Raw genomic sequence first — 57,671 nt, 5'->3', positions numbered from 1 at the left:
GTTTCGCGCCGTGCTCGACCCGATCGAGCACGTGCACGTCGAGGCCGCGCCGGCTGCCGAGCAGGGCGGCGAGCAGGCCGATCGGCCCGGCACCGGTTACCAGCACCCGCGACGGCGCGAACCAGCCGCGCTCACCGATGCGTTCGACCTGCTCCCAGGCCTTGGCGACCACGCTGGCCGGTTCCAGTAGCACGCCGACCCGCGCCAGCCGCGGATCCAGCGTCACCGCGTATTCCGGGTCCACACACCACTGTTCGGCGCCGTACCCGTCGAGCTCCTTGATGCCGCGTTCGGTGTAGCGGCCGTTGCGGCAGTTGTCGAATTCGCCGCGGGCGCAGGCCTCGCACGGCACCGGGTCGGGGCGGCGCACGACTCCGACGACGAGATCTCCGGCGGAGAAATCCGAGCCGTCCGGTGCGCTGCGGACCCGGCCGAGGGATTCATGGCCGAGGATCAGCCGGTCTTTGCCCGGTGGCGGCGTGCCGTAGGCGCCGTCGGCGATGTCCCGGTCGGTGCCGCACACACCTACCGCGAGTCCATCGACCAGAAGTTCGCCCGGGCCGGGTTCGGGGTCGGGCAGCTCGTCCAGGCGCAGTGATTCTGGGCGGGCCGGATCCACGGTGAGCGCGCGCATGATGCCGGGCTACCCGTATCCGCGCAGGTCATTCGTCGGCCGCGAGACCTGGTGCCGGACAACCGGTTCGCCGGTGGAGATCGGCGAGAAAAAGTCGGGGCATCGGCGATTAGTCCGTGACGGACCGGGAATCGCACCCCTCGAGGCCGGTGACGGTCTCAGACCAGAAAGGAGTACGAGATGGCAGACTCCAAGAATCCTGGGCAGTTCGGCAATCGTCCGGACACGGAGGAGCAGGCCCGCCGCGGCGGTCAGGCCAGCACGGGTAGCTTCGGCGAGCGCAACGCCGCCGATCCGAGCCAGGCCGGTCGCAAGGGCGCCCAAGCTCAGCCGACCGAAGCGAAGGCACGCGGTGGGCAGCACAGCCATGGCGGCCACTGACCGCCGCCCACCCGACGGTCGCAGCCGCTAGCGGCTGATCCGGACCCGGCGTCGCCACGCCCCGCACCCCTCCGGAACGTATGCGCGCCGGGTCCGTTGCTGGTCTACGAGGCAGCCCGGCGACCGTTGCGCGGAGCGGCGTCGCCCCGCATCACGCTCAACCGCCTGCGCATCGGCGCCACCAGCCACACCACGACGAACACCACCGCTGTCGCCACTCCGGTGACGATGGCAGCGACCGGCCCGACGACCACATCGACGATCAGCGTCGTCACCCCGCACATCGCCACCCCGAGCAGTGCCAGACCGGCCAGCGTGCACCGGTGCGCCGCGGTGACGATGGTCTGCAACCGGTGCCTGCGGAACAGCAGCCGATGCCAGGAGACCGGAGCCACCAGGAAGATGGTGCCGCCCACCGCCGCGCCCGCGGTGACCAGATACACCGCTCGCATACCGGAATCGAGGGCATCGAACGAGGACTGGAACGGCAGGATCATCAGGAAACCGGTCAGCAATTGCACGCCGGTCTGCAATACCCGCAGCTCCTGCAGCAGATGCGCCCAATTGCGGTCCAGCCGCTGCGTGGGGGTCTCGGCCCGGGCATGCCAGTTCCAGGTGTCGTGATCGGCGCCCGCGGGCGTGGAGCCGCGTCGATGGCCCGGACGCCGCGGCCGGGCATTGCCCGTGGAGTGTGTGCGACGTACCGGCATAGCGTTCCTCTGTGTTCACCTGCGATGGTCCGGGGACCTGGTTGCGGCGTACCCGCAGCGAACCCGCTCATGCAAGCGGTCGAGGACCTCGAACCGGGCTCACCGATCACCGTAACGCCGCGGCCCGGCGATTCGGCGGTGGTGCACCGGGTACGTCATCGATAGCGGAGCGGTCGGCCGGCGACGCCCGGCCGGACGCCGGAAGCTCAGGAAGGAGCTCTGCGATGCCGAAGACAACCGCACGTGGCGAGGCCAAGCGCTCGGAGTTGCCGAGCACGGTGGCGCGCTCGAGTGAGAAGGCGCAGCGAACCTTCGCCAAGGCCCACGACGCCGCGCTCGAGGAGTACGGCAGCGAATCCCGTGCGCACCGGGTGGCCTACAGCGCGCTCAAGCACAGCTATGAGAAGGTCGGCGACCATTGGGAGCCGAAGGAACGCCGCGGGCCCTCCGACGAACGGGCCGCGAGCGGCGGGCCGAACGCGAAGGGCGATACCGCCGAGGGCGTGAACGCCAACGCGACCAAAAAGCACCTGATCAACGTCGCGGGACGGCTGGAGATCACCGGCCGCTGGAAGATGACCAAGTCCGAATTGATCGACGCCATCGAGAAGACCAATCGCCGGAAGACCGCGGCTCGACGCGGGTGAAGCCCGGCGCGAACGTCGGTTTCGCGCCGGTCGGACAGGGAATTACGCGACTGTAGGCAGGGCCGGTTGTCGAGAAAACGGCACCGGCCCCCCGGGGGGAACCGCATGAATGCCGGTCGGAGCAGGACAGCTCGACAACGGCGTCGGCTCGGCCCGACCGGTGATGTCCCGGCCGCGTGAGCGCCCGGACAGGCGGTGTCGCTCGCGATCAGCGCGCCGACGATGTCGCGCCGACCACGAGATCACCGCCGTGAAGATGGGCGACAGGTCACTCCCGCCGGTGCCTGCGATGGCTCGTGTCGCACAACGGGTAGCACTTGGACCGTTTGCACAGGCAGATCGCGACTTGAAATCTGTCGGAGCGCACGGTGCGTCCATCGGCGGTGGTCAGTTCGACGGGGCCGTCGACGAGCGCGGGGCCGTCTGCGGTGAACCGCACGCGGGTGGGCTCAGGGCTTGGTTCGGTCGGCACGAATCACCACCAGTTCCTCATGTCGCTGACCGGGTTCGATGAGTCCCTGCTCGGCCAGCCACGGCGCCCGCGAGCGCATGACGGGCCCGAACGGGATGTGTGTGCGGGCCACCACGGCCGCCTTCAATCCGCCGGCCTTCAACCGCGACACTGTGATATTCGGTCCGCTGATCGCCGACTGCACCAGCAGGGCGACGCCATTGAGGTCCAGCAGACTCGGCAGCCGGGCGCACAGCGGGTCGAGCAGGTCCCGGCCGTGATGGCCGGCGTCCCACGCCTGTGCGCCCAACCGGGACCTGGCACCGTCGGCGACCGGAACATACGGCGGGTTCGCCAGCACCACATCGAACCGGCGGTTGTGCATGACGGTGCGGAAGTCACCGTGCACCAGCTCCACGGCCAGCCTGCGTAGCCGGATGTTGAGCCAGGCCGAGAGCACGGCCGCGCGCGAGATGTCGACCGCGGTCACCGAGGCGGCGCCGGCCTTGGCGGCGGCGATCGCGACGGCGCCGGTGCCGGTGCACAGGTCGAGCACCCGCCCGCCGGGTGCCAGGCCGGCCTCGGTCATTGCGCGGGCGAGCAGCCACGAGTCGGCCTGGGGGCGGTAGACGCCGGGGGCGCTGATGAGTCTCATGCGAGGGGGATATCCCGTTTACGCCGGGTCATTCTCGCTGGTCGTCGGCGCGCTCGGCAGGACCGATGGATCGAGCAGCGAACTGCGCCCGGCGCGCCAGCTATCCACCACATGATCACCGAAGCGATCCTCGAGCAGATTCGTCGCCTGGATGCCGAAGACGATGGACGGAACAAGGGCGGGTTCGCGGGCCGCCAGATCGCCGATGACGCCGTCACGCATGACCTGCTCGTGGACCGCGTCGGCCTCGACATGCTCGCGGTAGAACAGCACACAGGCCGGATCGGCGCCCATCTGTTCCAAGATCTGCACCAGCCGCGCAGATCCCGGCGGTGAGGTGATCTCCACGGTGGCGAAGTGCCCGACCAGCGCCCCGCGCCACTTCCGGTGCAGCCCGAACAGCGACATCGTGTTGACCAGCGCGATCATCGGCGTTGGCACCGCGTCGAGATAGTGCAGGTAGCCGGAATCCAGTCCGGCTCCTTCGAGGAGGTCGGCGAACAGCCGGGCATGAACTCGCTCGCCGCGCCCGCCGCCGAACTCGTCGAACTCCACCGCCACCAGCGATGCCTTGGCCTGGCCGCGCAGCCGCGGAATCACCCAGGCGTACGGGTCGGCTTCTTTGTGGTGGTAGATCGAGCGGTGCACGAAGTATTCACGCAGGTGTGTCCAATCGGGATGTTCGTGCAGATGCCTGGCCACACCCGGGGCGTCCACCGGTGCGGTGAGCAGATACTCGAGTTCTCCGTCGAGGTCGTCGCCGCCGGGGACGTCATCGTGTAGCGCCTCCGACCAGGCCCGCTCGAGTTCGGCACGCAGCCGCAGCAGCCCCGGATCCCATTCCCAGTCCGGATCCACCCCGTCGAAACCGTGATAGTGCAGCTCGTAGCAGGTATGCAGGGCCAGGTGCAGGTCATCGCTGTACGGATCGACATGGCCAGCAGGCGGCACCGGGTTGCCCGGCTGCCCGCGCAAGGTCCGCATGACGGCCTCCGACAGCGGGCCGCGGGGGCGGGGCAGCACGAAATGGTCCTCGATCACAGGGGACATGCTCCCCGCTTACCCGGTGCCGTGGTGATCAATCAGCTCACAGCGCAATCCCGATGTACTTGGTTTCCAAGTACTCCTCGAGACCCTCGACGCCACCTTCCCGCCCCAGACCCGAGGACTTCACACCGCCGAACGGCGCGGCGGGATTGGAGACGACACCGGAGTTGAGGCCGATCATCCCGGTCTCCAGCCGCTCGGAAACGGTGAGCGCTTCGCCGATGTTCTCGGCGAAGACGTAGCCGATGAGACCGGCGTCGGTGTCGTTGGCCATGGCCACGGCCTCGTCGGTGGTGGCGAAGGTGCGGATCGGGGCGACGGGTCCGAAGATCTCCTCGCGCAGGATGGCCGAGGCCGGATCGAGATCGGTGAGCACGGTCGGTTCGACGAAGTGGCCGGGGCCCGGGAGGGCCGTGCCGCCGGTGAGCACGCGGGCGCCGCGGTCGACGGCATCGTCGACCAGCGCGCTCACCTTGGTGACGGCGGCGGCGTCGATGAGCGGTCCGACGTCGGTGTCGGCATCCAGGCCGTTGCCGACCGTCAGCCCCGCCAGGGCATCGGCCAGCCGCCGGCCGAATTCCTCGGCCAGCGATTCGTGGACCAGGAACCGATTCGCGGCCGTGCAGGCTTCGCCGGTATTGCGCATCTTGGCGGCCACGGCTCCGGCGACCGCGCGATCGAGATCCGCGGAGGCGAGCACCACGAACGGCGCGTTGCCGCCCAATTCCATCGATACCCGCAGCATCCGCTCGGCGGCCTGCGCGGTGAGCGCGCGGCCGACGGCGGTGGAGCCGGTGAAGGTCAGCTTGCGCAGCCGCGGATCGGTGATGAGTGGATGCGACAGTTGCGGCGCGGCCGAGGTCGTTACGCAGTTCACCACACCCGGCGGCAGCCCGGCCTCGTCCAGCACCGTCATCAGGGCCAGGGTGGTCAACGGTGTCTGCGGCGCGGGTTTGATCACCACCGTGCACCCCGCCGCGAGCGCGGGCGCGATCTTGCGGGTGCCCATGGCGAGCGGGAAATTCCACGGCGTGATGGCGAAAACCGGGCCAACGGGCTGTTTCAGCGTCATGATCCGGTTGCCGCCGGACGGAGCGCGCTGGAAGCTGCCCGCGGCGCGCACGCCCTGTTCGGCGAACCAGCGCAGGAATTCGGCGCCGTAGGCGACTTCGCCGCGCGCTTCGGCGAGGGGTTTGCCCATCTCCAGGGTGATCAGGGTGGCGAACTGTTCGGCCCGTTCGTGCAACAGGGCGAACGCGGCCATCAGGATGTCGGCGCGAGCACGTGGGTCGGTCTCGGCCCAGCCGGCTTGGGCGCGCACGGCGGCGTCGAGGGCGGCGCGGCCGGTGGCCGGATCGGCGTCGGCGACGTGGGTGAGGGTGGTGGCGGTGGCGGGGTTGTCGACGGCGAGGGTGGCGGCGTCATCGGTCCAGTGGCCGTCGATGAAATGCCCGGTGGGTAGGTCTTTCAGCACTCGGTCGGCGGCGATCATGCCTTCACCCGCTCGGTCCCGTCGAACATGATGACCTGGCGGATCGCCAACCCGTCGGCGAGCAGGTCCATCGCCTCGTTGATCTCGGTCAAGGCGATTCGTGACGAAATGAGCTTGTCCACCGGCAATCTGCCCTCCCGCCACATCTGCGCATACCGCGGGATATCGCGCGACGGGACAGCCGAACCGAGATAGCTGCCCACCACGGTGCGTGCTTCGGCGGTGATGGTCAACGGCGAGATCGAGGCCCGCGCCGCCGGGGCGGGCAGGCCGACGGTGATCGTGGTGCCGCCCGATCGGGTTGCGGCGAAAGCGGTTTCGAAGGCGCGCGGATGACCGGCGCATTCGATGACGTAGCGGGCCTTGATCCCGTTCTCGGCGACCTGCTCGGGGGTGTAGACCTCGGTCGCGCCGAGCTCCTTGGCCTGCTCGAGCTTGTCCGCCACCGTGTCCACGGCGATGATCTGCCGCACGTGCTGTGCCTTCGCGGTGATCACCGCCGCCATACCCACCCCGCCGAGCCCGACCACCATCACCGAATCCGACGGCGCCGGGTCGGCCACATTCAACACCGCGCCGCCGCCGGTGAGTACCGCGCAGCCGAGGACCGCGGCGATATCGGGCGGGATATCGGCGTCGACCGGCACCGCCGAGGCGCGGTCGATCACGGCGTGGGTGGCGAAACCGGAGACACCGAGGTGGTGGTGCAGGGTTTCGCCGTCACGGGTCAGGTGCCGCGTATGGTGCAACAACTCGCCCGCATTGTTGGTGAGAGTGCCCGCCGAACACGGCAGCCGCCCGTCCTCGGCGCAGGCCTCGCATTGTTCGCAGCGCGGCAGGAACGACATCACCACCCGCTGACCAGGGGCCAGGTCTGTCACGGCGTCGCCGGTGGCCTCCACGATGCCCGCCGCCTCGTGACCGAGCAGCATCGGCGTCGGACGCAGGCGGTTGCCGTCGACCACACTCAGATCCGAATGGCAGACGCCCGCCGCCTCGATGCGGACCAGCAGTTCGGTGGGTCCGGGCGGGCTGAGTTCGACCTCTCCCACGGTGATCGGCCGCGATTGTGCGAACGGCCGGGCCCGGCCGGATTCCTCGAGGACTGCTCCGGTGATCTTCATCGGCTCCCTGACGTCGTGATGGACCCGGCGGTGCCGGGTGCGGGCGAGCGATTCCACGATATGGCCGCGGTCACCACCTGTATATGACCGGAACGTACATTCATTCAGGAGGTAGGTGTGCGCCGCGCACATAGAAAGGGGTCGGCTGTGGATATGTCGTTGTTGGAAGACATCGATGCCGGCATCTCCGAGGCCGAACTCGACGCCCGGCTCACCGAGGCGTTGCGGCGGCACGAGATCACCGAGGCCACCGCCGCGGCCGCGCGCGGCATCCACCGCAGGCTGGCCGAGCGGCGCGAACGCGAAGAACTGCTCCGGGTCTTGCACGACACCGCGACCGACCTGACCGGTATCCGCGACGTGGAGGCGGTATTGGCCGCCATCGTGCGGCGCACCCGGCTGCTGACCGGCAGCGATATGGCCTACATCAGCCTCAACGACTACCGCACCCGCGAGACGTATATCCGCAAGTCCGACGGTGTGATCACCCAGGCCTACCGGACCATCCGGATGCCGATCGGCACCGGCGTGCTCGGCAAGGCCGCGGCCGGACTGTCGCCGTATCAGTCGGCCGACTATCTCGCCGATCCCGGCATCGTGCACTTGCCGCACATCGACGCCATCGTCCGCGCCGAAGGTGTGCGCGCGATCCTCGGGGTGCCGCTGAATCTGCACGGCAGCGTGATCGGCGCGCTGTTGATCGCGGACCGGTCGCCGCGCAGCTATCCCAGCACCCTGATCGATCTCATCGACACGGTCGGCAAACACGCCGCCGTCGCGCTGGACAACGCCGAACGATTCACCGAGATCACCAGTGCGCTCGATGATCTCGCGTCCGAGCAGGACCTCCACGTCAGCCGGGTGCGCCAGCTCCAGGACGTGATCGCGCTGGATGAGCGGCTGATCGAAACCGTGGTCGGCGGACGCGGACTGGACGGATTCGCCGAACTCGCGCATCAGGTGCTCGCGGCGCCCGCGGTGGTGCTCGACCCCGCCGGCGGTGTGCTTGCCGCCCATCCCGGCGACCACGCGTGGGTCGACGCGATCGCCGAGCAGGCCAACGGCACGGAGTTCGCCGGCGTGATCGCCACCGGCAAACCCCGGGCCCTGCGAGACCGCACCCTGGTGCCCGCCAAGGCCGGCGGCACCCATCTGGCGACGTTGGTCCTGGCCGGATCGATTCCCGCGGGGCAGGGTGGGCTACTCGAGCGGCTGGCGATCTTCCTGACCGTGCTGCGCCTGTTCGACCAGGCTGCCCACGATTCCGCGCAGCGCCAGCAGTTCGAGGTGCTCGACGACATCCTCTCCGGACGTGTGGTCGATCTCGAGCAGTGGCAACGGCGTGCGGCGCGCTTCGGGCTCCGGCCGGGCGATCGGCTGACCAGCATCGTCATCGATGTGCACGGCGCCGATCACCGGCGCGTCGATGCGCACATCCGGCGTGCCCTCGGGGCGAGTCCGGCGCTGGTGGCCGAGCACGGCGGGCATTTCTGTGTGCTCGTCGCTGCCGGGCAGCACGCCGTCGCCGCTCTGGAAGGGGAGTTCGCGGCGCACGGTGTGCTCGCCACCCTCGGTTACGCCGGGCCGGCCGCGGGGCTCGACGCCGTCGCCGCCACCCACCGGCAGGCCGAACGCGCGCTGTCGACGCTGGTCCTGCTGGGCCGCGCGGGCCAGAGTCTCGACGGGGCCCGGCTCGGTGCCGTCGGCCTGCTGCTCGACGCGGCGGGCAAGCTCGGCGCCGAGTACGAGCCACTCGGCGAAATCGCGCCGCTGCTCGCCTATGACCGCGACCACGGGACCGCGCTCACCGAGACCGCCTGGGCCTACCTGGAAACCCATGCCGCACTGGCCGACACGGCCGCCCGGTTGTTCATCCACCGCAACACGGTGCGGCAGCGGCTGGCCCGCATCGCCGATCTGCTCGGCGAGGACTGGCTCGACAGCACCCGCCGACTCGACCTCCACCTCGCGCTGCGCATCTGGAAGTTGGGGGCCTCTCCCACTCAGTAGACGGATAACGGCAGTTTCTGCCACTAAGGCGTAGGCTGGGCCTATGGCACGCAAGCCACTGGAACCAGAAGTCCTGGTGGAAATCTCCCGCACGTGCGCGGACCTGTTCGTCCGCGCGGGTGGGTCGTCGCCGACAGTCGCGGAACTGGCCGCTGCGGCCGGGCTCGCCGAACGCAGCTTCTACCGCTATTTCCCGACCAAAGAAGACAGCCTGCGCCCGATGTTCGACGACGGCAACCACGCCTTCGCCCGCGCCATCGACGCCAGGCCCGAGGCCGACACCTTCGCCGACGTACTCGTGCACGCCTTCGAACGCACCTTCGCCGACACCGGCGACGAGCGATCGCGCGCGATCATGGCGACCGTCTTCGCCGACCCGGCCCTGCGGCGGGTGTGGCTCGAGGCCAGCTACGAGACCGCCGCGGTCATCCGGCCCGGCATCGCCCGCCGGATCGGCGCCGACGAAGCCGCCGTCGCCACGACCGTGGCCTGCGGTCAGGCGGTGCTGTTCGTCATCGCGGGCATGACCCACATGGTGCGCGACGGGCTGTCGTCGGCCGCGGCGGCCGCCGCCGTCGCCCGCGCCATGTTCGGGCGCACCGAAACCCCGAGCGGTGCCGGATCCGCACCGCGAAACGAAAGGAATCCCCATGAATCTCGCTGACAAAGTCGTCCTGGTCACCGGTGGCGCGCGTGGGCTCGGTGCAGCGTTCGCGCGCGGCGTCGTGGCCGCGGGTGGTCAGGTGATGATCGGCGACCTGCTCGACGAGGAAGGCGCGGCGGTGGCCGCCTCGCTCGGCGACAAGGCCGGCTATGTGCACCTCGATGTGACCGATCCGGCCGACTGGCAGGCCGCCGTGGACGCCACCGTCGCCGCGTTCGGCAAGCTGAACGGCCTGGTCAACAATGCAGGCATCTCCGCGTCCGGCCAGACCGTCGCCGACGAGCCGCTCGACACCTTCCAGCGCATCATTCAGATCAACCTGGTGTCGGTGTTCACCGGCATCCACACCGCGGTGCCCGCCATGCGCGCGGCGGGTGGCGGCTCGATCGTCAACATCTCCTCGGCGGCCGGCCTCATCGGTATGGCCTTGACCGGCGGATACGGTGCGGCGAAATGGGGTGTGCGTGGCCTCACCAAGGTGGCGGCGGTGGAGCTGGGGCGGGAGAACATTCGCGTCAACTCCGTCCATCCCGGCATGGTCTACACCCCGATGACCGCCCCCACCGGCATCAGCCCCGAACCGGGCGCCTTCCCCAACAATCCTTTCCAGCGGGTGGGCCGGGCCGAGGAACTCGTCGGCGCCGTCACCTATCTGCTCAGCGACGCCGCCTCCTACACCACCGGCGCCGAACTCGCCGTCGACGGCGGCTGGACGGCCGGGCCGTCGGTGGAATACATCATGGGGCAGTGAGCGCTCGGCTCACCAGTCCGATGAGGCGCGCGCTGAAGTCGTGCTCGGCCGCCACGAATGCGAGCAGCTCGCTCGGCATAAGGTGCGCGAAAACCATCGTTGCAGCTCAAAGGCTATTTCTGGCAGGCCGTGCCGGGAGTGGAACGCGAGTTGTGGGCCGCTGACTCGAGCCACAGGCTTGGTGCATGGACTACCGCAGATACGACCAATTCCTTCCCGCCGGTTACCGCGCAGAATCCCTGACCGCCCCGGAATCGACGTGGTGGTCGTGGCGCGGGCATCGGGTGCATGTCGCTCGCGCAAGGGTGCCGGAGGCATCGGTGCGGGTGCTGGCGGTGCACGGAGCCGGCGGGCACGCCGGGCTGGTGTGGCCGATCGCGGCGCTCGCCGCACAGGCCGGGGTCGACACCATGGCGATCGATATGCCCCTCTATGGCGATACCGTGGTGCCCGACCCGCACTCGGTGCGCTACACCGACTGGATCGAGCTGCTGTGCGAGTTCGTTTGCGCGGAAACCGCATCCGATCCGAGGCCGTTGATCGTGTTCGGCGCCAGCATGGGCGGGATGCTCGCCTATGAGGTCGCCGCCCGCACCGGAGCGGTTGCCCATGTGGTGGCGACCTGTCTCCTGGATCCGGCCGATCCGGCCGCGCGGCGGGCGGCGGTGCGTTGGTCGTTCACCGGTGGCGCCGCACCGACGGTGCTGCGGTCGGTGCGGCCGTTGGCGGGCGGGCTCCGGGTGCCGATCAAGTGGCTGGTCGATATGGGCAACATGAGCCTGGATCCCGAGCTGTCGCGGCTGTGCGCTGCGGATCCGAAGGGCGGCGGCGTTCGGGTACCGCTGGGGTTCCTCGCCGATTTCCTCGACTTCACGCACACACCGCCGGAATCGACGACGACGCCGCTCACCCTGGCACATCCTGCGGCCGATCGCTGGACCCCGCCCGAACTGAGCCTCCGATTTCTCCACCGGATCGCGGCGCAGACACGACTCGTCCTCCTGGACGGCTGCGGGCATTTTCCGATCGAAGATCCAGGTATCAGGCGTCTGCGGGACACGCTCATCGGTGTGCTGGAGGAGGTTTCGCACTCACACTGACGGCTGATCGGCCGGCGCGGCAACGAGCTGCCGCGCCAGCGTCATCAGCGCATCGGTGTCGAGCCGGTGCCGGGTCAGCACGCGGTGCAGGTGTGCGTCGATGGTGTGCACCAGGGTCTGAGCGAGATACCGCGGGTCCGCGCCGCCACGGCCGCACCGTTCGAGATGGAAGGCGACCTCGGCGGCGAGATGATCCTCGAAAGCTTGCAGCGCGGTCGCTTCGCCCGGCAACCGCGGTGCGACCCGGTGCAGCAGGGCGTGCAGTGCCGGCCGGTCACGGTGCAGCTCGACCACAGCCTCGAGGATTGACCGCATGGTGTCCTCGAAATCCGGTCGCGTGGTGCGTAGTTCGGTGAACACCGCCTCGAGCCGCTCGGCCGACTCCGCCAGGTGTCGCTCGGCGATCGCCCGCAACAGCGCGTGTTTGTTCGGGAAGTACTGATACAACGTCCCCACCGACAGCCCCGCCCGCTCGGCGATCCGATTGGTCGTCGTCGTCAGCCCCTCCCGGGTGAACATCTGCGCGGCCGCCTCGAGCAGCGTATCCACCGTCTCCCTGGACCGCCGCTGCCGCGGGATCTTGCGCGCCTCGCTCATGGTGGCTCCACTGTATGCACCTGCGCGAGGCTCGGCTACGCCTCCAGCCGCGCTATCGACGCTGTTCGAGCCGGCGGATCAGCCCGTGCACCTTCGGGTCGGCGGCCAGGCGGCTGTCCAGGACGATGTTCACCGCGCCGCGGAGCAGGGCGTAGGGCTCCCAGCCGGCGGGGGCGATGGTGCGGGCGGCGCGGCGGGAGATGCCGTCGGCGATGGTGCGGGCGGCCTGTTCGGCGGTGATGCGGACGTTGAGGGGCCAGGGGAGCATGGCGTCGAGTTCGATGCCGAGTTCGTCGGCGTCGAGCATGTCGTGGGTCATCGCGGTCTCGACCACCCCGAAGTAGGCGATGCCCGCGCTGGCGCCGACGGCGGCGAGTTCGACGCGCAGCGCGCGGCCGAACTGTTCGACGGCCGCCTTGCTCATCATGTACGGCGATCCGCCCATGCCCGGCGCGAACGCCGCACAGGAGGACACCACGACCACATGGCCTCTCGATGCGATCACCGCATCGAGAGCCGGATGCACGGTATTGAACACCCCGGTCAGGTTGATCCCCATGACGCGATCGAATTCGCGAGGATCCATCGTGCGCACGGTCGCGGGCGCCGGGGTCACTCCGGCGTTGGCGACGACGACGTCGAGTGCCCCGAAATGCCCGATCGCGCGATCCACGACCTCGGCCATCCGGTCCCGGTCCGCGACATCGGCGCCGAGCGCGAGCGCCCGTGGACCGAGCGCGCGGGCCGCCGCCTGTGCCGCCGCCTCGTCGATATCCACCAGCACCACCGACGCGCCACGTGCGTAGAGAATCTCGGCCAGCTCCAGCCCGATGCCCTGGCCGGCGCCGGTGATGAGCGCGGTCCGGCCGGCGACCCGGTAGCTGTCGCGACCGGTGAAGGGGCTGAGCAGTTGGCTGATCACAGGGTCACCTCATAGGACTGCGCGTCGAATTTGCTGGTGCGGCGGCGGTATTCGAAACTCCAGTTGGGGTAGAGCCCGGCATTGCCGCCGTCGGGGGTGGTGTAGTAGCTGGTGCACCCACCCGTCAGCCACACCGTCGACGCGCTGCGCTCGGCCATCTCGCGAACGAACGCGTCCTGGACGTGTCGGCGCACCTCCACCCGCCGTGCGCCGCTGTCGCGCATCGTGGTCAACGCATCCACGATGTAGGTGATCTGCGATTCGATCATGTAGATCGCGGACTGATTGCCCGCCGCCCCGAACGGTGCGAGGGTCGCGAAGAAGTTCGGGAATTCGGCGAGGGCGGTACCGAGATAGGACTGGGGACGCCGGTGATACAGGTCGGCGATGGATCGGCCCTTGCGCCCGACGAACCGCTCGAAGACGGAGGGAATGGGGTCGAATCCGGTGCCGTAGATGATGGTGTCCACCGGGATCTCCGCACCCGCCCAGGTGACGATGGAACGCGGCCTGACCTCGGCGATCGGATCGGTGACCACATCGACGTTCGGCTGGTCGAGCGCCGGCAGATACGCGTCGGAGAAGATGGCGCGTTTGCAGCCGATCATGTAATCGGGGGTCACCTTCTTGCGCAGTTCCGGGTCCCGGATCTGACGTCGCAACTGCATCCGCCCCAGCAGCTCATAGGGATGACGGAAACGGTTGTCCACGAATCCGACCAAGCCGAAGCCCTCGATCAGGGTGTACCAGGTGCCGCGGATGGCCTTCTGCGCCAGCGGCACCCGGTCCAAGATCATCCGCTCCAGCGCGACGGTGCGCCGGTCCATGCGCGGCACGATCCACGGCGCCGATCGCTGGAAGACGGTCAGCCTGCCGACCTTCGGCTGGATCTCCGGGATGAACTGCACCGCGGACGCGCCGGTGCCGATGACCGCGACCCGCTCACCGGTCAGATCGTGCTCATGGTCCCAATGCAGGGAATGAAAGGCCGTGCCCTCGAACGATTCCAGCCCCGGCAGCGACGGGTACTTCGCCTCGGCGAACACTCCCGCCGCCGAGATCAGGAAGTCCGCGGTGAGCGGGCCGCGCGAGGTATCGATGTGCCACTGCGCACGCTGCTCGTCCCAGCGCGCTCCGGTCAGTTCGGTGTCGAATCGGATATGGCGCACCACACCGTGTTCGGTGGCCACCGAGCGCAGGTACTCGAGGATCTCCCGCTGTTTGCCGTAGGTGCGCGACCAGCGCGGATTCGGTGCGAACGAGTAGCTGTACAGATGCGAGGGGACATCGCAGGCGCAGCCGGGATAGGTGTTGGCCTGCCAGGTTCCGCCGAGATCGCCGGCGCGTTCGAGCACCACCAGATCGTGGAAACCGGCCTCCCGCAGCTTGATGGCGAGCCCGATTCCACCGAATCCGGCGCCGACGATGGCGATGGGGGTGTGCTCGATGCTGGACATCGCAGGGGACTCCTCGTCGGGGTGGGTCGAGACGCGCGTGCGTCGAGTACTCGGGGCCATGGGGTTCACAGATCGATCACGAGCGAGTGGCCCGCGGCACGGGAGACGCAGGTGAGCATCCGGTCCTCGCGCTCGGTGGCGGTGAGCAGCCGGTCACGGTGATCGACCGCGCCGGACAACACCGACACCTTGCAGGTTCCGCAGAAGCCCTGCCGGCAGGAATAGAGGACATCGGGGACAGCGCGCGCGATGGCGGTGAGCGCGGTTTCCGCCGCGTCGACGCGCACCGTCGTTCCGGTGCGGGCGAGGGTGAGATCGAAGGGCTTGCCGTCGCGCACCGGCAGGGCCGAAAAGCGTTCGGTATGCAGCGAACCGGTGGGGTTCAGGTCGAAGAAGACGCGCTGGGCTTCGGCCAGGACCGGCGGCGGGCCGCAAACGTACACCGCCGCACCCGGCGCGGCGCGGGCGATCAGCTCCGCGATGCGCGGGCTGCCGTATTCGTCGTCGGGCAGGACCTCGGCGGTCGTGGGCAACTCGTCGAGGAAGGGCATCGTCGAGCGCGACCGGCCCAGATAGATGAGCTGTCCGCGCGCTCCCGCCGCCTTCGCCATCGGCAGGATCGGGGTGATGCCGATACCGGCCGCGAGAAACAGATACGAGGGCGCGTCCACGAAGCTGAACGCATTGCGTGGCCCGCGCACCCGGATGGTGTCACCGGCGCGCAGGGTGTCGTGGATTTCGACCGAACCGCCGCCGCCGTCGGGGAGTCGGCGCACCGCGATCCGGTAGGAGTACCGGTCGGCGGGATCGCCGCAGAGGGAGTACTGGCGTTGCCTGCCCGACGGCAGGACGAGGTCCAGGTGCGAGCCCGGTGTCCACCTCGGGAGCGGACCACCGCCGGTGGCACGGAGCGTGAGCACGCGCACGTCCTCGGCCGCCGAGGTGCTCGACGCGACGACCATGGCCAGTTCGAAGCCACTGCGCCGCACCGGCTTCGGCCGAGACAGCAGGGGAGCCGCGGGCCCGGCGACGAACAGGTGTTTGTACACGTCGACGGCTGTGGCGAGCACCCGAAGGCTCGCCGGGGGAGCGGGACGATCGATCACCATCACCACGCCACCAGGTGCTCGTCGCCTTCGGGAGCGTGCGCGGTACGGGCGGCCGGCGAATGGGCCAGGTAGCGCAACGCGTTGTCCATCGAGCCCAACTGCGAGGGGTGGAAACTCGGCCGCAGATACCGGGGCATCTCGGTGAAGAACACCGTCCAGCTCGGTATCACGCCACGCGCGGTCGCGCTGACGAATTGCAGCGGCCAGAACCGGCCCTTGTCGGGTGAGGGATCCTTGCGATACAGGTACGCCGTCGACACGATGAACAGCGGCAGCAGGGTCGCGGTGGCCAGCAGCGCGGTGCGCGCCCGCCGGGCATAGCCGCCGTCCAGATGCATGTAGGCGTCGAAGACGACACTGCGATGCTCGACCTCCTCGGCGCCGTGCCAGCGGACCAGGTCGAGCATCGTCGGGTGCATGCCCTTCTGCTCGAGTACCTGCGCTTCGAGCAGCCATTCGCCGATCACCGCGGTGAAGTGCTCCATCCCGGCGAACAATCCGAGCCGTTCGCGCAGCCAGGCACGTTTGGCCCGCCCGGTCAGGCCGTGATCGCCGAGCACCCGATCGACCAGCCAGGACACCGCCTGCACGTAGCCCTCGGCGTCGAGGCCGAGCGATTGCAGATGTTTGCGGGCGCCTTCGTGGCTGCTGGCATGCATCGTCTCCTGGCCGACGAAGCCCTGCACTTCTTCACGTAGCCGAGGGTCGTCGATATGGGGGAGTGCCTCGGCCAAGGCCATCGCCATCGCGCGTTCGCCTTCGGGCAGCACCAGGTGCATCACGTTGACGATGTGGGTGGCCAGTACCTCGTCGGGGATGTAGTGCATGGGCACCGACTCGAAGTCGAAGTGCACGTCGCGGGCGTGGATCGCGTGCGCTTCTTCCTGGTACGGACGCCTCGTTGCGTCGATTTCCGCCATGCGCCGACCGTACAGTGCAACAAATAGCTTTGCAATGTTGCAGCAACAAATCGCCACAGAATGTTGCACTGCCGTGCCGGGTTGCTAGTTTGGGAGCTGTGACCACAGCGGCTGCCAGCAGGGACGACACCGATTCGATCGAATCGCGGATCCTCGACGCCGCCCTGGCGCAATTCGGTGAGCTCGGCATCAAGAAGACGACCATCGAGGACATCGCCCGCAAGGCGGGCGTGGATCGGGTGACCGTCTACCGCCGCATCGGTTCCCGCGACGACGTCGTGCGTGCGGTGGCGCTGCGCGAGGTGAACGCCGTGCTCACCGAACTCGACGACGTCGCCGCGCGTAACGACACGCTGGCCGACCTCGTCGCCGACATCTTCGTCACCGTTGTCACCCGCTGGCGCGCGCATCCGCTGGTGCAGCGGATGCTCACGGTGGAGTCCGATCGGCTGCTGCCGCAACTGACCACCGAAGGCGGCGCGGCGTTCACCGTGTCGACCGCCGCGGGCGTCGCGGCGGTGCGGCAGGCGGTCGAGCGCGGCCTGCTCCCGGATTCACCCGAGCTGAGCACCCGGGTGGAGATCGCCTGCCGGTTCGTGCATTCGCTGATCCTGCAGCCGGTCGGCTCGATTCCGCTCGACACCGACGAGCAGATGCGCGATTTCGCGCGCACGTATCTGGTGCCCATCGTCACCGGCTGACGCGAGATCGCCGGGGCAGGGCCGATCCTGCCTACTGGGTGTCGTCGCCTTCCTCGGCCTCGGCATTGAGCGCCTTCTCCAATTCGACGCGCAGCCGGTTCGCGGTCGAGGTGTCACCCGCGTCCTCGGCGGTGGTGATGTCCTGGCGCAGCTGCGCGATCGTGTCCTGAGAAACCATGAGGTCCTCCTTCGGGGTTGCGGTCGTGTCGTCTCTGACGGGTTGTCCGGTTTCGCGGCGGAGAAACCGGCGGGCCGCCCGGTCGGCGGGGTACGGTGCGAATCCAGACGGCCGCAATGAGATGGGCGTCACAGTCAGTGGGTGAACGGTTGTGCTCTGAAATGGTGGGACCACGTTCGCGTCGTGTGTGGCGATGCGATCTGGGTATGGCAGTGGATGTAGTCGAAAACCGTCGGCCAACTGCGCGAGGACGTAGCTGTGCCGACAACGGAAGTTATGTAGTACTGTCCGTAACATTCATTCGAGACGAGTGTTGACTCATTGCAGTGGGAGGTCTTCGTGTCCGGCGCGATGCACGATGTGGCAGGCGGACTGTCCGCACAGGGCGCCGAAGGTGGCGGCGCGGCGCTCGACCAGGTCGCGATCATGACCGGCTCCGCCGGAGTCATCGCCCTGGTGCTGCTGTGGGTGGGATACCTGCATCGCACTCGCCGCATCACCTGGCTCGGCTCACTGGCCGACCGCGTCGGCGCCCTGGTGAACCGGCCCGGCTGGGTGGCCCTGCCGATCGTGATGTTCCTGGCCACCATCCTCACCGCGCTACTCGGCTTCATCTGGGACGTCAGCCTGCACATCGGCAACGGCCGCGACGAAGGCCCGCTGGCCAACCCCGCGCACTACTTCATCCTCGCGGGGCTGTTCTTCCTGTTCACCGCGGGCATGCTGGCCATCGTGCTGCCGCTGGACGAGAAGCCCGGCGTAGCGTCCGTGCGCATCACCCGCACCTGGTACGCGCCCGTCGGCGGCATCCTCATCGCCGGCGCGGGTCTGTACGCGCTGATCGGGTTCCCGCTCGATGACATCTGGCACCGGCTGTTCGGCCAGGACGTCACGCTGTGGGGCCCGACGCATCTGATGCTGATCGGCGGTGCGGGTCTGTCCCTGGTCGGTGTGCTGCTGCTGGAATTCGAGGGCTCGCGCAACCGGCCCGATCCCGAACGTGCGGACAACCGGGTGAACTGGCTGTTGCGCGCGTTCGCCTTCGGCGGCTTGATCATCGGTTTGTCGGTGTTCCCGGTCGAATACGATTTCGGCGTCGAGCAGTTCCGGCTGGTATTGCAGCCCATGCTCCTCGTCGCCGCGGCCACCATCACCCTCGTCGCGGCCCGCATCACGCTCGGCGCGTTCAGCACGTTCGTCGTGGTCGCCTTCGCCGTGCTGGTGCGCGGGGTGGTCGCCTACCTCGTCGGCGGCCCGATCATCGACGCGCCGCGCAATGTGTTCCCGTTGTACCTCGGCGCCGCGGTCGTGGTGGAGCTGATGGCCTTGCTGCCGTTGCTCAAGCAGCGGGTGTGGTGGGGTGCGCTGACCGGGTTCGCGGTGGCGACCATCGGCATCTGGCTGGAATCGCTGTGGGTGTCGGCGATGTTCGTCGATCCGTGGCCCGCGTCCATGTGGCCGGAGCTGCTCGCGATGGCGGTACCGACGGGCGTGGCCGGCGGTGTGGTCGGTGCGCTGTTGGGCATCGTGCTGCGCGGCGAGGTGCTGCCGCGTCCGCCGGTGCGTCGTGGGTTGATGGTCGCCGCGGTGCTGATCGTCGCCGCCGCCACCGCGAACGGGCTGATCATCGAGGTACCCGAGAACGCGAAGGCCACGGTGACGTTGCGCGAGGCCGAACCGGTCGACGGCGGGCGCATGGTGACCGCCGATATCCGCTTCAGCCCGACCGACCTCGTCGGCGACGATCCCGAATGGGTGCAGATCCTGTCCTGGCAGGGTGGCGTCGGCTCCGATAGTCCGGGCCGTGGCCTCGTTGTCGATCACTTGCGTCGGGTCGGCGAAGGTCACTACGAATCCACCGAACCCGTTCCGGCGCACGGCACCTGGAAGACGGTGCTGCGGGTGCAGGACGGGCGGATGCAGACCGCGCTGCCGATCTTCATGCCCGAGGACCCGGGTATCGGTGCGGCCGAGGTCGCGGCGCCGCCGGAGTTCACCCGTGATTTCGTCGCCGAGATCACCGTGCTGCAGCGCGAACGTTCCTTCGACCATCCGGCGTGGTTGTTCGGCGCCGCCTCGCTGCTGGTGCTGCTGTGCAGCCTGATCCTGATCGGCTCGCTGTCGTGGGGTGCGGCCCGGATCAACGACCGCTACCTGGCGGCGACGCCGCAGCCGAGTCCGGTGCACGGAGGATGATCGCGGCCGTCGACCGGGTGGACGTGCTGGCCGACCATTCGGTGCTGCTCGCCGTCCCGGCCTTCGCCCCCGCGTTCGTGGTGGTCGGCATCATCGTATTCATCGCGGTACGCGATCGCCGCGCGGAGAAACGCGAGAACGGGCCGGAAACCACGCCGACGCAACATCATTCGCCTGATGAGGAGGAGCCTCGATGAGCCGCACCCTGCGGTATTGCGCGCTGACGCTGATGGCAGGCGCCACCATGCTGGCCTGTTCGTCCACACCGGAGCAGACCACCTCGGCCCCAGCGCCGCCGACGGCCGCCTCGGCCACCGATTCGGCCGCCGCGGATGCTCTCGTCATCGAGGTGCGCATCGCCGACGGTTCGGTGACGCCCGTGAACGCCCGATTGGATGCCACGGTGGGACGGCCCATCGAAGTGGTCGTCGACAGTGACACCGAGGAAGAGCTGCATGTGCACGCCACCCCGGAGCACACCTTCGCGGTGGTGCCGGGAGCCGGTCAGCGCTTCGCCTTCACCGTCGAGGTGCCCGGCCGGGTCGAGATCGAACTGCACGGATCGCACCGCACGGTGGCGACGGTGGACGTCCGCCCGTGAGCGATGTGCTCGCGCACGGGATCTCCGGCGCGACCGATCTGCCGATCCCGCTGTCGTACGCGCTGATCGGCGCGGCCTGGGCGTTGACGTTCTCGTTCGCGGTGCTGGCCTTCGCATGGCGGGAACCCCGGCTGGACCCGGATTCGCCGGGCATCCGGCTGCCCGGGGCCGCGCGCGCCGTGCTCGATTCGACGGTGGCCCGGACGCTGCTGGCCACGGCCGGATCGATCGGCGCCGCCGGAGTCGTCGCGGCCGGATTCGCCGGCTCGCAGCATCCGGCGGACAATCCGGTGCCCGGCATCGTCTACATCTTCGTCTGGGTGGGTGTGCCGGTGGCCTCGCTGGTGTTCGGGCCGGTGTGGAAGGTGGTGTCGCCGCCGCGGGCCGCGCACCGGCTGCTGTGCCGGTGCACCGGCCGGGCGCCCGGCCAGGGGTTGCTCCGGTATCCGGAGTCCTGGGGGTACCGGCCGGCCGCGGTGCTGCTGTTCAGTTTCGTCTGGCTGGAGCTGGCGTCACCGGAGCCGGGTTCGGTACTCGCGGTGACCATCTGGTTCACCGGCTATCTGGTGCTGAGCACAGTGGGGCTGGTGGTCTTCGGCACCGTGTGGGCCGAGCGCGCGGACCCGCTCGAGGTCTACAGCAGTCTGCTCGCCCGCCTGAGCCCGCTGGCGCGGGGCGCGGACGCGGCGCCGGTGTTGCGGTGGCCGCTGAACAATCTGGCGGGGACGCCGGCGCTGCTCGGCTCGGTCGCCGTCGCCGCCACCCTCTTGGGATCGACGGCGTTCGACAGCTTTTCGATGTTCCCCGGCTGGCGCGATCTGCTCATCGAGGTGGGCGGCGACTCCACCCTGATCACCACGCTGCTGCGCACGGCCGGGCTGCTCGGGTTCATCCTGGTGGTCTGGGCGGTCTTCGAGCTCGCGACCCGAGCCACCGGCGGGCTCACCCGCGAGCAGCGCGCGAGGTTGCCGATCCTGCTCGCGCACAGCCTGACCCCGATCGTCGCGGGTTACATCATCGCCCACTACCTGACCTTCCTGGTGGAGAAGGGACAGGCGACGCTGATCCTGTGTGCCGACCCGTTCGGGCGCGGCTGGAACCTCGCCGGCCTGGCCGACCTCGAGGTGCACTACATCCTGTCCAGCCACCCCTCGGTGCTCGCGACCATCAAGGTGCTCGCCGTGCTCACCGGCCATATCCTCGGCGTCGCCGCCGCCCACGACCGCTGCCTGCGGTTGTTGCCGCCACGGCACCGGCTGACCGGACAGCTCGCCCTCATGCTGGTGATGGTCGGTTTCACCTTCACCGGGCTCTACCTCCTGTTCGAGGCCTGAGCGCCGATCAGCGGCCCTTCCAGATCGGATCGCGCTTCTCGGTGAACGCGCGCACGCCCTCGGCCGCGTCCTCGGAGAACAGGGCGGTGGAGGCGATGTCGGATTGCCGGTCGAAGGCCTCGCCGCGGTCCCAGTCGCCGGCCTCCTCGATGATCTGTTTGCTGCCGAGCACGCTCAGCGGAGCGTTGACGGCGATCCGTTCGGCGAGGTCCAGCGCGGCGTCCAAGGCGTCGCCCGGCTCGGTGATCGCGTTGATCAGACCGAATTCGGCCAGTGTGGTGGCAGGCATGGGATCGCCGGTGAGCGCGAGTTCCATGGCGATATTGCGGGGCAACCGCTCCCGCAACCGCAGCACACCGCCCGCCGCGGCGATCAGGCCACGTTTCGGTTCGGGTATGCCGAACTGCGCATCGCGGGCCGCCACGATGAGATCCGCGGCCAGCGCGAGTTCGCAGCCGCCGGCCAGTGCGGGACCCTCGACAGCGGCGATGAGCGGTTTACGCGGCGGCTTCCCGGTCAGCCCGAGGGGTCCGCGGCCTTCGGTCAACGGTGCTTCACCGCCGGCCATGGCTTTGAGGTCCATGCCGGAACTGAAATAGCCGTCGGCGCCGGTGAGTACCGCGACTCGCAGGGCGGGGTCGGCGTCGAACGCGTCGCAGGCGCGTTCCAGCGCGACGGCCATGGCGTGGTTGACCGCATTGCGGACCGCTGGCCGGTTCAGAGTGAGGATCATGATCGGGCCGCGCCGCTCCACCAGCACCGGAGGCGGGGGAGGGGCGGGCAACTCGATGGGGCGGTCGCCGTCGATGGTGATCTGCTCGCCGCGCACGGTGACGGGCAGTCCGAGCGCATCGGTATCGGCGAGCAGATCGAGCAGTCCGGATTCCTTGCTACGCAGCAGAACTCGAGCACCCTCGGGGGTGAGCAGGCTCAGGATGGCGGCTTCGGGGCGGCCGTCCCGGTCATACGGCAGGGTATAGGCCTCGACGACGGCCTGCCCTTCATAGCCTTGCCGGACCGGGCGCGCCGGTGGATGGTCGACGATCGGCCGTAGATGCGCATACGCCTGCCGCGGCGGCGTCGCCGAGTAGACGCCGATCGCGTGCTTGGTGACATACCAGCCGAGCGAGGTACTCAGCCCGAACGTGTCGGGATGCGCGCGCAGCTGCTCCACCATGGTGGCGACGGCATGGGTTCCGTAGTTGTTGCCGGGTCCGCCGCCGAAGGTCAGCCCGCCGGTCACCGACAGCGGCCGGGCCGGATCGTCGTCCGGCAGGCCGAGTTCGCGGGCCGCGATCTGCACCGCCACCGGGAAACAGGAGTACAGGTCGACCGGTCCGATCTGGTCGATCCCGATTCCTGCGTGCTCGAGCGCGGCGGCGCCGATGGTACGAATCGCTGGAGAGGCGGCCAGTTCCGCGCGTTCGGAGACGAACCACTCGTCGTGCGCCGATGCCCCCGCATGCAGGAAAATCCATTTGTCCTGCGCGATGCCCGCCGCTTCGGCCGCCGCGACGCTGCACAGCACCAGGCCCGCCGCCATATCCACCTGGAGATTGGCGCACAGTAGTTTGGTGTAGGGCGCCGAGACCATCCGATTGTCGGACGATGGCGTGGTGAGTTCGTCGCCGGTGAATTCCTGCGGCAGCCAGGCATTCGGGTTGCGCGCCCCGATGGCCGACATCCGCGACCACAGCTCGCCGATCGCGCGCAGATGCTGCTTCGGTTCCCGGCCGAGGCGATGCCGGTTGGCAGATTCCATGAGCGCGTACATATAGATCGGCGCGCCCAGCCCGGCAGCGATCTCGGCGGCGTTGTTGGCTTCGCGATCGATGCCCGCCGTGCGGGTCGGCTGCGTCTCCGGACCTTGTTCCGGCCAGTCGATCTCGGCACCGGAGCGTTGCGCGGCGGCCAGGGTGGCGCCGGCTTCGGCGCCGGTGACCAGCACCATCTCGTAGGTGCCGTCGGAAATGGCTTGGGCCGCTTCATTGATCAGCAGCTGACCGCCATCGCCGCCGTACCTCGACGACTGCACGGTGTCGACCTCGCGGGCGCCGACCGCCGCGGCAACCAGCGCGCCCATGTCGCGGTACTGCCAGGAGGCGCTGGCGACCGAGAACACCGCATCCGCGCGGGTGAGCAGGCTCTCGCCTGCGCTCGCCCCGGTATCGGCCGCGGCGATGCGCAGTGCCTTCGCCGCGAGCGTGGCCGGGTCGGCGGCGGTGTCCGGGGTGTGCGAGACGAACTGGCCGGCGCCGACAAGGACGGGAGTGTTCGGTGCGAGGGTCCGGCCGGAAGCCGTGTGCACCACGGGCTTCGCGGTTCGGCGAGTGGCCAGCGGCCCGGCCGCCGCCACCCGGTCCGGCACCCGGTCCAGCGACTCGCGCAAGGCCTCGGACAGGGTGCGCACCAGCGACGCGCCCAGCGGGCCTTCGACGGGCTGCCCGGACAGTCCGGCGTCGAAGCAGGCGAGCGAGCCCGCGCCGTCGGAATGCACCGTCAACCAGAATCCGAGCGTCAGGCCCATCGGACCGCGACCGCGTAAGGCGATGGCGGTGGGCTCGGCGGAGACGACCGTCCAGGCGATATCGGCGGGCAGGCCCATGAACTTCACCTGCTGGCCGAATTCCAGTCCGGCGTACGCACCCGTCGGTGTCTCGCCGCGGAAGGCGGCATGCATGGTGAGCCACTCGGGGAAACGGGCGGGGTCGGTGAGATAGGCCGCGACCGTCTCCGCCGGGGCGTCGAGGTGCGTGGCGGCGTGCGCGCGTTTGTCGAACTCCGCGAGACCGGCGGGAGGAACGTGGTCGACGTCGATCGGCGTGGGCTCCGGTGATCCGGCACGGCCGAGCGCGCCGGCCGCGAGATCGCGCAGGATGCGCGGATTGCCGAGCACGGCGTCGGTGAGCTGCCGCACCGCGCGCGCTTGGTTACGTGCCTGCCGCAGCACGCGGGGAACACGACCCACGTCGGTCACCACCTTGTCTTGACGTTGATGGAACTACTGGGTGCCCAATAGTTCCGTGGGACTATTAGACGGTTAGTAGTTCCACGTGTCAATATTGATGCCGTGACCAGACCGGGTGCGCCGCTGCCGAGCCTGCTCAGTCGTGCCATGACCCAGGTGCTCGGCGCGGTGCCCGGCGGCGACGACACCGACGCCAAGGTCCTCGACGCCGCCCTGCGGGTGCTGGCCCGCCGCGGCACCCGCGAGGCCACCATGGACGACATCGCCGCCGAATCCGGCGTCGGCCGCACCACCCTGTTTCGCCGCTACGCCAGCAAGGATCAGCTCTTCGAGCGCGCCCTCGCCCGCGATATGGGCCGCTTCCTCGACGATCTCGCCGAACGATTCACCGTGGTCACCGACCCCACCGAGCAGGTGGTCATCGGCTTCATCGCCGGTCTTGGCCTCGGCGATCACATCCTGTTCCGGGACGCGGACCAGGTACGCAGGGCCGAGCTGCTGCAGGCCCTCGGCCACGGTGACCCGTCACCGATCTCCCTCGGCTACAAGGCCGTTCGCGCCAATATCGCCAAAGCGCAGGCCGACGGGAAGATCCCGGTCCGCGATCCGGACGCGCAGGCCGACGCGCTGGTCCACCTGATGATCGGCTACCTCGCCGCGCCGAGCTTCGCCGTCGACCTCACCGATCCGGCGGCCGTGGAACGGCTGGCGCGCGCGGCCGTGGCGCCGATCCTCACCGGCACCATCTGATCAGGTCGGTCGACGCGGGGATCAGGACACGACCTCGAAATCGGCGGGATCGAACTTCGCCTGCGCCTTGTACTGGATCCCGAGCAACGGCCAGTTGGTGGTGATGCGGCCGTCGGGCTGGCGGTACCAGGACGAGCAGCGGCTCCACACGCTGCCGGAGAGCTCGCCCTGGATCCGCTCGTCGAAGGCCTGCTCGACCTCGGGGCGCACCGCCAGCGGGGCCCCGGCTCGGCCCAGGTGATCCACGTAGTCGGCCAGGTATTTCGCCTGCGCCTCGAGGAAGTAGATGATCGAGCCGCCGCCGGTATTGGTGTTGGGCCCGTACATGATGAACAGATTCGGGAAGCCCGGCACTGTCATGCCGTAGTAGGCGCGGGCGCCGTCCTTCCACTCCTCGTGCAGGTCGCGGCCACCGGCTCCGGTGATGGTCATCGGGGCGAGGAATTCGGTGGCCGTGAAACCGGTGCCCCAGATGATCACATCGGACTCGTGCTCGACCCCGTCGGCGGTGCGCACGCCCGATGGCGTGATCTCGCTGATGCGTTCGGTGCACAGCTCGGCATTGGGCTGGGTCAGGGCGGGCAGGTAGTCGTCGGAGAACAGGATGCGCTTGCAGCCCACCGGATAGTCCGGCCACACCTTCTCGAACAATCCCGGCTTCGTCTTGGTCTGCCTGCGCATATGCCACTTGGCGAGCCCTCGGATCGCCGCGGCCAGCGGTTTGGCGTAGACCCATGCGACGCTGAGCCCCTCGACCACGGCGTACCAGGTGACCCGCTCGCCGAGTTCGGTCACCGGCGCCTTCTCGAAGACCTTGTGGTGCAGCGGGGAGAATTCCCGGTCCGGGCGCGGAACGATATAGGGCGCGGTGCGCTGGAAGACCGTCAGCCGCTCGACCAGCGGCTGGATCTGCGGGACGAATTGGATGGCGCTGGCGCCGGTGCCGATCACCGCCACCCGCTTGCCGGTCAGGTCGACGTCGTGGCGCCACCGCGCGGAGTGGAAGCTCGCGCCCGCGAATCGCTCGCGCCCGGCGATCTCCGGTAGCGACGGCCGCGCCAGCTGCCCGACCGCGGACACCACCACGTCGGCGGTGACCGCATCGCCGGTGCTCAACCGCACCGTCCACCGCCCGGTCGCGTCGTCGAACGCCGCGCCGAGCACCTCGATCCCGAATCGGATGTGGCGGCGCACGTCGTACTTGTCGGCGACGTCGCGCATATAGTCCAGAATCGCCGGCTGCCGGGAGAACCGGTGCGGCCAGCGCGGATTCGGCTCGAAGGAGAACGAATAGAACGGTGAGGGCACATCGCAGGCCGCTCCCGGATAGGTGTTCTCCCGCCACACCCCGCCCACATCGTCGCCCTTCTCGAACACGACGATGTCGTCGAAGCCCCGCTTCTTCAACTCGATCACCGCGGCCAGCCCCCCGAAACCACTCCCGATGACCGCCACCTTCGGCCGCATTCCGGTTCCTCTCGCCGCGCCGTCCGAACATCTCCAGTGTTCAGCATTCCGGGGACCTCGCCCCCGTGTTCGACGGAAATTCGGCGATTCGGTCCTGGCCCTCGCTTGCGGTGGCGTTGCCCGCTGCTTCCGGCAATGCGGGCTGGGCGAGACGCCCGCTGGCCTCTCCGGGCAAGAGGGTGCGAGCGGGGCTCGGCTGCCTACTGCTCGATGCGAGCGCTGAGCAGCTCGGTGAACTCCTCGGCGTAGGCGAGCTGGCGGCGTAGTTTCGCGCAGCTGTCTTCGGCCTTGGCCCTGAGCTCGTGCACGGTCCCGGTGGCCAGGGCCCGCTGCTGCTCGCGCCCCGATTCCGGGTCGGCGAGGGTGTCAAGCGCGTCGAGCAGTTCCTTCATCTCGGCCAGGGTGAAGCCCAGCGGCTTCATCCGGCGGATCACCAGCAGGCGGGTGACGTCCTCGGCGGTGTAGAGGCGGAACCCGCCGGCGCTGCGCGCCGACGGGGTCACCAGCCCCACCTCGTCGTAGTGGCGAATGGTCTTGATGGACAATTCGGTTCGTTCGGCGACCTGCCCGATCTGCAGGTGCGCGCGGGCGGTGGTCTCGCTCATCTCAATGGGCTCCGGCGAGATGGCCGGACAGGCGCTCACGGCGCTGCTCGGAGGCTTCGTTCAGGCCGATGATCTCGACGTTCTTGCCCTTGCTCGCGTACTTGGTGGTGATCGCGTCGAGGGTGGCGACGGTGGAGGCGTCCCAGATATGGGCTTCGGACATATCGATCACGATATTCCGCGGATCGCCGAGGTAGTCGAATTGGTAGACGAGGTCGTTGCTGGAGGCGAAGAACAACTCGCCGCGCACCTTGTACACCCGAGTGTCGTCGTCGGTGCCGCCTACCTCGGTCACGTCGGTGAAATGCGCGACCCGATGCGCGAACGCGACCATGGCGGTGAGCACGCCGACGATGACGCCGTAGGCCAGGTTGTGGGTGGCCACGGTGACCGCGACCGTCACCACCATCACGGTGGTCTCCGCGATCGGCATGCGGCGCAACGTCTTCGGTGCGATCGAATGCCAGTCCATGGTGCCGACCGACACCATGATCATGACCGCGACCAAGGCCGCCATCGGGATCAACGCGACGACATCGCCCAGTCCTACCACCAGGATCAGCAGGAAGGCGCCGGCCAGGAAGGTCGAGATCCGGGTGCGCGCACCGGAGACCTTCACATTGATCATGGTCTGGCCGATCATCGCGCATCCGCCCATACCGCCGAAGAAGCCGGTGACGATATTGGCCACTCCCTGGCCCCAGCCCTCGCGGGTCTTGTCGGAGTGGCTGTCGGTGATGTCGTCGACCAGCTTGGCGGTCATCAGCGATTCGAGCAGCCCGACCAAGGCCATCGCCAACGCGTACGGCGCGATGATCTTCAGCGTCTCTACCGTCAACGGCACATTCGGGACCAGCAGTGCCGGCAGGCTCGATGGCAGTTCGCCCTCGTCGCCGACATTCGGCACATCCAACGCGAAAACGATCGTCGCCGCGGTCAGTGCCACGATCGCCACCAGCGGCGCCGGGACGACGGTGGTGAGTTTCGGCAGCATCACGATGATCACCAGCCCCACCGCGACCATCGGATACACCAGCCACGGCACGCCGAGCAGATGCGGTATCTGCGCCAGGAAGATCAGGATGGCCAGCGCGTTGACGAACCCGACCATCACGCTGCGTGGGATGAACCGCATCAGCTTGGCCACCCCGACCACGCTCAACACGATCTGCAACACGCCAGCCGAGATCACCGTCGCGATCAGGTAATCGAGCCCGTGCTCGCGCACCACCGGCGCGATCACCAGCGCGACCGCCCCGGTGGCCGCCGAGATCATGGCCCGCCGTCCACCGACGATGGCGATCGTGACGGCCATCGTGAACGAGGCGAACAACCCGACCCGAGGATCGACCCCGGCGATGATGGAGAACGAGATCGCCTCCGGGATCAACGCCAGCGCCACCACCAGGCCTGCGAGTACCTCGGTGCGCAACAACCGCGGGCTGCGCAGCGCGGCGAGCACCGAACCCTCGGTGTTTCGCACGGTGGGCACAGGTGTAGGCATCGGGACTCCAAAACGGGTCGAGGCGGCCGGCCGGACAGCGGCAGCAGGCGCTCGCGGACAGGTTCGCATGATGTGCGCAGCCGCCGAAACGCGGCACCGTCGGCGTTGACGGGCATGAGCGGCTCGCGACGGCTGAACCCTACCCTCCCGTACGGGTAGAGTCCGTCTCGGTGGGGTCATCAGTGGTGAGAGTCTCAATCGTCGGTGGTGGCCGCGAGCACGCGGCAGCCCACAACGGGCCGCCGATCCGGTGAGAGACGCTCACGACGACGGGTGTCATCGTTGCGTCCGGGTCACCCGCGGCGGGTGATGTGCGACGTCCCCGGGTCGGGTGACAGTCGAGCGGCGGCACTGCGGAAGGAGCCGACCATGTGCCACGGGAGCCACTGAATCGTGCGGGGGCTACCGCAGCGGTTGCGGGATCTGCTGCCCCGCGAGCGCATGCGGAAATCGGATGTGGTCGCGGGGTTGTCGGGTGCGATCGGCAGCGTTCCGGACGGGATGGCGGCGGGAGTGCTGGCGGGGGTGAGTCCGGTGCACGGGCTGTACGCGAGTATGGCGGGGCGGCTGTTCGGGAGCCTGTCGACCAGTACTCGGCTGATGGTGGTGACGGCGACGAGTGCCTCGGCCCTTGCCGCTGGATCGGCGCTGGTGGGCGTGGCACCGGAAGACCGGCCCGCCGCCTTGACCATGCTGACGATGATCTCGGGCATCACCATGATCGTCGCGGCGGTGCTGCGGCTGGGACGCTATACCCGCTTCGTCTCGCATTCGGTGATGACCGGGTTCCTGCTCGGTATCTCGGCGAATATCGTGTTCGGGCAGCTGGCCCAGCTCACCGGTGTCAGCGCGGACGCCGAGCTCGCGGTGGGCAAGGCGATACACGTCCTCACCCATCCCGGCCAGATCGATATCGCGTCATCGGTGATCGGGCTGCTGGCGTTCGGGCTGCTGGCCGGCATGGCCCGTACCCGCCTGCGTGTGCTCGGATCGCCGGTGGCGCTGATTCTGCCCACGCTGCTGGTGCTGGTGGCCGACTGGGACTCGGTGGCCAGGGTCTCGGATGTCGGCGCCATACCGACGGGATTTCCGCTGCCGCAGCTGCCGGACCCGACGGTGCTGTCGCCGTCACTGGTGGCCGGCGCGGCAGCGGTGACGGTGATCGTGCTGGTGCAGGGTGCCGGGGTGGCGCAGTCGGTGCCGAATCCGGATGGCTCGCATTCCGAACCCGATCGCGATTTCACCGCCCAGGGCGTCGGCAATATCGCCGCGGCCCTGTTTCGCGGCATGCCGGTCGGTGGATCGGTCGGGCAGACGGCACTCAATGCCACGGCCGGCGCGCGCACCAGGTGGGGCGCGATCTGGTCCGGCGTATGGATGCTCGGCATTCTGGTGGTGTTCGCCCCACTGGTCGGTGCGGTTCCGATGCCGACGCTGGCCGCGGTCCTCATCATGGCGGCCTTCGGCGCGATGGATCCGGTACGGCTCTCGGCCATCTGGAGCAGCGGCTCCACCTCGCGCATCGCCCTCGCGGCCACCTTCCTTGCGACGCTGCTGCTGCCGGTCACCACGGCGGTGGGGATCGGCGTCGCGCTGTCGCTGATCTTGCAGCTGAACCGGGAAGCGATGGATCTGAAGGTGGTGCGGCTGCGCGTCGACGGCAGGCACCTGGTGGAAGAGCCGGCGCCGCGGCGGCTCAGCGACCGCCAGATCGTGATCCTCGATGTGTACGGAAGCCTGTTCTATGCCGGCGCACGCACATTGCAGGCGCGGCTGCCGGACCCGAAGGGCGCGGGTGCGCCGACGGTGATCCTGCGGCTGCGCGGGCGCACCACGGTGAGCGCGACGTTCCTCGCGGTCGTCGCCGATTATGTGCGCCGTCTCGACGAGGTGGGCGGCGCACTGTATCTCAGCGGCGTCGACCCGCGCGTGCGCGATTTCTGGACCGACGATCTGCTCGACCGGCAGGGCGTGCGGCTGGAGTTCTTCCCGGCCACACCGACGGTCGGGGAGTCGACGCTGGCTGCCTACGCCGAGGCCCGGCTGCGCTCCCGCACACCCGGCGACTAGCGCTTTCACCCGCAACGAATGACGGCACTGCCCGCGCCTTCCCGATAGCGTGAGCTCCCGCGGTTGTCCCGGACGGAGGAGCCGACAATGGGCGAGCTGCTGCTGGTGCTGCTGCCGGAGATGACCGGGCTGGTCGTCACGCCGGGCGCGATCGCCGGATGCATCCTGCTGCTGCATTCGCGACAACCGGTCCGCAATGCGCTGGCCTTCGGCGGCGCGTTCTGCACGGTGTACGCGCTGATCGCGCTGTCGGCGCTGCTGGGCGGTGCTTCCGATCCGGGTGCCACCTCGAAGGGCGTCTCGCACGGGACGGGACTGGTGGTCGGTGTGCTGTTCCTGCTCACCGGCGCGTGGATCTGGTTGCGTAAGCCGGTCTCCCGGCGCGCCGGTGACGAGCCACCGAAGATGTTGCGGGAACTGCAGTCCAGCGGCCCGCGCCGTGCCTTCGTGATCGGCATCGCGCTGGCGGTGATCAATCCCAATCTGTTCCTGATGATGTCGGGTATGGCCGCGATCTCCAGCTCGGACGCGAGCCCGGGCGCGGCACTGCTGGCCACGCTCCTGCTGCTGTTCGCCGCGTCGCTGGATTTCCTCGTGCCGATCGGTGTGTTCGTGGTGCTGGGTGAGCGCGCCCAGCAGTGGCTCGACGCCCTGCAGATCTGGATGATCCGCAACACCAGGGTGCTGTCGCTGGCCGTGCTCTTCGGTTTCGGTGCGCTGTTCACCGTCCGCGGAATCGTCGACCTGCGGTGACCGCGGCACCGGACGCATTTCACCCGGGACGGGTGAACCGCGCGACCGCTCGCTGTCGCTAGCGTCCGAAGCATTCGCTGCCGGCCGGCGTGGCCGGAGCTCGACAGGATCGGGGTTCGAGGATGTCGGTGTGGGAAGTGCTCTGGTTGATCGTGGTGAGTTTCGCGTTCATCGCGTACCTGCTGATGCTGTTCTTCATCATCGGCGACCTGTTCCGTGACCGGCAGACCTCGGGATGGGCGAAGGCGGCGTGGATCGTGTTGCTGTTCATCTTCCCGCTGCTCACCTCGCTGGTGTATCTCATCGTGCGGGGTAAGGGGATGTCGGAGCGGCAGGCGGCGGCGATCGATGAAGCTCAGGCGGCGCAGCAGCGATACATCAGGGAAACCGCGGGCACCAGCCCGGCGGCGCAGATCGCCGATGCGCGCAAACTGCTGGAGGACGGCACGATTTCGCAGGCCGAGTTCGATCAGCTGAAAGCCAAGGCGCTCGCCTGAGAATGCCGGAGATCCGTACGGACAACGCTTCGGGCACAGGCGAATTGCGGAACGGGCATCCATTCACACATTCGAGGTGACTACGCATGACCACACATCTGGACTTCGACGACACCACCGACTTCGATAATGCCGACCGCGGTTTCATCGAGGCGCTGGAATCGACCGAGCTGCGCGCCACCGACGGGCGGATGATCTGGGACAACGGCGCCTACAAGTTCTTGTCCGGCGAATGCCCGCCGACGGCGAACCCGAGTCTGTGGCGGCAGGGCCAACTATGTAACAAGCAGGGGCTGTTCGAGGTCACCGAGGGCATCTACCAGGTCCGCAACGTCGACCTGTCCAACATGACGTTGATCGAGGGCCGTACGGGCGTCATCGTCATCGACCCGCTGATCTCGACGGAGACCGCCGCGGCCGCCTTGGCGCTGTACCGCAAATGCCGGGGCGATCGTCCGGTGACGGGCTTGATCTACACCCATTCGCACGTCGACCATTTCGGTGGTGCGCGCGGGGTGGTGCCGGAGGGGCACGCGCCGGTGCCGGTGTTGGCGCCCAGTGGTTTTCTGGAACACGCGGTCAGCGAGAACGTCTACGCGGGCAACGCCATGACCCGGCGTGCGATCTACATGTACGGCGCCGGCCTGGACAAAGCGCCGGATGGCCAGATCGGCTGCGGCCTCGGCATGACGACCTCGCTCGGCACCGTCACGCTGATCGCGCCGACGGTCGATATCACCCGTACCGGCCAGGTCGAGGAGATCGACGGGGTGCGGATGGTCTTCCAGCTCACCCCCGGCACGGAAGCACCGGCCGAGATGAACTTCCTGTTCCCGGATCGGCGCGCGCTGTGCATGGCCGAGAACTCCACCCACAATATGCACAACATCCTGACGCTGCGTGGCGCGCTGGTGCGGGACAGTCGCGTCTGGGCGCACTATCTGGACGAGGCCATAGCGTTGTTCGGCGACAAGGCCGATGTCGCCTTCGCCTCGCATCATTGGCCCACCTGGGGTAGCGAGAACTGGATCGAGCTGCTGGCCGTGCAGCGGGATATGTACGCCTACATGCACGATCAGACCCTTCGGCTGACCAATCGCGGCCTGACCGGCACCGAGATCGCCGAAACGCTCTCGTTGCCCCCCGTGCTCGACCGGGCCTGGGCGAACCGGGGCTACTACGGTTCGCTGAACCACAATGTGAAGGCGATCTACCAGCGCTATATGGGTTGGTTCGATGGCAATCCCGCGCACCTGTGGCAACATCCGCCGGAAGAACTCGCCAAGCGATATGTCGCCGATTACGGCGGTGTGGATGCCGTGCTCGCCAAGGCCAGGGACTATGCCGAGGCCGGGGATCTGCGTTTCGCCGCCACCCTGCTCGATCACGCGGTGTTCGCCGAGCCCGGCAACGATTCGGCGAAGCAGGCACTGGCCGCGGTGTACGAGAAGCTGGGATACGGTGCGGAGAACGGAACGTGGCGCAATTTCTTCCTGGTCGGTGCACAGGAATTGCGGCAGGGGGTGACAGCCACGCCGGTTCAGACGTCCGACCCGGAGATGATGTCCGCGCTCACGGTGGACATGCTCATCGACTCGCTGGCGGTGCGCGTCGACGGCCCGCGGGCCGCCGAGAGCGGGTTCACCATGGACTGGAAGCTGACCGATGAGAATCGCGTCGTCCGGCTGACCCTCTCCAACGGTGCGCTCACCCACCGCACCGGAACCGACGATGCGCCCTTGCGGGGTTCGGCGGACCTGACGCTGACCATGACCAAACCGCAGCTGGTGAACCTGTTGCTCGGCAAGAGCGAGGGCGTCGCGTTCGACGGCGACCATGCGGTGCTGTCCACTCTGGTCGGGCTGCTCGACACGCCGGATCCGCGGTTCCCGATCGTCACGCCATAACAGCCTCCGCACCGGGCCCGCCGCCGCTGCCGCCGACGGTGGGCCCGCTGCTGTGCGCCGGAAATGTTCATACGGTCATGGGATGATGCGGAATCGAAATCGGCACGGCAAATTTGAAAGGGCAACGTTCCGGTAAACTCCAGCGCGAGCAGTGGTCCGAAGCTAGTGGGTTGCACCTTGTCGCATCGGAGGCCTGATGGCTGGTTCGAACGACCTCGATACGCACCATCATGCCGAGCCCGTAGCGGCCACCTCGGACATTCCTTCCTTGCCGTTCACGCCTATTCCACGGCCAGCGCTGCTTTCTCAGCTGGATGAATTCGCCAGCACCGGGACCGGCCGTGTGCTGTTGATTTGCTCTCCGGTCGGCAGCGGTAAGACCGTCCTGCTCGCCGACTGGACCGCACGGACGGCGCGGAGCCTGCCCGGCACACCAACGATGGCCTGGGTGACGATCACCGAGCAGCGCTACACACTGGACGGACTGTGGGCCGACCTGCGCGCCCGGCTCGGCTTGGCGCCGCCGGTGGCGGCGGCGCTGCGGACACCGGTCGCCCGGGCCACCGAACTCGTGGCCGATCTCGAGCGATCCGGCCGGCGGGCCGCGGTCGTCATCGACGACGCCCATCTGATCACCGACCCGATGACCCTTGCCGGTCTGGAGTACTTCCTACGGCATCTTCCGTCGCGGGTCGCGGTGGTGCTCTGCGCGCGTTTCGACCCGCCGATCCGGTGGCATCTGCTCGAGCTCGAGTCGCGGCTGGCCCGCTGGGGCGCTGAGGAACTCGCGCTCTCCGCCGATGATGCCGCGCGGCTGTGCCTGGAGCACGGGTGCGAGCTGGCCGACGCCGAACTGGCCACGCTGATGGAGCTCACCCACGGCTGGGCGGCGCTGATCCGGATCGCGGCGATCTACCTGGCCGCCCATCCGGGCGATTACCGCACCGCGCTCGCCGTGCTCGCCCGGATGCCCAATTCCATCTCCGACCTCCTGGCGGGTGAACTGATCGACGCGTTGGCGCCCGCCCTGCGCCAGTTCCTCACCCAGACCAGCATGCCGGTGGAGTTCACCGAACGGATGGCCGACGAACTGGTCGGCGGCGGGGCCGCGTACTGGCTGCACGAACTCGAGCGGATCAGTTATCCGCTCACCGCGAAGGTGCGCGAGGGCAGGGTCTGGTACGCCTATCACCCGTTCCTGCGCGGCTATTTCCTGGCCGAGGTGAACCGGCTCGGCGCGGGATACCACGACGACCTGCGAGTGCGCACCGCGCAGTCGCTGCTGGCCGCGGGCGAATCCGCACAGGCATGGGCGCAGCTGACCGAGGTGTCCGAACCACGCCATCTGCTGGAATTCCTGTCCGCGCACGGGGTGTCGGAGGTCATCGCCGGCGGCGGGCCCGCAGTGTTCGATGCGCTGCGGCGCGCGGGTTCGGCGGTGCTCGACGACCCGTTCCTCCTGCTGTTGCGCGCCATCGATGCCCTGCTCAGTGGCGATCTCGCCGCGGCGGTGGCCTTTCGAGAGGCATTGGGCGGCCGACCAGGACCCAGTGCCTCGCTGGCCGAGCCCGAGGTGGTGGACGCACTCATCGACGCGGTGGATGCGGAGATCGGGGTGGCCACCGCGGACTCCGCCACCGCGCTGGTGCCACCGCCACCGACCCCGGTGCAGTCGCCGGAGGTGCAGTGCTATCTCGCCATCGCCGCGGCCACCGTCCAGATCATGGGCGACAACGTCGCCGTGGGCGAGGAGCGCATGCGGGCCGCGCTGGCCCTCGCGCAGTCCTCCGGCCATCCGCGACTGCATCTGCGCGCCGTCACCCGGCTGGCCACGGCCTCCGGCCGCACGGGAGCCATTACCGCCATGCGCCGCCGCGCCGGCCGGGCGATCACCCTCGCCCGCGAATACCAGCTCACCCACACCCCCGACGCCGCGCACGCGGTCGCGCTCGAGGTGTTCGGCGCCTACCTCCAGGGGGAGGTGCCGGAGTCCGGCCTCGCCATCGGCCTGCTGACCGAATCCGCCGGCATCGACGGGCAGACCGCGCCTGCCGGTGGGCTGCCGGCCCAGATCGTCGGCACACTGGCTGCTTTCGACAGCGCCGCCGACCGCCGCCCGACCGCCGATCTGCTCCGCAGCGCCACCATCGACATGCTCGGTACCCATCCGTCGGCGGCGATCAGCGGTGGGCTGATTCCGCATGTGGTCTGGGTGCTGCTGCATGTGCAGGAACCGCGCACCGCGCATCTGCTCACCGAGCAGGCCAGGGCCGTGCTCGGCGAGATCCCGGAAACCGTCGTCGCCACCGCGGCGGTCGCCGTCGCGGCGCATCGGCCCAAAACCGTGATCGGGCTGGTCGAGCCACTGCTCGCGACCAGCGATCCGCATCCGGTGCAGGCGGTCGCCGCATGGTTGCTGTGCTCCTGCGCCCACGCCGAGCTCGGTAATGCGACCAAGTCGATCGAGGCACTGAAATCCGCGGTCCGCATCGCCGCAGCCGACCAGATCGCGCGACCGTTTCTCGACGTTCCCGGTGTACTGAAGCAATTGGATGAATTCGCCGGAAGTTTCGGCCCCGACGAGGATTTCGTGGATTTCGTCCGGCACAATCCGGCCGCCGTCCGTGCGCACCGGCATCCCGCGCTCACCGAGACCCAACAGCGCATTTTGGGACAATTGCCGTCGGGCCGCACCACCCAGCAGATCGCGGCCGATCTGGGGGTCTCGATCAATACCGTGAAAACGCATCTGCGCGGCATCTACGCCAAGCTCGGCGTCAATTCCCGCACCGACGTGCTCGCCGAGGCCCGCCGCAGCGGACTGCTCTGATCGGAGTTCACCCGCAAGGGATGAGGCCACCTGTGCCCGGTCCGACCACACTCGGGGCGGTAGTCGATGAATCCGCCAGGGGAGGACAGCACATACGGAGGGAGGCCGCGCCCCGATGCCGATCCGCTACGAGTTCATCCTGGACGGGGAGCTGTCCGAACGCGCGCTGGCCGCCTTCCCCGAACTCACCCCAGGGCGACATCGACAGGGCACGACCGTGCTGTACGGGCCGCTGACCGGACCGACCGCGATGCGCACCATCCTCGCGCGCATCGACAACCTCGGGCTCACCCTGCTCGAGATGCGGCAATTACCCGATTGAAGGGAGCGGCCATGCATCTGCTGGTCCCTGCAGGTCAGCGGCGCACGCTCGACGAGCTCACCGATCGGCTCGATCTCGGCGTGGGCGAATCGGCGACGAAACGATCGGCATTCTGGATCATGCTCACGCTCTCGGGAATCATCGCCGCCTCCGGCGTGGTCGGCGATTCCACCGCGACCGTCATCGGGGCGATGATCGTCGCGCCGCTGTCGGTGCCGATCCTCGGGGTGGGACTCGGCATCGCCGCCGGACGCGGACCGCTGATCGCGCGCAGCCTGCTGCTGGTGCTGGCGGGCATCGTGGTGGTGGTCTTCGTCGGGTTCCTGTTCTCGCAGGTGCTGCCGAATCCCACGAATGTGCTGTCCAATTCGCAAGTGGTGGGCCGCACTTCGCCGAAGCTGATGGATCTGACCGCGGCATTGGCCACCGGACTGGTCGGCGTCATCGCCATCATCCGCCGCGACGTCGGCGACGTGCTGCCCGGCGTCGCGATCGCGATCTCGCTGGTGCCGCCGCTGGCCGTGGTCGGGGTGTGCCTCGGCTCCGACGCGCCCGGTCTCGCGCTCGGCGCGTTCGTGCTGTTCGCCTCCAACATGGTCGCGATGATCATCACCGCGACCCTGGTACTCGTCGCGACCGGATACGCCCGCGAAGCCGGCACCGCGGCGGTGCGCCGGGGCCGGGCGTACGCGGTGCTGGCAGCGGGACTGGTCCTGGTGGCGGTGCCGATGGTGGTGAACTCCTTGTCGTCGCTGTGGGCCGACCAGATCGCCGACGCGGCCAGGTCCTGGTTGGCGGGAGTGCCCGGCGCCCAGGTCACCGACGTCAGCCTGCACAACGACGCGGCCACCATCCACGTGCTGGCGCGCGAACAGTTGCCTCCGGTCGAGGAGCTCGAGCGGACGGTGCGCGATCTGGTGCCATGGCATCCCGACGTCGTCATCGTGCACACCGTCGGCGGCCGCATCATCCGGTAGTGCCCGGGTTCATCCGTTTCGGGTGACGCGCCGACCGTCCGCGCTACGGCATACCTGTACTACGGCCGATCACCGAGAAAGGGCTGGCCATGACACACATGACTGAACCCGCGCGCAATCCGGTCCGCCAGGGCGTCGCCGCGGTCACCACGATCGCCGCCGCGCTGCTGCTGCTCGTCCTCGGCGTACTGTCCATCGTGGAGGGCGTCTCCGCGGTCGCCGACGACGAATTGTTCATCGAGGGACCGGAGTACACCTACCGGTGGGACCTGACCACCTGGGGCTGGATCCACATCGTGCTCGGCGCGCTGATCGCCGTCACGGCACTGGCGCTGATGACCGGAGCCGTCTGGGCCCGCGTCGTCGCGGTGTTCCTCGCGGGCTTGTCCATCGTCGCGAACTTCCTGTGGATCCCGTACTACCCATGGTGGTCGCTGCTGCTCATCGCCTTGAACATCGTGGTTATCTGGGCGGTGTCCACCTGGCGCACCGGAACGGTATAGCCCATGTCGAACGCAGCTGAACTCGGACCGGTGGAAATGGTCGTGGTCTCGTTTCCCGGTACCAGGGTGGATACGACCGTGCGGGCCGAGCTGGCGGCGGTGGTCGACGCCGGCTACGTCACCGTGCTCGACCTCATCTACCTCGCGATGGACGAGGGCGGGGCCGTCCGCCAGATCGAGGTGGACGAATCGCTGGCCGAGACCGGACTCGACGGCCTCACCGTCGATCCGCGCGGCTTGGTCAGCGATGCCGATCTCGATGTCGTCCGGGATGCGATGGACCCGGGCACCTCGGCGGTGGTGATCGTGTACGAGCAGACGTGGGCGCGCACGCTGGCGGGCACAGTGCGCGGCGCGGGCGGTGAGGTCGCGCTGCATGTGCAGATTCCCCGCGATGCCGTCGACGCGGCGCTGTCGGTCCAGTAGCGGGTCATCGGTCGAAAGAGGAGGACGGCAATGGTTTTTCGTGGCGGACGGGTCGGGCGCCCGGGGTTGTTGGGAACTGTCGCGCGGACCGCGGTGATCTCCGGAACCGCACGGGCGACGGCCAACGCCGTGGATCGCCGTGCCCAACGGCGTGCGGCCGAAAGCCAGGCCTACGCCGCCCAACAGCAGGCACCACCACCGCCATCACCGCCGATGCCCGCACCCGCGCCCGCGGCCGGCGGGGGCGAGGACCTGGTGGCGAAACTTCAGCAGCTGGGTCAACTGCACGATTCCGGCGTGCTGTCCGACGACGAGTTCGCCGCGGCGAAGCGGCAATTGCTGGGTTGACTTCGCCGATTCGCCCGAACGGGACCGCATGCGCAGGAGGCCGAGCTGCGCGAGGTCGTCGCCAACTGAACGCGTGCCGAGGAGGTCGCCCATGGGAGCCGAGGGTTCGCCGGTGGCGGGTGGTGCGCCGTCCACGATGTGGTCGATTCCGCGTGGGCTGATCGTGTTGCTGGCCGTGGCCGGCGCGGTGGTCGCGGTCGCGGGGGCCAAGGTGTTCGCGGGGATCCTCGGCCCCGTCTTCCTCGCCCTGATGCTCACCATAGCGGTGCAGCCCGTGCAGGGGTGGGCGCGCAAGCGCGGCTGGCCGGCTTGGCTCGGCATGGTGGCCGCGGTGGTGGCGGTGGGCGCGATCATCGTCGGGCTGATCGGAGCGCTGATCGTCTCGGCGGCCCAGTTGGCCACCGAGCTACCGAAATACACCGACAACCTCGACGACCTGCTGGCCGGGGTACGGAATCTGCTGGCCGGCGCCGGGGTGGACCACGATCGGATCAACACGGCCACGAGCAGCGTCGATCTGGGCAAACTCGTCCGCTACATCGATGACGTGCTGGCCGGACTGCTCGGGGTGTTCTCCAACCTGTTCTTCGTGCTCGCCCTGCTGCTGTTCATGGCCGTCGACGGCATGACGATCGGCAAGCGGATGCGGCTGGTGCAGCGAGCGCGCCCCGATATCGCCTTCGCGCTGTCGCGTTTCGTGCACGGCACCCGCACCTACCTGCTGGTCTCCACGGTGTTCGGGTTGATCGTCGCCGTCCTCGATGGTGGCGCGCTGTGGTTGCTCGGTGTGCCGCTGCCGGTGCTGTGGGCGATCTTGTCGTTCATCACCAACTACATCCCCAATATCGGCTTCGTCATCGGGTTGATCCCGCCCGCGCTGCTGGCGCTGCTCGACGGCGGTCCGATGGCGATGGTGTGGGTGATCGTGGTCTACAGCGTCATCAATTTCGTGATCCAGTCGATCATCCAGCCCAAATTCGTCGGTGACGCGGTGGGTTTGAGCGTCACGGTGACCTTCCTATCGCTGGTGTTCTGGTCCTGGGTGCTCGGTGCGCTCGGTGCGCTGCTGGCGATCCCGTTGACGCTGCTGGTGAAGGCGCTGCTGCTCGACATCGACCCCTCGACCCGCTGGGTCGATGCGTTGATCGGCGGTGCCTCCGGCGACGACGAAGACCCGGTGCCCACCCCGGACGAGTCCGTGAAATCCGGTGCCGGCGGGCAAGCGCCACCTGCGGCCACGGCGCCGCCGAGCGAACCGGCTTCTCCCACACCCAATTCGGAGCGAGGCGAGCCGCCGTCGAACCGCTAACGGCGATCGAGATCATCGACAGCCGCGCGCACCGTCGGATACACCGGCACCGGCTCGGAACCGGAAATCGAGCGCGCCAGCGCATCTCGGAACTGCCCGACATCGCGCGCCACCGCGAAATCGATACGGCGCCGCGCCAGCACGGTCCGCAGCTCCGCCAGCATCTGCGCGGCGCTGACGTCGATGACGGGCGAGGTCTCGGCGTCGAGTACGACGAGCTTGGTGCGATCGGTGCACTGCGCCTCGATGTGCTGTTTGACGTAATCGGCGTTGGCGAAGAACAACCCGGATTCCACACGCACCACCAGCACATCGGGCCTGCGCTCGAGCTCCGGATGACGTTCGGCGTCCACCCAGCGGGAGCCGTCCTTGGCCAAGGTCGCGATATGCGGTTGTGAGGTGCGATAGAGCAGCAGCAGCATCGATACTCCGATACCGATGACCAGGCCGGGGAGAGTGTCGAACAGCAGCACCCCGGCCATCGCCGCGATGGCGGCCAGGAAATCGGCGCGGGCGGCGTGGCCGTAGATGCTGCCGAGCCGGGCGGTCCAGACCCGGTAGAGGCGGCGCAGCGCGGCGATATCGACGAGCTCGATGACGGCGGCGATCACCACACCGGCCAGCGTCGCTTCCGGTAGCTTCTCGAACAGCCCGGTCAGAAACAGCAGCGTCAGCACCACGAGTGCCGCCACGACGAGCCCACTGAGCTGGGTCCTGGCGCCCGCGCTGCCGTTGACGGCGGTCTTGGACAGGCTGCCGTTGACCACCATGCCCGAGCTGAGCCCGGACCCGAGATTGGCCGCGCCGAGCCCGAACAGCTCGCGGTTCGCGTCGACCTCGTAACCGGCTTTGGCCGCATAGGTTTTCGCTGCGCCGAGCCCTTCGGCGAACCCGATCAGCAACACCCCGACCGCGGGTCCGAGCAGGTCGATGAGGTCACTCGCGCCGACCCCGTCCGGCAGGCCGACCGACGGCAGTCCGGCGTCGATGTGCCCGACGATGGCCACCCCGTGCTCATCGAGCCCGAAGACGGTGACCGCGCCGATGCCGAGCAGCACCGCCAGCAGCGAGCCGGGCACCAGTGGCAGCCAGCGTTTGAGCCCCAGTACCACCGCGAGCGACAATGCGCCGATCAGCAGCGTGCGCCACTGGGTATCGCCGAGGTGCCGGATGACGCCCCACGCCTGCTCGAAGAAATTGCCGTGTTCTTTCTCGATGCCGAACAGTTTCGGCACCTGGCCGATGATGATCGTCAGCGCGAGCCCGACGATGAATCCCTTCAACACCGGTTCGGAGATGAAGGAGGCGATGAAGCCCAGCCGGATGAGCCCGGCGATCAACCCGACGATGCCGGTGGCGATGGCCAGCGCGGTCGACAACGCGACGAAGCGCGCGCCGTCACTGCCGGCCAGCGGCGCGATGATCGCCGCCGACAGCGCCGCTGTCGCCGACATCGGGCCGACCACCAGATGCCGGGAACTGCCCGCCAGCGCGTACAGCACCAGCGAGGGGACCGCGGCGTACAGCCCCACTACCGGCGGCACCCCGGCGATGGAGGCGTAGGCCAGGGCTTCGGGGACCAGCACCGCCCAGACCGTCAGCCCGGCGAGTACGTCCGGGCGCAGCCAGCCGCGCTGGTAGTGCTGCAACGAGAGGAACACCGGCCAGGTGCGGGCCGGTGCTCTCGTCTCGCTCGGGTCGGCCGTCACAATCCGCCGATGCCCTTCCCGAGCACCACCGCGCCCATGATCAGCAGCACGATGGCCATCACGATGTGGTTGTTGGCCTGGAGCCAGGCCTTCATGGTGTCGAGCCCGCCACGGAGCTTGTCGGCGGCCACCGCGTAGCCGATGACGGGCACCAGCACGGTCGAGCCCGCGAGAACGGTGAAGATCACGACCGCCAGGACAACGCCGCCGGCCGAGAGCCCGGCCGTTCCGATGACGACGCCAGCGGACAGGCACAGCAGCAGGTTCTTCGGGTTCACCGCCGACAGCAGCACGCCGAGCCCGACCGCTTTACCGAATCCGAACTCGTCGATGGCCTGCATCCAACCCGGTACGGCGGTATCGGCGCGATCGAGCCATTGTTTGGCGGCGAGCCCGATCAGCAGGACGCCCAGGACGATCTTGATCCATGAGGCGGCCGCTGACGGTTGGTCGTCGGTGGAATCGCTCAGGCTGCCCGACAGCGCGATGACAATGCCGGTGACCACGACGATGCCGACCACCCAGCCGAGCCCGAATCCGGTGCTGGTTTTGCCCGCGTTGGCGGACAACAGCATCAGGATGGCCGCGACGATCGGGATCGGTGAGATCGCCACACCGACGGCCAACGGCAGCAGATCTCCGATTACGGCACCCATACCGTCAACCTAGGGATCTGCTGCCGCCACCGCGTCACACGGCGAGGGTGAAATCGCGGTCCCCGCACGTCACATCCGATCGGGGTTCCAGGTGGTCACCGCCCAGATGACGACGATGTTCAGCGCGATGATCAGGATCGACCACAGCGGGTAGTAGGGCAGCCACAGGAAGTTGGCGATGATCGACAGCGCCGCGATGGTGACCGCGGCGATGCGTCCCCAGGTGGTGCCCGACATCAGGCCGATCGCGCTGACCACCAGGACGATGCCGAGGATGATGTGGATCCAGCCCCAGGTGGTGGTATCGAATTCGTAGACATATTCGATGCCGACGACGAACAGCTGGTCCTCGGCGACCGCGGAGATGCCCTGGAGGATCGACAGCACACCAACGGTGAGCAGCAGAATCGATGCGCCGATGGAGGTCCCCGCCGCGAAGCCCTGCTTGACCGGAGAGTCGGTTTCAGTGGAGTGCGACATCGTTCATCCCTTCGTGGGGTGCGGATAGTGATCCGAATGTGCCCGATTCGATGCGTCTCCGCTTCACCCGTCGAGGGTGATGACCGGCCCGATCCGGCGCGCCGACGTCGACGATGAGACGCCGCCCCGGGCCCGTACTCGGATCGGGCCCCGTTGTCGCTGGTACCAGCGCCGCGTCGGCCCGTTTGGGTGTGGACCCAAACCTGGGTCGATCTGTCTCGGATCCCGGGGCGCCGGTCGTAGCCTCGGCCGCACGAAGGCCCATCCGAGACGATCGTGAGGTTCCCGAGTGGATGTCCGCACCGGCGGCCGGGACCGCCGCACCCGCCTGCGCGGCTCACCGCTGCTGGTGCTGACGCTCGCGCTGGCGCTCGGCGGATCGCAGGGCCAGGCGACGGGTGCCCCCGGCCCGCCCGCCGATCCGCCGTTCCCGGTGCGCGCGATGGACGCCGCCAGGCCGGCGGACAACGGCTCACGGCTGCTCACCGCGCAGCACGGTCCAGGGCGCGTCGTGGATCTGACGGTCCATTCCGCTGCGATGGGTAGGCCCATCACGGTCGAAGTGCTTCCGGCTGCCGATGCTTCGCGGCCCGCGCCGACGCTGTATCTGCTCAACGGCGTCGACGGCGGTGACGAGAACGGCGCGTGGACCGAGAGCAAGAATTGGTTCACCACCACCGACGCCGTGGAGTTCTTCGCCGGCAAGCAGGTCAACGTGGTGATGCCGGTCGGCGGTAGCGCCAGCTTCTACACCGATTGGCGCGCCGACGATCCCCGGCTCGGACGCAACCGCTGGACGACCTTCCTCACCGAAGAGCTGCCGCCGGTGATCGACTCCGCGTTCACGACCACCGGCGTCAATGCGGTGGCGGGCTTGTCGATGGCCGCCGCCGCCGTCTTCCAGCTGGCGATCGAAGCCCCGAAGAAGTTCCGCGCCATCGCCTCCTACAGCGGCTGTGTCCGCACCAGCGACCCGCGCGGCCGGGCGCTGGTCACCGCCGTCGTGCTGGGCAAGCAGGGCGATCCCGCCAATATGTGGGGGCCGCCGTCGGACCCGCTGTGGGCGGCCAACGATCCCTACCTACGTGCCGAAGAGCTGCGCGGCACCGCCATCTACGTCGCCACCGGCACCGGCCGGCCGGGCCCGCTGGATGCCCTCGACGGTCCGGGAATCCACGGCGACCCGGTGAAACTCGCCGATCAGATCGCGCTCGGCGGCATGCTGGACGCGGTCGCCCATACCTGCACCGAGCAGTTGCGTGACCGGCTGCGCGACTTGAACATCTCGGCCACCGTCGACCTCCGGCCCAGCGGCACCCACTCCTGGGGCTACTGGCAGCAGGACCTGCACAATTCGTGGCCGATGATCGAGGCCGCGATCACCGAGTGAGGGCACCTCGCTCGACGGGGATGGCCCCCGGGAAGGCGGGAGAGCTGGTCGGCGGCCGGATTCGCAGAGCGGCCTGCCCGGCGCACGCGCGATGGCTGTAGTCGACGATCGCCTGTGCGCGAAGGCGGTCGCTCAGCGCAGTCCACCCGCTGCCGGCGCCGGATCCGCGTCACCGGATGACGTGACCGCCGGTTCCTTTTCGACCACGACCGCGCGCGGCACCCGCCGCATCCACGCCGGGGCCCACCAGCACGCCTCGCCGAGCAGTTTCATGCTCGCGGGCACCAGCAGCACGCGCAGCACCGTCGCGTCGATGAGCAGCGCTGTCACCATCCCGAAGGCGATGTACTGCATCATCACCAGCTCCGAGAGCGCGAACGCACCGGTGACCACCAGCAGGATCAGGGCAGCGGCGGTGATGATCCGCCCGGTATGGGCGACGCCCGCGCGGATCGCATCCGTGGTGGACAGGCCCGCCGCCCGTGCTTCGACGATGCGAGAGAGCAGGAATATCTCGTAGTCGGTGGACAGCCCATAGATCACCGACACGATCACCACCAGCACCAGCGCCATGATCGGCTGCGGTGTGAAACCGAGGAGATCTGCGCCGTGGCCGTCGATGAACACCCAGGTCAGCACCCCGAGGGTGGCGCCGAGACCGAGCAGGTTCAGGGCGGCGGCCTTCACCGGAAGCACCAGCGACCCGAAGGTCAGCGCCATCAGGACGGTGGTGGCGAGGAAGACCAGCGCGATCATGTACGGCATGCGCGCGACGAGCGCGTCGATGCTGTCCTTCTCGATCGCGGGCTGACCGCCGACGAGCAGCGTGGTGCCCGCCGGTAGCGGCATGGAGCGCAGATAGTCGATGGTTTCCCCGGCCTCGCCGGAGGCGCCGAGCACGGTCTGCGTGGCGAACACATTCGGCTGGGCCGGGCGCTGCATCAACGCGGGGAACGGCGCAGCCAGGCCGGGCGCCTGATTGGCGCGGGCCAGGACCGTCTCGCCCGCACCGGTATCGAAGGTGACGACAACCAGGTCGATCGGGTCGATCTGGCGCAGCGGGAACAACTCGTCGAAGTGCTGCTGGGCCAGCCGGGTGGGATGCTCCGGCGGCAGGAACCGCTCGTTGATCGATCCGAAGGCGAGGTTGCGCATCGGCAGGATCACCAGCAGCAACCCGAGACAGACCACGAATCCCACCGCCAGCGGACGCTTCATGACCCGGCCCGCGATGCGGCCCCACACATTGTCGGGCTCCTGGTTCGGGGCGCTGGTGCGGCGGAACCAGGCGACGCCGAACCGATCCACCCGGCGCCCGAGCACCGCCAGCAGGGCGGGCAACACCGTGATCGAGGTGAGCGCTGCCAGGGAGATGGTGATGATGGCACCGTAGGCGAAGGATTTCAGGAATCCCTGCGGGAAGACCAGGATGGCGCCCGCCGCGACGACCACGATGGTGGCCGAGAACAGCACGGTGCGACCCGCGGTCGACACCGAGCGGCGCACGGCGTCGTCCACCTCGCGGCCGTCGGCCAGCTCTTCCCGGAACCGGCTGAGCACGAACAGCCCGTAGTCGATGGCCAGCCCGAGCCCGACCATCGAAACCACCGGGGAGACGAACGAATTCACTTCGGTCACCGTGGTGAGCAGCCGCAGCAGACCCCAGGCGCCCAGCACGGTGAGCCCGCCGACGATCAGCGGCAGCGCCGCGGCCACCACCCCACCGAACAGGAAGAACAGCAGCACCGCCACCGCGGGGATGGCGAACAGCTCCATTCGCCGCTGATCATCGGCCATGGTGTCGTTCAACGCGCCGGCCACGGCCTGTCCACCCGCGACTTCCATATCGACGCCCGGCAGGGTGAGAGCAGGGGCGACGGCGCGGAAGTTGCGCATCTGCGCGGTGTCATCGGTGCCGCTGATCGCCACCGACGCGAAGGCGTGCCGTCGGTCGTCGGTGCCGAAGATATCGGGCATGGCCACGCCGGTGTCGGTCGGCCAGAAGGCGCCGTTGACGCGCTCGATCTGCTCGGGGAACCGTTGCGGCAGTGCGTTCAGCCACGCCACGATCGGGTCGGCGAACGCCGGGTCATCGATGGCCGTGCCCTCGGGAGCGTGGAACAGCAGCAGCACATCGGCGCTGTGGTCGGTGCCGAACACCTCATCGCGCAATTGCGCCGCGCGCACCGACTCCGAGCCCGGATCATCCCAGCCGCTGGAACTGAGCTGCCCGCCCAGCCCGAGCCCGTACCAGCCGAGGGCCAGCAGTCCGGCCACCATCACCCCGATGACGGTGAAACGCCGCCGCACCACCACATCGGCCCACTGTGTCAATTCGGCGAACAATTGCCGCCTCCCATTTTCATTGCACGGTTCGGCCCGGTCTGCTGCTACGCGGCGCCGACTCCGCCGGGCATCATCGGACAAGGCGGGACGAAAATGTACTCACGAATTCACCACCGGTAGCGATGAATAATCGCGGATGCCGGCTGTATGCATGAGGATCGACGCGACGATACAACTTCGCCGCAGCGCTCCGGGCGGAACAGTGCCGATTTCCGTGGCGTCACAAGAGCGAGTCGTAATCGTTTGTGACGCATGTGTATCGGTGCGCCGTGCGTCGTCAAGGGGCGTGCGCTTGCGGCTTTGTCCGGTGTGGAATGCGGTGGTGAACTGCGGATTCACGACTCTCGCCGGTCGTCGGAGCCGGTCGCCTTCCGGTGCGCCGGGTGGCGGACTGGTGTGCGATCACAAGCCGCACCGGTACGCGCCAGTGGAGTTCCCCAACCTCGGTCGAATCGTTTCCATATCGTTTCGTTCGGTCATAGTTTGGGCCCCATCGGTCGACTGCGTAGGGCCGCATGAGACGAGTGTGATCGCCGAGAAAAGGTTGCGGTGATCGCCGCTACCGAGACACCGGAGGAATGTGTGTCCGATATTGCCATCGTGGGTATTGGTTGTCGGTTCGCGGGTGGAATCGACTCACCGGAGACCTTCTGGGATTTCGTGATCGACAAGCGGGACGGCGTCGTCGACATGCCCGCCGACCGCTGGGACTACCGCCGCTACTACGACCCGGAGCCGCGCACACCTGGCCGCTCCTACACCAAGCGCGGCGCCTTCATGACCATCGATCCGTGGGAGTTCGACCCCGACTTCTTCGGCATCTCACCGCGTGAGGCGACGGTGCTCGACCCGCAGCAGCGACTGATGCTCGAGGTCACCTGGGAAGCGCTCGACGACGCCGGGTACGCCGGACGCGCAGCCGGCTCGTCGGTCGGCGTGTACGTCGGCGGGTTCGTGGTGGACCAGTCGGTGATCGGCGTGGTCGGTCCCGCGCTGTTCCACACCGATATGCACACCCCGGCCAGCGCGTCCTACACCATGCTGTCGAACCGGATCGCCTACGCGATCAATCTCGTCGGCCCGGCGATCACCGTCGACACCGCCTGCTCGTCGTCGCTGGTCGCGTTCCATCTGGCCTGCCAGGCACTCGACAACGACGACTGCGAAGTGGCGCTGGCGGGCGGGGTGAACGTGATGTTGCAGCCGGAGACGTTCGTCCTGATGTGCAAGGGCGGCTTCCTCGCCGCCGACGGCCGCTGCAAATCCTTCGACGCCTCCGCCGACGGATACGGTCGCGGCGAGGGTGCGGGCATGGTGGTGCTGAAGAAGCTCGACGCCGCCGAGCGCGACGGCGACCGGATCTATGCCGTGGTCAAGGCCACCGGATCGAATCAGGACGGGCGCACCACCGCGATCACCGTGCCCAATGTCGATTCGCAAGAGGCGCTGGCGCGTTCGGTGTGCGAGCGTTCGGGCCTGGCCCCGGAATCCATCACCTACCTCGAAGCACACGGCACCGGCACGCTGGTCGGCGACCCGGTCGAATTGCGGGCCCTCGGCCAGGTATTCGGTGCGGCGACCGGGCGTGACGGCACTGTCGGCGTCGGCTCGGTGAAGGCGACCATCGGGCACACCGAGGCCGCCGCGGGCGTGGCCAGCGTCATCAAGGCGGCACTGGCCATCAAGCATCGCACGCTGCCGCCGCAGGGCTGGCTGGAGAAACAGAACCCCGACATCCCGTTCGACGAGCTGGGCCTGCACGTGCAGACCGAGGCACAACCGCTGCCCGCCGACGCGCCGCCGATGTCGGTGGCGGTCAACGGCTTCGGCTACGGCGGCACCAACGCCCACGCCATCTTGCAGGAGTACCGGGGCGCATCCCGGCAGCCTGCCGAGACCAGGACGAGCTGGACCCACCTGGGCATCCTGCCCATCTCCGCGCGCAGCACCGCCGCAGCCCGGACGCTGGCCGGACGTTTCGCCGACCTGCTCAGCGCCGGCGCCGACCCCGAGCACCTCGCCGAAGCGGCGTGGACGCGAATGGCGCAGCACCCGTACCGCACCGGTGTGCTGCTCGGCGACTCCACCGACGAGCTGATCCACGACCTGCGCGCCTACGCCGGCGGCGAAGGCCGCGACGCCTCCAAGACCATCATTTCCCGCGCCGTCGAACCGGTGTTCGTGTTCTCCGGCATGGGCCCGCAGCACTGGAAGATGGGCCGGGAACTGCTCGCCGACGGCGGCGCGTTCGCCGCGGCCGCCGCGGAGGTCGACGCCGAGTTCCGGGCCATCGCGGGCTGGTCGATCATCGAGGAGCTGCGCAAACCCGAGGACGAGTCGCGGGTCACCCACACCGAGGTGGCGCAGCCGGCCAACTTCCTGGTGCAGGTCGGGCTCGTGCGTGAGCTGGCGCAGTACGGGATCGAGCCCGCCGCGATCGTCGGCCACAGCGTCGGCGAGGTGTCGGCGGCCTACATCAGCGGGATGCTGTCACTGCCGGACGCGGTGCGCGTGGCCTACCACCGGGCCCGGTTGCAGGCGACCACCGCGGGCACCGGCGGCATGCTCGCGGTCGGTCTGAGCCAGGAGCAGGCAGTCGAACTCATCGGCGGCGATCCGCGCATCGATATCGCAGCCATCAACAGCCCCACCGCACTCACCCTCTCCGGTGACGTGCAGAGGTTGGACGAGCTGGCCGAAAAGCTCACCGAGGAGGGTGTTTTCGCCCGGCGCCTGCGCGTCGAAGTGCCCTATCACAGCAAGCTGATGGAGCCGATCGAAGCCGAACTGCGTGAGGTGCTCGCCGGGCTGGACCCGCGTGCGCCCAGGGTGCCGCTGTACTCGACGGTCACCGGCGCACAGGTCACCGAGGGCGACTGGAACGCCGAGTACTGGTGGTCGAATGTGCGTCAGCCGGTGCGCTTCTACGACGCCATCAGCGCGCTGACCGCCGCGGGCAGCCGCGTGTTCCTCGAAGTCGGCCCGCATCCGGTGCTGTCAGGCAATATTCGCGAGGCGATGCTCAGCGCCGACGTCAACGGCACCACCGTGGCGACCCTCGATCGCGAGCAGCCCGATGCGGTGAGCCTGCGCCGCACCCTGATCGGCCTGCACGCCGCCGGTGTGCTCGACCGCGACCAGCTGTTCCCGCCCGATCGCCCGGCCACTCCGCATCTGCCGCTGCCGCGCTACCCGTGGCAGCGCACCCGGCTGCATTCGGCGCTGCCACTGTTCGAACAGGCCCGCCTCGGCACCCCCGATTCCTATGCCATGCTGGGCGATCCGGACGTCGAGGGCCGCCCCGAATGGTTGTTGCAGGTGGGGACCGAAGTGCTGCCGTGGCTGTCGGATCACGTGGTCAACGGCATCAAGATCATGCCAGGTGCGGCCTACCTGGACGCGGCGCTCAGTGCCACCGCGTCCAGGATCGGCGCGAAACAGGTCGCCTTGGAAGGGGTGCGGTTCATCGCGCCGCTGATCATGGGCGCACCGGACGTGCCGCTGGTCGCGTTGAGTGTGGAGGAGGCCAGTGGCCGCTTCCTGATCCGGTCGCGCAGCGCCACCGGTACCGCATGGACGGTGCACGCCTCCGGGCGGACGTTGACCGGCAGCCATGAGCAGACCGTGGTCCGGGTGCCGTCCATCGAGGTCGGCGTGGATGTGGACCCGGCGATGTTCTACTCCGGTCTGGCCGCGGCGGGCCTGCAGTACGGTCCGTCGTTCCAGCGGGTGACGTCGGTGCGGGTCGGCCGCGACGCGGTGGTGGCCACCGTCGACGGCTCGATCGCCGCCGATTCCGGGCACCTCGCCCACCCCGCCGTCGTCGACGCCGCCATGCAGTGCGCCGCCCTGTTGTTCGCCGATGAACGCATCAACGAGGGCGTGATGGTGCCCGTCGGTGTGGCGGCCGTTCGCCTGCTGGCCGATCTGCCGGACGAGATCACCGTCGTCGTCCGGCGGGACCCGTCGGCCCGGCTGCGCGCCGACGTGGATCTGCTCGACTCCGATCACCTGCTGGTCGCCAGGCTGACGGGCCTGCAGATCGGTGCGCTCAAACCCGGTGACAGCCCGATGCACCGGATGGCCGACTTCTACTACAGCGACACCATGGAACAGCGGGACCCGATCGACCCGGCCGCGCTGGCCGAGGCCGGAACGGTGTCCACCGTCATCGTGCAACTCGGTGCGGGCAGCCGTGCGGGCGAACTCGCGGCCGCGCTGCCCGGTTCACGGCTCTACGTCGCCGATCCGGCCGCGGATTCGCTCGACGCCGACCTGGTCGCGAACCTGGCGGCCGCCAGGGCCGACGGCACCGATCGACTGCATGTCTGCCTCGTCGCAGGCACGGTCGACGACGATATGACCGCCCTGTGGACGTTGAAGCGTCTCGCGGTCGCGGTGGACGAATTCGCCAACCCACCCGTCGAGGGCGCCGATACTCCGCAATCGGTCTTCGGTGACGGCGTCGTCCACTGCACCCTGGTCACCGAGGGCGCGTTCACCCTGCCCGACAGCCAGGTTCCGCCGAATCCGTATCAGGCCGCGCTGGCCGGTGCCCGGCGCGTGCTGCTCAACGAGCAGACCCCGCTGCGGTGGCGGCTCGTCGACATCGAGCCGGGCACCGCGATCGCCGACCTGGTCGCCGAACTGGCCGTGCCGGGCGCCTTCTCGTATGACAACTGCGACGAGGTGCTGTTGCGCGATGGCACACGCTGGGCGCCGGTGGTCACCAAGCCGCTGCCCGACCGGCTCGAGGAACTCGATGCGACGACACCGCTGACCGATCCGGAGGCGAACTTCGCACTCGACATCCCACGCAACCGGCTGCTGTCGGCGCTGGCCTGGCGAGAATGCCCGCGCACGGCACCGGGCGCCGGTCAGATCGAGGTCCGTATGCGGGTCATCGGCTTGAACTACAAGGACCCGCTCAAGATCATCGGGCTGCTCGGTGAACGCGAGCTGGCGCCGACCTACTTCGGCACCGTGCCGGGTATGGAAGGCGTCGGGACCGTGGTGCGCGTCGGCGACGGCGTCGATGACGTCGCGGTCGGTGACCTGGTGGCGGTGGCCTCCAAGGGCATGATGCGCCGGTACGCCGTGGTGGACCGGCAGCTCGCGGTCGTGCTGCCCGCCGACACCGATCCCGCCCACTGCACCAGCACCATCGCCTTCGGCACCGCCGAATACGCGCTGCTGGATCTGGCGAGACTGGAGCCGGGGGAGACGGTGCTGATCCACGGCGCGGCCGGCGGCGTCGGCACCGCCGCCATCCAGGTCGCCAAGGCGCGCGGAGCTCGCATCATCGGCACCGCGAGCACCGACGAACGCCGTGCCCATGTGCTCGCCCTCGGCGCCGATTACGCGGTGAATTCGCGCTCGCTCAACTTCGTCGACGATGTGCTGGCCCTGACCAATGGCGTGGGTGCCGATGTGATCGTCAGCAGTGCGCCGGGGGAGATCCTGCGGCAGAACTTCAATGCCGCCGCGGAATTCGGCCGGATCGTCGAGGTCGGTAAGGCCGACATCTATACCGGCGGACTGCTGGAGCTGGCCAACTTCGACAAGAACCTCGCCTACTACTCGATGGACCTGGACCGGCTGGTGGCGGTGCAGCCGCAGCGGCTGGCCCGGCTGCTGGAGCGGGTGTTCGAGAAGGTCACCGACGGCACCTACACTCCGCTGCCGTACCAGCTGTACGAAACCGAAGAGGTGAGCAAGGCGTTCGAAGAGACGTTGCGCTCGTCGCGGCCGGCCCGGATCGCCCTGCGGATGGATTCACCCGAACCGCCGGTGCGGCCCTACCTGCCCGAGGTCGAGATCAGCGACACCGCGGGCTACCTCGTCACCGGCGGTTTCGGTGGGTTCGGCCTGGCGATCGGCCGCTGGCTGGCGCTGCGCGGTGCGCGCAGACTGGTGCTGCTCGGCCGGCGCGGCCCGGCCACCGAGGAGGCGCGTCAGCAGCTCGAGGCGTGGCGCACCGTCGGCATCGAGGTGATCGAGGAACTCGCCGACGTCACCGATGCCGATGCGATCGCCGCGGTGATCGCCCGCAACCACAGCGCCGAGCATCCGTTGCGCGGGGTGTTCCACGCCGCGGGCGCGGTGGCCGACAACCGCATCTCGAAGATGGAATACGAACAGCTGGACCGGGTGTACCGGCCGAAGGTGCACGGTGCGCAGGTGGTGCACCGGGCCGTCGCCGACGCCGGGATCACCCTCGACATGTTCGTGCTCTGCTCCTCGGGCGGCTCGATGTACGGCATCTACGGCCAGTACAACTACTGCGCGGCCAACGTCGCGGTGGAATCGCTGGCCGAGAAGTGGTCGCGGGCCGGTGAGCGGGCGCTGTGCATCGGCTGGGGCCACCTCTCCGGCGCCACCGGCGGCATGGCCTCCGACGAAACCGCCGAAAAATACCTCGACCTGGTCGGTTTCGGCCCGATCGACATGGCCGACGCCACCGCCTACATGGAGCAGACCCTGCGGCTCGGGGTGTCGCGTGCGGCGATCATCCCGACCGACTGGGCCAAACTGACCGGCACCTTCCCCCAGTTGACCCGCACCGGGCGCACCATCGCGCTGGCCAAGGCTTCCGCCAAGGACACCTCGGAACTGGCGCGGCTGCGCGAGGAACTGGCCGCCATGGAGGAGACCAAACGGGGCACCTACATCGCCCGCAAGATGGCCGAGGAACTGGCCGTGGTGATGGGCGTGCCGGTGGAGTCGATCGACATGACGGTCCCGGTGCCGGAGCTCGGTCTCGACTCGCTGATGGCGGTCGAATTGGGCGCTCGCGTCACCAAGACGCTCGGGATCGATCTGATGTCGTTGCAGATGGGTCGCTCGTTCAGCTTGGAACAGGCCGGTCCGAAGGTCGCGGAGCTGATCCTCGCCCACGACGCCGGGCAGACGCAGCCGGTGCCGGAAGCGCCGGTGGTGGTCGCCGCCGCCGCGAACGGCCACAGCGACGCGGGTGCCGCGCACCCGAACGGGAACGGTTCCGCGGTGAGCGACCTCGTCGACGAATCGTCCATGGCCGTGGCCCGGTAGGGAACGAGGACACCGACATGGTCGATTTCGGTCTCATCGATGAGTGGGAGCCGGCGCCCGGCCGCCTCATCACCTGGGTCGCCTCGCCGCGCTCGCTCGAACGTGCGCACCAGGCGCCGGAACATCCGGCGCCGCCGTCACTGCAACAGGAACAGTATCTGCGGCTGGCCGACCGGCACGCGCACGCCGAATTCCGGTTCTCCGGGCTGTGCCTGGTCACCGCGGAAATCCCGATCGGCGATCTGGACCGGGACGCGATGACCCGGGTGATCCATCAGTTCCTGTTGCGCCACGACACCTTCCGCACCTGGTTCGCCATCGAACCGGGTGGGGTGGTGCGGCGGCATCTGGTACCCGAGGACGCGGTCGAGTTCGTACCCATCGATTACGGCATGATCGACGACTCGGAATCGATTCGCACCCACGTGGAGAAGACCACACCGGGTCCGTTCCAATGGGATTGCTTCACCTTCGGTGCGATCGAACACGGCGAATCGACCACGGTGTACCTCGCCGTTGACCACCTGCACACCGACGGGTTGGGTCAGTACCTGTCCGCGTCCGATTTCGCACAGCTGTACGCGGCGCAGATGTGGGGCGAGGCGGAGCCGTTACCGCCGGCGGCGAGCTACCTGGACTACTGCCTGGCCGAGCGCGCGCACAGCGACCGGTTGACGTTGTCGTCGCCGGGAGTGCGCAAATGGCTGGAGCTGTTGCGGGGCAACGATAATCGGCTGCCGTCGTTTCCGCTGGATCTCGGCAAGCGGTCCGACGGATACAACCGCAGCGCGCACCGCAGCATTCTGCTGTTGGACGAGGACGACGCCGCCAGGTTCGAGCAGGTGTGCCGCGCGCACGACGCCGAATTCGTCGGCGGCGCGTTCGCGGCCGCCGCGCTGGCCGAACGAGAACTCACCGATTCCGATTACTACTTCGGCATGACGCCGATCAGTACCAGGACATCGGCGGCCGAAGGTAATTCGGTGGGCTGGTACGTGACCCTCGTGCCCGTCGCGTTCCCACTCGGGCCGAGCACCCCCCACACCCGGGCGCTGACCATCGCCCAGCGCGCCTACGAGAACGGGCTCCGGCTGGCGCCCACGTCCTTTCACCGCGTGCTGGAACTGCTGCCCGCCGATTCCGAGATCAAGGCCGAACCGGGCTGGGTCACCCCGATGATCTCGTTCATCGACGCACGGGATTTCACCGGGCACGAGTTCTTCGACGAGATCACCGCGGGCGTGTACGCCAACCGCGCTGCCTCCGAGGAAGTGCTCATCTGGATCAACCGGCTGCCGACGGGGACGTGGTTGAGCGTCATCTATCCAGGCACCGAGGTCGCGCACGCTTCGGTGGAACGCTACGTCGCCGCCATGAAATCGGTGTTCGTGGCCATCGCCGCGACCGCGGAACCCCGCTGACCCAGGAGGATATGTGCCCACCGTGTTCCGGGATCCGTGGATTCCCGACGGCGAGAAATCGGTGTATTCGGTCCGGCCCGCCGATCAGCCACAGGGCTTCGAGATGACCAACCTCATCGTGCGGGAGCCCGGCGGGTACCTCTCGACGGTCGAGGCCCGCCTCGGCGGGGCGGGGCGCGGTGGCAGCGATCTGTCCATGACGATCGAGCAGCGGTTCAAACGCGCGGGCGAGCGGTTGCGGGCCGAGCACTACCGAGCCGAAACCCGGTCCGGCAGCACGGTGGTCTCGCGGGAAGAAGCGAACTTCCTGCACACCACGCATCTGCAATTCGGTGCGGGACCGGCGCCGTTTCCGCTGAACATCATGCCGATCGCGGGCGGGTTGACGCTGCTGCGCGGTCTCGAATTCGCCGAGGGGCATATCGAGCAGATCGACGTCTGGCTGGCCTTCTCCGTGCATTGGCCGTTGCTCGCCAAGATTGAAAAGCGCATGACCGTCGAGGTGCCCGCGGGCAGCGTGCCATGCTGGCAGGTACGGCTGCGGCCCGGGTTCGCGCAGGTGAACATGCTGCTGGACAAGGTGATCGGCGGCATCCTGCCGCCGTTCATCGCCCATTTCGAGGAAGCGGCGCCGCATCGGCTGGTGCGGATGAGCTTCCCCACCCAGCTGGCGCTGTCGGGGCAGCGCGCGATCATGGAGCTCACCGCGTGACGATGGTGCCGGATCTGGCGACGCTGCGGGAGAAGGTCAGCGGCGAACTGCCGGCCTGGCTGGCCTTCGCCGGCTGCCTGATCGCGGTGTTCATGCAGATGATCGACGTGACGATCGTCAACACCGCGCTGCCCGAGCTGACCGCCGATCTGGGCGCCTCCCGGTCGGCACAGCTGCTGGTGATCTCGGGGTATTCGCTGGCCTTCGCGTGCACGCTGCTCACCGCCGCCCGGATCGGCGCCATGGTGGGCAGGCGGGTGATGTTCCTGGCCTCGGTGGTCGCCTTCACCGCCGCATCGCTGTGGTGTGGGCTGGCGACCGGTGCGACGGAGTTGGTGCTCGCCCGCGTCATCCAGGGCGCGGCGGGCGCGGGGATGGCGGCACAGACCATTGCGATTCTGACCGCGAGCTTTCCACGCGAACGTCATCCACTGGTCTTCGCGCTCTATGGCGGCGTCGCTGGTTTCGCCGGAATGCTCGGCCCGATCGTCGGTGGTGCGCTGATCACCCTCGATATCGGTGGCTGGGGGTGGCGGTCGGTGTTCCTGATCAACCTGCCGATCGGCGTTCTCGCCTTCGTGCTGGGCTGGCGGTACCTGCGGATGGGCCGGCCGGAGGGCCGCGACCGGCTCGATCTCGGCGGTGTGGTGCTGTCGACGGCCGGCTTGTTCGCGCTGATCTTCGCCCTCGCCCAGATCCAGGAGCACGGCTGGAACCCGGAGCTGATCGCGGTGGGTGCGGCCGGGCTCGCCCTCGCAGCGGTATTCCTCGCCCATCAACGCAGGCAGGCGGTGCGCGGCGCGAGCAGGCTGGTTCGCCTCGAGCTCTTCGACGACCGAGGCTTCCGCATCGGCTCGATCCTGGTGTGCGCCTTCTTCGGCCTGTTCACCGCCTTCGTCTTCGCCGCCTCCATCACCATGCAGGATGTGCTCGGCTATTCGCCGTGGCGCACCGGCCTGGTGATGAGCCTGTTCGCCCTCGGCGCGGGCG

The 57,671-nt window shown here is 68.6% G+C and carries 49 protein-coding genes (2 of these 49 only partly in view); 28 read left to right on the top strand and 21 right to left on the bottom strand.

The window, feature by feature from the left end:
- On the bottom strand, positions 1-634 hold the 5' portion of the coding sequence (locus AC4HOU_RS23780; protein ID WP_163812434.1) for a glucose 1-dehydrogenase. 422 nt of this gene lie to the left of the window's left edge; only the first 634 of its 1,056 coding nucleotides appear in the window; it begins with the start codon at positions 632-634; the stop codon falls past the left edge of the window.
- A 180-nt stretch (positions 635-814) separates the two neighbouring features.
- Here AC4HOU_RS23780 and AC4HOU_RS23775 point away from each other — a divergent pair, with 180 nt between their 5' ends.
- Complete coding sequence (locus tag AC4HOU_RS23775; protein ID WP_163812432.1) at positions 815-1,015, top strand: hypothetical protein; 201 nt, start codon at positions 815-817, stop codon at positions 1,013-1,015.
- A gap of 104 nt (positions 1,016-1,119) precedes the next feature.
- Here AC4HOU_RS23775 and AC4HOU_RS23770 read toward each other — a convergent pair whose 3' ends face one another.
- The gene (locus AC4HOU_RS23770; protein ID WP_228806454.1) at positions 1,120-1,725 is read right to left on the bottom strand and encodes a DUF6328 family protein; all 606 of its coding nucleotides are present in this window, start codon (positions 1,723-1,725) and stop codon (positions 1,120-1,122) included.
- A 224-nt stretch (positions 1,726-1,949) separates the two neighbouring features.
- On the opposite strand from AC4HOU_RS23770, the gene AC4HOU_RS23765 reads away from it, so the two are divergent.
- Entirely contained in the window at positions 1,950-2,372 is a 423-nt protein-coding gene (locus AC4HOU_RS23765) for a ChaB family protein (RefSeq protein WP_163812429.1), read from the top strand.
- Positions 2,373-2,640: 268 nt separating this feature from the next.
- Here the strand turns inward: AC4HOU_RS23765 and AC4HOU_RS23760 are convergent, their stop codons facing one another.
- Genes AC4HOU_RS23760 through AC4HOU_RS23740 form a run of 5 tightly spaced genes read right to left on the bottom strand, consistent with a single transcriptional unit; the run spans position 2,641 to position 7,141 of the window.
- A complete protein-coding gene (locus tag AC4HOU_RS23760) occupies positions 2,641-2,811 on the bottom strand; it encodes a CDGSH iron-sulfur domain-containing protein (protein WP_163812427.1) in 171 nt (56 codons plus the stop codon).
- 10 nt (positions 2,812-2,821) lie between these two features.
- A complete protein-coding gene (locus AC4HOU_RS23755) occupies positions 2,822-3,478 on the bottom strand; it encodes a HemK2/MTQ2 family protein methyltransferase (RefSeq protein WP_195019210.1) in 657 nt (218 codons plus the stop codon).
- 18 nt (positions 3,479-3,496) lie between these two features.
- Entirely contained in the window at positions 3,497-4,528 is a 1,032-nt protein-coding gene (locus tag AC4HOU_RS23750; RefSeq protein ID WP_163812423.1) for an iron-containing redox enzyme family protein, read from the bottom strand.
- A 37-nt stretch (positions 4,529-4,565) separates the two neighbouring features.
- Positions 4,566-6,017 carry an NAD-dependent succinate-semialdehyde dehydrogenase gene (locus AC4HOU_RS23745; RefSeq protein WP_195019211.1) on the bottom strand — a complete coding sequence of 484 codons (1,452 nt, stop codon included), beginning with the start codon at positions 6,015-6,017 and terminating at the stop codon, positions 4,566-4,568.
- Positions 6,014-7,141 (bottom strand): zinc-binding dehydrogenase, encoded by a 1,128-nt coding sequence (locus AC4HOU_RS23740; protein WP_195019212.1) that lies wholly within the window; start codon positions 7,139-7,141, stop codon positions 6,014-6,016. Before AC4HOU_RS23740 ends, AC4HOU_RS23745 begins: the two co-directional genes overlap by 4 nt.
- Positions 7,142-7,294: 153 nt before the next feature.
- Here AC4HOU_RS23740 and AC4HOU_RS23735 point away from each other — a divergent pair, with 153 nt between their 5' ends.
- The 4 genes from AC4HOU_RS23735 (at position 7,295) to AC4HOU_RS23720 (ending at position 11,666) form a co-directional block, all read left to right on the top strand.
- Positions 7,295-9,151 carry a helix-turn-helix domain-containing protein gene (locus AC4HOU_RS23735; RefSeq protein WP_195019213.1) on the top strand — a complete coding sequence of 619 codons (1,857 nt, stop codon included), beginning with the start codon at positions 7,295-7,297 and terminating at the stop codon, positions 9,149-9,151.
- 43 nt (positions 9,152-9,194) lie between these two features.
- Positions 9,195-9,815 (top strand): TetR/AcrR family transcriptional regulator, encoded by a 621-nt coding sequence (locus AC4HOU_RS23730; protein WP_163812416.1) that lies wholly within the window; start codon positions 9,195-9,197, stop codon positions 9,813-9,815.
- On the top strand, positions 9,802-10,566 hold the full coding sequence (locus AC4HOU_RS23725) for a glucose 1-dehydrogenase (protein WP_195019214.1): 765 nt from the start codon (positions 9,802-9,804) through the stop codon (positions 10,564-10,566). Before AC4HOU_RS23730 ends, AC4HOU_RS23725 begins: the two co-directional genes overlap by 14 nt.
- Before the next feature lie 185 nt (positions 10,567-10,751).
- Complete coding sequence (locus AC4HOU_RS23720; protein WP_490725291.1) at positions 10,752-11,666, top strand: alpha/beta hydrolase; 915 nt, start codon at positions 10,752-10,754, stop codon at positions 11,664-11,666.
- On the opposite strand, the gene AC4HOU_RS23715 is transcribed toward AC4HOU_RS23720, so the two are convergent.
- The 5 genes from AC4HOU_RS23715 to AC4HOU_RS23695 form a co-directional block, all read right to left on the bottom strand.
- Positions 11,658-12,263 (bottom strand): TetR/AcrR family transcriptional regulator, encoded by a 606-nt coding sequence (locus tag AC4HOU_RS23715; protein ID WP_195019216.1) that lies wholly within the window; start codon positions 12,261-12,263, stop codon positions 11,658-11,660. The two genes, AC4HOU_RS23720 and AC4HOU_RS23715, sit on opposite strands and share 9 nt — an antisense overlap.
- A gap of 52 nt (positions 12,264-12,315) precedes the next feature.
- A complete protein-coding gene (locus AC4HOU_RS23710) occupies positions 12,316-13,182 on the bottom strand; it encodes a short-chain dehydrogenase/reductase (protein WP_195020730.1) in 867 nt (288 codons plus the stop codon).
- Positions 13,182-14,642: a flavin-containing monooxygenase gene (locus AC4HOU_RS23705; RefSeq protein ID WP_195019217.1), complete on the bottom strand. Its 1,461-nt coding sequence runs from the start codon at positions 14,640-14,642 to the stop codon at positions 13,182-13,184. The genes AC4HOU_RS23710 and AC4HOU_RS23705 overlap by 1 nt, the downstream gene beginning before the upstream one ends.
- A gap of 65 nt (positions 14,643-14,707) precedes the next feature.
- The gene (locus AC4HOU_RS23700) at positions 14,708-15,751 is read right to left on the bottom strand and encodes a PDR/VanB family oxidoreductase (protein ID WP_194990971.1); all 1,044 of its coding nucleotides are present in this window, start codon (positions 15,749-15,751) and stop codon (positions 14,708-14,710) included.
- Positions 15,751-16,671, bottom strand: coding sequence for a metal-dependent hydrolase (locus tag AC4HOU_RS23695; protein ID WP_163812404.1), 921 nt, complete (start codon positions 16,669-16,671; stop codon positions 15,751-15,753). The genes AC4HOU_RS23700 and AC4HOU_RS23695 overlap by 1 nt, the downstream gene beginning before the upstream one ends.
- 98 nt (positions 16,672-16,769) lie before the next feature.
- Between AC4HOU_RS23695 and AC4HOU_RS23690 the strand changes: the two genes are divergently transcribed.
- Entirely contained in the window at positions 16,770-17,372 is a 603-nt protein-coding gene (locus AC4HOU_RS23690) for a TetR/AcrR family transcriptional regulator (protein ID WP_163812400.1), read from the top strand.
- A 31-nt stretch (positions 17,373-17,403) separates the two neighbouring features.
- On the opposite strand, the gene AC4HOU_RS23685 is transcribed toward AC4HOU_RS23690, so the two are convergent.
- The gene (locus tag AC4HOU_RS23685; protein ID WP_163812398.1) at positions 17,404-17,550 is read right to left on the bottom strand and encodes a hypothetical protein; all 147 of its coding nucleotides are present in this window, start codon (positions 17,548-17,550) and stop codon (positions 17,404-17,406) included.
- Positions 17,551-17,901: 351 nt separating this feature from the next.
- Here AC4HOU_RS23685 and AC4HOU_RS23680 point away from each other — a divergent pair, with 351 nt between their 5' ends.
- Genes AC4HOU_RS23680 through AC4HOU_RS23665 form a run of 4 tightly spaced genes read left to right on the top strand, consistent with a single transcriptional unit; the run spans position 17,902 to position 21,681 of the window.
- Positions 17,902-19,746, top strand: coding sequence for a hypothetical protein (locus tag AC4HOU_RS23680; protein ID WP_490725297.1), 1,845 nt, complete (start codon positions 17,902-17,904; stop codon positions 19,744-19,746).
- Positions 19,743-19,943, top strand: coding sequence for a hypothetical protein (locus tag AC4HOU_RS23675; RefSeq protein ID WP_163812395.1), 201 nt, complete (start codon positions 19,743-19,745; stop codon positions 19,941-19,943). Before AC4HOU_RS23680 ends, AC4HOU_RS23675 begins: the two co-directional genes overlap by 4 nt.
- Complete coding sequence (locus AC4HOU_RS23670) at positions 19,940-20,347, top strand: hypothetical protein (RefSeq protein WP_195019218.1); 408 nt, start codon at positions 19,940-19,942, stop codon at positions 20,345-20,347. Before AC4HOU_RS23675 ends, AC4HOU_RS23670 begins: the two co-directional genes overlap by 4 nt.
- Positions 20,344-21,681, top strand: a complete 1,338-nt coding sequence (locus AC4HOU_RS23665; RefSeq protein ID WP_195019219.1) for a hypothetical protein — start codon at positions 20,344-20,346, stop codon at positions 21,679-21,681. The genes AC4HOU_RS23670 and AC4HOU_RS23665 overlap by 4 nt, the downstream gene beginning before the upstream one ends.
- 7 nt (positions 21,682-21,688) lie before the next feature.
- Here AC4HOU_RS23665 and AC4HOU_RS23660 read toward each other — a convergent pair whose 3' ends face one another.
- On the bottom strand, positions 21,689-24,649 hold the full coding sequence (locus tag AC4HOU_RS23660; protein ID WP_195007174.1) for a crotonase/enoyl-CoA hydratase family protein: 2,961 nt from the start codon (positions 24,647-24,649) through the stop codon (positions 21,689-21,691).
- A gap of 102 nt (positions 24,650-24,751) precedes the next feature.
- On the opposite strand from AC4HOU_RS23660, the gene AC4HOU_RS23655 reads away from it, so the two are divergent.
- Positions 24,752-25,399: a TetR/AcrR family transcriptional regulator gene (locus tag AC4HOU_RS23655; RefSeq protein WP_163812387.1), complete on the top strand. Its 648-nt coding sequence runs from the start codon at positions 24,752-24,754 to the stop codon at positions 25,397-25,399.
- 21 nt (positions 25,400-25,420) lie between these two features.
- Here AC4HOU_RS23655 and AC4HOU_RS23650 read toward each other — a convergent pair whose 3' ends face one another.
- The 3 genes from AC4HOU_RS23650 to AC4HOU_RS23640 form a co-directional block, all read right to left on the bottom strand.
- Entirely contained in the window at positions 25,421-26,866 is a 1,446-nt protein-coding gene (locus AC4HOU_RS23650) for a flavin-containing monooxygenase (RefSeq protein WP_194990063.1), read from the bottom strand.
- Between the two features lie 200 nt (positions 26,867-27,066).
- The gene (locus tag AC4HOU_RS23645) at positions 27,067-27,471 is read right to left on the bottom strand and encodes a MerR family transcriptional regulator (protein ID WP_195019220.1); all 405 of its coding nucleotides are present in this window, start codon (positions 27,469-27,471) and stop codon (positions 27,067-27,069) included.
- A 1-nt stretch (position 27,472) separates the two neighbouring features.
- A complete protein-coding gene (locus tag AC4HOU_RS23640) occupies positions 27,473-28,975 on the bottom strand; it encodes a SulP family inorganic anion transporter (protein ID WP_195019221.1) in 1,503 nt (500 codons plus the stop codon).
- Positions 28,976-29,368: 393 nt separating this feature from the next.
- Between AC4HOU_RS23640 and AC4HOU_RS23635 the strand changes: the two genes are divergently transcribed.
- The 11 genes from AC4HOU_RS23635 to AC4HOU_RS23585 all read left to right on the top strand — a co-directional run bounded on the left by AC4HOU_RS23635 (position 29,369) and on the right by AC4HOU_RS23585 (position 40,917).
- On the top strand, positions 29,369-31,045 hold the full coding sequence (locus AC4HOU_RS23635; RefSeq protein WP_324197291.1) for a SulP family inorganic anion transporter: 1,677 nt from the start codon (positions 29,369-29,371) through the stop codon (positions 31,043-31,045).
- 87 nt (positions 31,046-31,132) lie between these two features.
- Positions 31,133-31,798: a GAP family protein gene (locus AC4HOU_RS23630; protein ID WP_163812375.1), complete on the top strand. Its 666-nt coding sequence runs from the start codon at positions 31,133-31,135 to the stop codon at positions 31,796-31,798.
- Positions 31,799-31,920: 122 nt separating this feature from the next.
- Complete coding sequence (locus AC4HOU_RS23625; RefSeq protein ID WP_163812373.1) at positions 31,921-32,295, top strand: SHOCT domain-containing protein; 375 nt, start codon at positions 31,921-31,923, stop codon at positions 32,293-32,295.
- Positions 32,296-32,381: 86 nt separating this feature from the next.
- Positions 32,382-34,202, top strand: coding sequence for an alkyl/aryl-sulfatase (locus tag AC4HOU_RS23620; protein WP_195019222.1), 1,821 nt, complete (start codon positions 32,382-32,384; stop codon positions 34,200-34,202).
- 343 nt (positions 34,203-34,545) lie between these two features.
- The gene (locus AC4HOU_RS23615; protein WP_195019223.1) at positions 34,546-37,032 is read left to right on the top strand and encodes a LuxR C-terminal-related transcriptional regulator; all 2,487 of its coding nucleotides are present in this window, start codon (positions 34,546-34,548) and stop codon (positions 37,030-37,032) included.
- A 115-nt stretch (positions 37,033-37,147) separates the two neighbouring features.
- Positions 37,148-37,354 (top strand): DUF8691 family protein, encoded by a 207-nt coding sequence (locus AC4HOU_RS23610; RefSeq protein WP_014350714.1) that lies wholly within the window; start codon positions 37,148-37,150, stop codon positions 37,352-37,354.
- Positions 37,355-37,365: 11 nt separating this feature from the next.
- Positions 37,366-38,331, top strand: a complete 966-nt coding sequence (locus tag AC4HOU_RS23605; protein WP_195019224.1) for a DUF389 domain-containing protein — start codon at positions 37,366-37,368, stop codon at positions 38,329-38,331.
- An 89-nt stretch (positions 38,332-38,420) separates the two neighbouring features.
- The gene (locus AC4HOU_RS23600) at positions 38,421-38,834 is read left to right on the top strand and encodes a DUF7144 family membrane protein (RefSeq protein WP_163812365.1); all 414 of its coding nucleotides are present in this window, start codon (positions 38,421-38,423) and stop codon (positions 38,832-38,834) included.
- 3 nt (positions 38,835-38,837) lie between these two features.
- Positions 38,838-39,260: a DUF6325 family protein gene (locus AC4HOU_RS23595; RefSeq protein ID WP_163812363.1), complete on the top strand. Its 423-nt coding sequence runs from the start codon at positions 38,838-38,840 to the stop codon at positions 39,258-39,260.
- A gap of 30 nt (positions 39,261-39,290) precedes the next feature.
- Positions 39,291-39,608: an SHOCT domain-containing protein gene (locus AC4HOU_RS23590; protein ID WP_194990056.1), complete on the top strand. Its 318-nt coding sequence runs from the start codon at positions 39,291-39,293 to the stop codon at positions 39,606-39,608.
- A 91-nt stretch (positions 39,609-39,699) separates the two neighbouring features.
- Positions 39,700-40,917: an AI-2E family transporter gene (locus AC4HOU_RS23585; RefSeq protein ID WP_195019225.1), complete on the top strand. Its 1,218-nt coding sequence runs from the start codon at positions 39,700-39,702 to the stop codon at positions 40,915-40,917.
- Here AC4HOU_RS23585 and AC4HOU_RS23580 read toward each other — a convergent pair.
- The 3 genes from AC4HOU_RS23580 to AC4HOU_RS23570 form a co-directional block, all read right to left on the bottom strand.
- Positions 40,914-42,626, bottom strand: coding sequence for a SulP family inorganic anion transporter (locus AC4HOU_RS23580; RefSeq protein ID WP_324197292.1), 1,713 nt, complete (start codon positions 42,624-42,626; stop codon positions 40,914-40,916). The two genes, AC4HOU_RS23585 and AC4HOU_RS23580, sit on opposite strands and share 4 nt — an antisense overlap.
- Positions 42,623-43,282 carry a GAP family protein gene (locus AC4HOU_RS23575; protein ID WP_195019226.1) on the bottom strand — a complete coding sequence of 220 codons (660 nt, stop codon included), beginning with the start codon at positions 43,280-43,282 and terminating at the stop codon, positions 42,623-42,625. Before AC4HOU_RS23575 ends, AC4HOU_RS23580 begins: the two co-directional genes overlap by 4 nt.
- A gap of 69 nt (positions 43,283-43,351) precedes the next feature.
- Positions 43,352-43,762, bottom strand: coding sequence for a DUF7144 family membrane protein (locus AC4HOU_RS23570; protein WP_163812354.1), 411 nt, complete (start codon positions 43,760-43,762; stop codon positions 43,352-43,354).
- Between the two features lie 346 nt (positions 43,763-44,108).
- On the opposite strand from AC4HOU_RS23570, the gene AC4HOU_RS23565 reads away from it, so the two are divergent.
- A complete protein-coding gene (locus AC4HOU_RS23565; protein ID WP_195020734.1) occupies positions 44,109-45,152 on the top strand; it encodes an alpha/beta hydrolase in 1,044 nt (347 codons plus the stop codon).
- A gap of 132 nt (positions 45,153-45,284) precedes the next feature.
- Here the strand turns inward: AC4HOU_RS23565 and AC4HOU_RS23560 are convergent, their stop codons facing one another.
- Positions 45,285-47,498 carry an MMPL family transporter gene (locus AC4HOU_RS23560; RefSeq protein WP_163812352.1) on the bottom strand — a complete coding sequence of 738 codons (2,214 nt, stop codon included), beginning with the start codon at positions 47,496-47,498 and terminating at the stop codon, positions 45,285-45,287.
- Positions 47,499-48,080: 582 nt separating this feature from the next.
- Here AC4HOU_RS23560 and AC4HOU_RS23555 point away from each other — a divergent pair.
- The 4 genes in view from AC4HOU_RS23555 to AC4HOU_RS23540 are tightly spaced (at most 17 nt apart) and all read left to right on the top strand, a layout consistent with a single transcriptional unit that may run on beyond the window.
- Positions 48,081-54,548 (top strand): type I polyketide synthase, encoded by a 6,468-nt coding sequence (locus tag AC4HOU_RS23555; protein WP_195019227.1) that lies wholly within the window; start codon positions 48,081-48,083, stop codon positions 54,546-54,548.
- 17 nt (positions 54,549-54,565) lie between these two features.
- Positions 54,566-55,969, top strand: coding sequence for a condensation domain-containing protein (locus tag AC4HOU_RS23550; protein ID WP_194991430.1), 1,404 nt, complete (start codon positions 54,566-54,568; stop codon positions 55,967-55,969).
- A gap of 13 nt (positions 55,970-55,982) precedes the next feature.
- The gene (locus AC4HOU_RS23545; RefSeq protein ID WP_163812345.1) at positions 55,983-56,681 is read left to right on the top strand and encodes a hypothetical protein; all 699 of its coding nucleotides are present in this window, start codon (positions 55,983-55,985) and stop codon (positions 56,679-56,681) included.
- Between the two features lie 2 nt (positions 56,682-56,683).
- Positions 56,684-57,671, top strand: partial view of an MFS transporter gene (locus tag AC4HOU_RS23540; RefSeq protein WP_194991434.1) — the 5' portion only. 437 nt of this gene lie beyond the right edge of the window; 988 of the gene's 1,425 nt are visible here — the first part of the coding sequence; it begins with the start codon at positions 56,684-56,686; its stop codon lies off the right edge, out of view.

The sequence above is a fragment of the Nocardia sp. JCM 38205 genome (assembly GCF_058222935.1).
Note: the sequence above shows the minus strand (reverse complement) of the source record. Positions and strands in the feature narration are given on the sequence as shown.

Excerpts from the sequence above, each read along its gene's own strand:
- AC4HOU_RS23755 (WP_195019210.1), bottom strand. The coding sequence starts at position 3,478 with ATGAGACTCATCAGCGCCCCCGGCGTCTACCGCCCCCAGGCCGACTCG.
- AC4HOU_RS23670 (WP_195019218.1), top strand. The coding sequence starts at position 19,940 with ATGAGCCGCACCCTGCGGTATTGCGCGCTGACGCTGATGGCAGGCGCC.
- AC4HOU_RS23650 (WP_194990063.1), bottom strand. The coding sequence starts at position 26,866 with ATGCGGCCGAAGGTGGCGGTCATCGGGAGTGGTTTCGGGGGGCTGGCC.
- AC4HOU_RS23725 (WP_195019214.1), top strand. The coding sequence starts at position 9,802 with ATGAATCTCGCTGACAAAGTCGTCCTGGTCACCGGTGGCGCGCGTGGG.
- AC4HOU_RS23610 (WP_014350714.1), top strand. The coding sequence starts at position 37,148 with ATGCCGATCCGCTACGAGTTCATCCTGGACGGGGAGCTGTCCGAACGC.
- AC4HOU_RS23600 (WP_163812365.1), top strand. The coding sequence starts at position 38,421 with ATGACACACATGACTGAACCCGCGCGCAATCCGGTCCGCCAGGGCGTC.
- AC4HOU_RS23770 (WP_228806454.1), bottom strand. The coding sequence starts at position 1,725 with ATGCCGGTACGTCGCACACACTCCACGGGCAATGCCCGGCCGCGGCGT.
- AC4HOU_RS23715 (WP_195019216.1), bottom strand. The coding sequence starts at position 12,263 with ATGAGCGAGGCGCGCAAGATCCCGCGGCAGCGGCGGTCCAGGGAGACG.
- AC4HOU_RS23645 (WP_195019220.1), bottom strand. The coding sequence starts at position 27,471 with ATGAGCGAGACCACCGCCCGCGCGCACCTGCAGATCGGGCAGGTCGCC.
- AC4HOU_RS23605 (WP_195019224.1), top strand. The coding sequence starts at position 37,366 with ATGCATCTGCTGGTCCCTGCAGGTCAGCGGCGCACGCTCGACGAGCTC.
- AC4HOU_RS23680 (WP_490725297.1), top strand. The coding sequence starts at position 17,902 with ATGCACGATGTGGCAGGCGGACTGTCCGCACAGGGCGCCGAAGGTGGC.
- AC4HOU_RS23750 (WP_163812423.1), bottom strand. The coding sequence starts at position 4,528 with ATGTCCCCTGTGATCGAGGACCATTTCGTGCTGCCCCGCCCCCGCGGC.
- AC4HOU_RS23720 (WP_490725291.1), top strand. The coding sequence starts at position 10,752 with ATGGACTACCGCAGATACGACCAATTCCTTCCCGCCGGTTACCGCGCA.
- AC4HOU_RS23585 (WP_195019225.1), top strand. The coding sequence starts at position 39,700 with ATGGGAGCCGAGGGTTCGCCGGTGGCGGGTGGTGCGCCGTCCACGATG.
- AC4HOU_RS23730 (WP_163812416.1), top strand. The coding sequence starts at position 9,195 with ATGGCACGCAAGCCACTGGAACCAGAAGTCCTGGTGGAAATCTCCCGC.
- AC4HOU_RS23550 (WP_194991430.1), top strand. The coding sequence starts at position 54,566 with ATGGTCGATTTCGGTCTCATCGATGAGTGGGAGCCGGCGCCCGGCCGC.
- AC4HOU_RS23745 (WP_195019211.1), bottom strand. The coding sequence starts at position 6,017 with ATGATCGCCGCCGACCGAGTGCTGAAAGACCTACCCACCGGGCATTTC.
- AC4HOU_RS23620 (WP_195019222.1), top strand. The coding sequence starts at position 32,382 with ATGACCACACATCTGGACTTCGACGACACCACCGACTTCGATAATGCC.
- AC4HOU_RS23685 (WP_163812398.1), bottom strand. The coding sequence starts at position 17,550 with ATGGTTTCTCAGGACACGATCGCGCAGCTGCGCCAGGACATCACCACC.
- AC4HOU_RS23740 (WP_195019212.1), bottom strand. The coding sequence starts at position 7,141 with ATGAAGATCACCGGAGCAGTCCTCGAGGAATCCGGCCGGGCCCGGCCG.
- AC4HOU_RS23575 (WP_195019226.1), bottom strand. The coding sequence starts at position 43,282 with ATGGGTGCCGTAATCGGAGATCTGCTGCCGTTGGCCGTCGGTGTGGCG.
- AC4HOU_RS23625 (WP_163812373.1), top strand. The coding sequence starts at position 31,921 with ATGTCGGTGTGGGAAGTGCTCTGGTTGATCGTGGTGAGTTTCGCGTTC.
- AC4HOU_RS23705 (WP_195019217.1), bottom strand. The coding sequence starts at position 14,642 with ATGTCCAGCATCGAGCACACCCCCATCGCCATCGTCGGCGCCGGATTC.
- AC4HOU_RS23590 (WP_194990056.1), top strand. The coding sequence starts at position 39,291 with ATGGTTTTTCGTGGCGGACGGGTCGGGCGCCCGGGGTTGTTGGGAACT.
- AC4HOU_RS23735 (WP_195019213.1), top strand. The coding sequence starts at position 7,295 with ATGTCGTTGTTGGAAGACATCGATGCCGGCATCTCCGAGGCCGAACTC.
- AC4HOU_RS23640 (WP_195019221.1), bottom strand. The coding sequence starts at position 28,975 with ATGCCTACACCTGTGCCCACCGTGCGAAACACCGAGGGTTCGGTGCTC.
- AC4HOU_RS23700 (WP_194990971.1), bottom strand. The coding sequence starts at position 15,751 with ATGGTGATCGATCGTCCCGCTCCCCCGGCGAGCCTTCGGGTGCTCGCC.
- AC4HOU_RS23675 (WP_163812395.1), top strand. The coding sequence starts at position 19,743 with ATGATCGCGGCCGTCGACCGGGTGGACGTGCTGGCCGACCATTCGGTG.
- AC4HOU_RS23695 (WP_163812404.1), bottom strand. The coding sequence starts at position 16,671 with ATGGCGGAAATCGACGCAACGAGGCGTCCGTACCAGGAAGAAGCGCAC.
- AC4HOU_RS23595 (WP_163812363.1), top strand. The coding sequence starts at position 38,838 with ATGTCGAACGCAGCTGAACTCGGACCGGTGGAAATGGTCGTGGTCTCG.
- AC4HOU_RS23775 (WP_163812432.1), top strand. The coding sequence starts at position 815 with ATGGCAGACTCCAAGAATCCTGGGCAGTTCGGCAATCGTCCGGACACG.
- AC4HOU_RS23630 (WP_163812375.1), top strand. The coding sequence starts at position 31,133 with ATGGGCGAGCTGCTGCTGGTGCTGCTGCCGGAGATGACCGGGCTGGTC.
- AC4HOU_RS23765 (WP_163812429.1), top strand. The coding sequence starts at position 1,950 with ATGCCGAAGACAACCGCACGTGGCGAGGCCAAGCGCTCGGAGTTGCCG.
- AC4HOU_RS23570 (WP_163812354.1), bottom strand. The coding sequence starts at position 43,762 with ATGTCGCACTCCACTGAAACCGACTCTCCGGTCAAGCAGGGCTTCGCG.